Here is a 47,270-nt window from a genome sequence, read left to right as displayed (position 1 = left end):
TCATTTTAGCAATACTATGAATTCTAACGGACTTACCAATGGGGATGGTATGCTCTTAAAGCACCTATAACAACAATTTTAATTAACATATAACTATCTTGAAAAACTTATGTAAATAAAAAAGCCGGAATTTCAATCCCAGCTTCTGTGTTTTATTCTAATTTTTTCTTACTTCTGAAATTGCCCAAGTAAAGATTTATATTTTGGTGTACAGATTTAGAGTTTTAGTTCATTCATAACCTGGCTTACCCATTCTGATATTCTTCCATCGGTAAGGTCTGGTTCATTATCCTCATCTAACGGTAGCCCAACAAACATACCATCTTTAAAGGCACGGGATTCGCTGAAATCGTAATCATCACCCGGCCATTGTCCAACAAAACGTGGTCCTTTGGGAGCTAATAATTCATATAATTTACCCATACCGTCACAAAAAGTATCAGGGTAAGTCTGCTGATCGCCTAAACCAAACAATGCTATGGTTTTTTGACTTAAATCCAGCGTTAAGAAATCTTCTACAAAAGTTTCGAAATCATCCTGCAACTGGCCTACACCCCATGTGGAAGTGCCTAGAATGTATACGTCGAAACCTTCTAAATCCTTAGCTTTAATGCTTTCGGCTGAAATTAGAGCAGCTTCAGGAATAGCTTTATGTATTTTTTCGGCAACAAATCGCGTGTTTCCTACCGAGGATCCGTAAATAATGGCTGTTTTTTTCATGATTTATATTTATCGATTTCGGAATACTCCTTCTCTAAATCTACAATAATGTACGGATAATTTTATGAGAAAAAGATAAAATCCATAATTTGAGAGAGATAATAATCTGTCGCCTTCGGGTGCATAAGAATTATCGTAAGTTTCGCCCCAAAAGATTGAAGCAGGCAATGTTGTACTTAAATCAAACCTCACAAATGATTCTTCCATAATTATTTTATCTCCATCTTTCTTTTCTGGTAAATAAAACAAATTTGATATTCGATTCTCTTTTAGATTTTCTATAAATGTACTTATTCGTTTTGGCTCAATATTTTTTTCTTTCAATTTGTGGATAAATTCTTTTAAAGAGAAAACAGCTGCAAATTGTATATTGGGAACTTCAAGCCTTTTGTTATCTGGGGAAATATCACATGTATTTGATACAATAATTCCTTTTAAATATACAGTTTCAAATTTTCCATTATTAAATCTTGAAAAAGGAATATCTATAATACAATCACCCTGATAATAATATTTAGTATCAGGAATTCTGTAATAAATTAAGTTGGGATTATTCGAAAAAGGAAAATATTCCTTAACCGTTTTAAAAAGATTTTCTGTTAATTCTGGAGTTAAATATTTTGGCAAAAATGTCCTAATTAATTCAAGTGTGTCATATTTTGCCTCACGCATATGCTAAAACCTTTTTTTTGTGGGTTTTGCATTAATCTTGGATATAAATAACTCATCTAGAATTTGAGAAAAATTTTCGTCCAGGTTAATTTGCTCTTTTGCAAAATTTTGCACAGAATTCATAAATCCGTATTCTATTGAAGAGTATTTTTTTGATAAACTACCGTCCTCATTGTAGTTGGAATTTATATAATCGTCAACTCTTGTGTTTATGGCTTCCGGTGAATTGTATTCAATTATCATAGCTTGCAAAATATCTGGGGAATAGTCAACATCAATGAATGCATTTGTGGAGGAAGTAATAGAATCAGAAGCTATCCCCCCAATTAATTGTCCAGCTGATGTGGTCTCTTCAATTAACATTTTAAATTTCTCCTTTTAAATAAGCTTCAATACTTTTGGTATTAATTATTTCAAATACGGTTTTGTTTAGTTTATCATATAAACTTTTTTCAAAAGTTCTGTGTCGTTCAAAAAATGGTTTCGTATTGACGTCAAGAATAATACTTATTCCATGATTAAATTGTCCTGTTGGTCTTAAAGTTTTGGTTTCATTGTGTAAAATCAATTTTTGTTCCTTGAATTTTGAGCATTTTACATTTAGATAAAAATCCAATTTATAATTTTTTGAATAATAAATAGAAAAATCTTTGCAATCTTCTTTTATGGAAAAGGCTCCTGTGTTTTCTCTTAAGAAGTCGTTAATATGGCTCGGTTCCAGATAAATCCCTAGCTCTATTATGTAACCAATAAAATTTATGTTTTCAGAGTCTGCCAGTTTTGACAAGTTGGCGACTTTAGCCCGGATATATTTTTCAATTTGGTGATGGTCAAGTTTAAATTTTTCGTCATATTTCGTTGCTAACGTTATTCTTGATTGAGAAACTTCAATTTTGCTATGCCCATTTTGGGATTGACTTTTAAAACGGGGAATATTTGGATCTAACTCATCAGGAATGGCAACCGTTATGAACGGAACTTTGAATTCGTCTTTTAAAGCATCTTCGAATTCAAAAAGCCGTTTGCGTATTTCCATATTTCTCGCAAACGAGAAAACAATCTGTGAATTGTCAATATATAGATTGTCTTTCATACTAACTGCTTTGAAATAAAACAAAAATAGGTAATTTGCCGGCACAAAGAAAGGGAGGACTGTATTTTATTTTGTCTGTTTCAAAAAGGTGGAATATTGTAGCTTCCTAACCTTCAATAGTGTTTTATTTCCGGAAAAAATCAATCTTTTACTCTTATCATCATCAATCCGTCACGCATGGGTAATATAACTTGTTCTACCCGGGGATCTTCTTTTACCATTTTATTGAATGCAAGAATGCCTTTGGTATAACTGTCGTTTTGTGCTTCGGGATCAATCACTTTGCCATTCCAGAGTATATTGTCAGCCAGAATATAGCCGCCCGGATTCATTTTTTCAATAACCATTTTATAATATTCGGGGTATTCCCGCTTATCGCCATCGATAAAAACCAGGTCGAAGGAAGCATTCAGCGTTTTAATAATATTAAGTGCATCGCCGATGTGAAGATGTATTCTGTTTTGGAGGCCGGCCTTGCAGATGTATTGTCGGATAAATGTTTCCAGTTCATCATCCCGTTCAATGGTGTGGAGGTGCGCAGCAGACCCCATTCCTCTGGCCATACAGATGGCCGAATACCCGGTAAATGTTCCGATTTCCAGTACCGTTTTGGGCTGTATCATGCGGCAAAGCATGGTGAGTAGTTGTCCCTGAACCTGTCCCGATACCATTCTTGGTCGCAATACCTTTAAATGGGTTTGCCGGCGAAGTTCATAAAGCAGTTCATCTTCGGGCGAAGTATGGGTTTCAATATAGAGTTCCAAATCTTTATTGGGATTTCCGGTTATGTGGGTATGACTACTCATAAATCAAATATGAAAGTTGGTTTTCATCAAATACTTCGTTGGCGATTTCCAGCAAGTCGCTGGCGGTTAGTTTGTCTATTTTTTTATACAACTCTGAAAGCGAATCCACTTTATTATAAAGGAGGTAGCTTTTACCAATGCTAAGCATTAAGTTTTCTTTATTTTCGTGAGCTATGGTGATTTGCCCTTTTAATTGCCGTCGTGCCTTGTGTAATTGCAATTGTCCCAGTTTTTTGTCTCGTAACCTGGCCAGCTCACGGCGTGCAATACGCAAACTTCGGTCGATATTTTGACGGTCGGTACCAAAATATATACTGAAAACCCCTGTTCGGTAGTATGGCGAATAGATAGATTCGATGTTGTAGGCTATACCATTTTTTTCCCGAAGAGCCATGTTGAGCCGGCTGTTCAAACCGGGACCACCCAGAAGATTGTTAAGCAAAGAAAGACCTAAGCGTTTGGGATTTTCCAAATCGTAAGCTATGTTCCCCAATGTGATATGACTTTGAAAGGTGTCCAGCTCCTTCCGAATACTCGCCGGTTTATAGGCCGGTGTAGGAGGCCTTGATGTCTGCCGATAATTGGCCGCCTCTTGTCCAAAGTATTTATTTACGGTTTTTAGGAATTTTCCTGAATCCAGGTCGCCAACCATACACAACACCATTTGGTCGGTATGGTAATTATTGCGAATAAACCGAAGGATATCTTCACGCGTAAAGCTTCTTACCGATTCTGCCGTACCTAATATATTTCGCCCCATGGGACCATCGTTGAAGACAAGCTCTTCAAAATCGTCGATAATCAGCTCGGCCGGATTATCCTTGTACGAATTAATTTCGTCTATTATTACTTCTTTCTCTTTTTTCAACTCTTTTTCCGGAAATACGGAGTGAAAGGTGATATCATGGAGTAATTCTATTGTTCTTTCGAAATCCTGAATTAGAAAAGAAGCATAAATAGCCGTTTCTTCTTTTGAGGTATAGGCATTTAGTTCCCCCCCCACATCTTCCAGACGGCTCAAAATATGCCAGGTTTTACGCTTTTGAGTACCCTTAAAGATGACATGTTCGATGAAATGGGCCATCCCGTGTTCATGGAGCTGTTCGTCACGCGATCCGGTATTGATAATTAATCCGCAATGCCCCACTGGCGAAGCCGTCCGATGTAACACTATCCGGATACCATTTGAGAGCGTATGTGTAAATAGATTCATATTTTTTTAGAAAAATTTGAACGCAAAAATAACTAAACATCAGCGAATATTGCGCAAAAAATTATAAAGTGTGCTGGAAAATTTGCCGCGCTTTTTTTGTTAAAAAAAATCTTTCAGTATATTTGCAACCGCTTTTGCAAGGGTGCCATAGCTCAGTTGGTAGAGCAACGGACTGAAAATCCGTGTGTCCCTGGTTCGATTCCAGGTGGTACCACCAGAGGCAACTTTTTATAAGTAAGCCTTTGTACTTTGAAAAAACGGTGAAGAGGTTTTCTTGACGTTTTTTATGTTTTTAGGTTATTGAAGTAATGGATTTTTTGTTATTTTTATCCGCGTAAAAAATTAAAAATAACATTTTAGGTGCCATAGCTCAGTTGGTAGAGCAACGGACTGAAAATCCGTGTGTCCCTGGTTCGATTCCAGGTGGTACCACTTCTTAAAGGCTGTCTTGAACAAGGGCAGCCTTTTTTGTTGATAGCTTTCACTTTTCTTTCGTGGCCGGTTGTGGCTAAGGCTGTTTAATCTGTTTAATTTTAGTTCACTTTTTAGTTGTCCTCTTCTAATCAATAATCTTCACGGTAAAATTGGTTAACGCCTTTTATAAAAATAACAGTTCTTATTTGAAAAAGTATTTTTCTGCTTTTGATTAAAATATTCCCAATTATGGGAAACGATTAAATAGGTGTGGAGAACATCTATATATTATTGGGGAACATGTATATTGTCATGGGGAACATGTTTTTATAGATGGGGAATTATTTAAAACAGGCATGGGTCCAATTAATTTAAATTAAAATTAGCCACCAAAGGATAATGGAAAATTAGGAAAAAACAGATAGGCTGGCATTGGATGAGAGAAACGGATAATGCCTTAATGGAGTTGAAAACTTAAACCATAGGAATTTATGAGTGATTATAGATTTGCCATGCCAGATAAAGACGGGTGATACCAAACCAAAGTGCATAACCGCCCATGATAAGCGTGGCTAATACTGCTCCTTTGAAAGGGTTAAACAAAAGAAGTAAACCAATGGCCAAAGAAAGAATAGCGTGAATGAGTGAAAGTTGCGGAGCAGGAAGTATTTCTTTCATCTGTAAATATCCTGCCAGTTGTATGGCACCCAAAAAGGTGATGAAAAGGCCTGCTAAAACAACCATAAAGCTTGCTGTGGCACCGGGATAAACCATTATGAGTAATCCTATAAGGCTAAAAAAGATGCCTTGAATAAGGATAAAGTTGCGATTAACACTATTCCCCTTTGTGGCCGAAATAATCATGATTATTCCCACAATAAGAGCCAGTATACCAAAATAAGTGGCTATGGTCATCAGGGCCCCGGCGGGGTCAATAAAGATAAGAAGTGATATTAGTAGGGCGATGATCCCTTTAAGGGTTTCGCTAAAGGTGTTTGATCGAAGAACTTGTTTCATGGCAGATTAGCTTTTGGACAACATATCAAAAATAGTGAATAATTTTAAGAAATTATACATCCTGATTAACATCTGCCGGTATTCATTCTTTTTAAATTATTGGATGCGGAGACCATCGGCATCCAGCATCCATTCTTTTATTTGTTTCATGGTTTCGTTTGATGAGTTGGAAAAAAGTTCTTCGTCAAACATCCACGGTTCTATCTCTGCCGCTTCTTCAAAATAGGTGAACAGTGATTCGTTGAGCATCCACTCTTCTATTTGTCTTGATTCCTCAACAGGAGCCGCAAATTTCGACATAAAATAAGCGGTTTTGGTCATTTCGGTACCAGGTTCAAATGTTTTTTCGTTAAGCATCCAGTCAGAAACCTTCCGGGTGTTTTCTTCAATATGGCGAAGCGAAGCAAACAAAACAGCTTTGTTTTTTATGGATAGAATATCGCCGCTGGTTTGAGGATTGGCTGCATTTAAATTTATGGTTAAGCCTAAAACGATCATTGAAACGATAGTGGTTGTTTTCATTTTTTTGTCCTCCTTAATTGATTAATTATTGTGTTGATGTAAAGGTTTAATCAAGAGGTATGCCAAATTTTGTAAAGTATTGGAATTTAGGTCTTAAGGAAAGGAATGGGTTTTTTGCTACAGGGCATTATGTTCGGATGTGTGACAAAAGTATGTTCGGAATCGAACAGAGGACAGGCTTCCGCATTTTTTAGCTTCCTTAACACCCCCCAGCTTTTTTTTTGAAGTCAAATTAGGTACTTTTGCCTGTTCTTGTAAACTGAAATCCATATTGTTTGTTTCTATATCACGATGAAGACAATTATTAAATAAAAATAATCATGGATAAAAAGACCATACTGATAATCCTCGATGGGTGGGGATATGGAAAGAAAGACAAATCCGATGCTATTTATACGGCCGGAGCACCCTATTTTGAGAGCCTGCTGAAGAAATATCCCAATTCTCAGCTTCAGGCTTCTGGCGAAAATGTCGGACTTCCTGACGGGCAAATGGGAAACTCTGAAGTGGGACACTTAAATATTGGCGCCGGACGGATCGTTTATCAGGATCTGGTAAAAATTAATCTGGCCATTAAAAACAATACCATTGCTGAAAACCCTGAGTTAGTCAATGCCTATAAATACGCTAAAGAAAACAATAAACAAGTGCATTTCCTGGGATTGGTATCAAAGGGAGGTGTTCATAGTAGCCAGGAACATGCCTATAAACTGGTAGAAGTGGCCAAAGAGTTTGGCCTCAATAAATTGTTTGTTCATGCCTTCATGGATGGCCGGGATACTGACCCTCGTAGCGGAAAAGGGTACCTGAGTGAGTTGATGGAACATGTTAATCCTTTGGGATGTGAGGTTGCTTCCGTCATCGGCCGTTACTATGCCATGGATAGGGACAAACGCTGGGAGCGTATCAAGGAAGCTTACGACCTCATGGTGCGCGGTAAAGGAAAAGAAACACGTGATTTGATTTCTGCCATCCAGGAATCTTATGATGAAGATGTAACGGATGAGTTTATTAAACCCATTGTTCATGTAGATGAAAATGGAAAACCGGTGGCTACAATCCAGGAAGGGGATGTGGTTGTATTCTTTAATTTCCGTAACGACAGAGCCAGGGAAATTACTCAGGTGCTTACACAGCAAGATATGCCTGAATATGATATGAAAACTATCCCGCTTTACTATTGCACCCTCACACCTTACGATGCCACTTTTAAAAATATGCACATTTTGTTCGATAAGGATAATGTGAAAAATACCATGGGTGAGTTGGTGTCCAAAAGGGGTCTTAAACAACTACGTATCGCCGAAACCGAAAAATATGCTCACGTGACATTCTTCTTTTCCGGTGGTCGGGAAGAGGTCTTTGAAGGGGAGGACCGAATTCTCATTAATTCGCCCAAAGTACCCACTTATGACCTTCAGCCCGAAATGAGTGCCTACGAAGTTAAAGATGCTGTGGTGGCCGAGTTAAACAAGAAGAAGTACGATTTTATCTGTCTTAACTTTGCCAATGGTGATATGGTTGGCCATACCGGCGTTTACGATGCTATCAAAAAAGCTGTCAGGGCCGTTGATAACTGTCTGAAAGAAGTGGTCGAAACAGCTAAAAAGAATGGTTACGAAGCTATTATCATTGCCGACCACGGAAATGCCGACAATGCCATTAATCCCGATGGTTCGCCCAATACCGCTCACTCTCTTAATCCTGTTCCTTTTATTTGGGTTTCTGATGACCGTAAAGGAACTGTTAGAGATGGTATTCTTGCCGATGTTTCCCCATCTCTTATTAAACTAATGGGCCTTGAACAACCCGAGGAAATGACCGGACAAAGTCTTATCACTATTCAATAGTTTTTTTTAGAGTAAGAAAACATATAGTCAGGACAGTATCGGTGTTGATACTGTCCTTTTTTTGGGCTGTTGGGTAAATAAATTCCTGCGATATTGCTAAATTGTTTGTGTTTTATTTCCCATTTACCGGCATTAATGCTTATTGTTTCGGAAACTTTTTTAAAATCTATTTCTTAAAACAATTTACCATGAGAATAGAATATGATATTAAACTTGGCTTTAAAGATGTGATGTTTCGTCCGAAACGCTCTACACTCAAAAGTCGGTCGCAGGTAGAACTGCTTAGAACTTTTAAATTCTTGCATGCTAAAACCCAGTGGACGGGCATCCCTGTTATGGCCGCTAATATGGACACTGTAGGAACTTTTGAAATGGCATTGGCTTTAGCTAAACATAAAATGTTTACTGCATTGCACAAGCATTATCCAATAGAAGAATGGGAGCACTTTATGGAAAAAGCCCCCAATGGCATCGAAAATTATATCGCCGTTAGTACCGGTACGGGAGAAAACGACCTTAATAAAATCCATCAAATTTTTTCTCGATTTCCCCGGTTAAAATTTCTGTGTATCGATGTCGCCAACGGATATTCCGAGCACTTCGTGGAGTTTGTGGAAAAGGCTCGACACGACTTTGAAGATAAAATAATTATGGCGGGAAACGTGGTTACCGGTGAAATGGTTGAAGAATTGTTACTTTCCGGTGCCGATATTGTTAAAGTAGGTATTGGCCCCGGTTCAGTCTGTACTACTCGGGTAAAAACAGGCGTAGGGTATCCCCAGCTTTCGGCTATTATTGAATGTGCTGATGCAGCTCATGGTATTGGCGGACAGATTATTAGTGACGGAGGTTGTACCACGCCCGGCGATGTTGCCAAGGCTTTTGGGGCAGGGGCCGACTTTGTGATGCTTGGAGGTATGCTGGCCGGCCACGATGAGTGCAGTGGCGAACTTATTGAACAGGACGGAAAAAAATTTAAACTTTTTTACGGGATGAGCTCGGCAACAGCCATGGAAAAACATGCCGGAGGGGTTGCCGACTATCGCGCCAGTGAAGGTAAAACTGTACGTGTAGAGTATCGTGGACCCGTCGACAATACTGTTAAAGACATTTTGGGGGGCATCCGTAGCACCTGTACCTACGTAGGCGCAGCCAAACTGAAAGAGCTAAGCAAACGAACTACTTTTATCAGGGTTTCAGAGCAGGAAAATAAAATCTATAACGGTAAAGAGTAATGTTTTTTCTGATTCTAATTTGGTTGAAACAAGCATGACCAGGGAAATTTGTCACCAGATAACATTTGGGCAGAAGTTCTCAGACAGAAAGCAGAAGAGGTTTATAGTCATTCGTCAACAGTCATTAGTGATAAGTGTTGAATAACTAACAACTAACGACTAACCACTAAAAACTAATTTTAAGTTTCATTGAGTCAATAATTTAGAATATTTTTATAAAAACAGAGGTGTAGAAACATCTTAATTTTCTTTAACTTTGCCCGCCTAAATTTGTCTGAATCAACAGACCTGTAACATTTATTCAATGGTTCAAATAGACGACAAGATTATTAGCCTGGATATCTTTGAGAAACATTTTGTTTGTGATTTGCCACATTGTTTGGGCTCTTGCTGTGTTGAAGGAGAATCCGGAGCACCTCTCGAAGACGATGAAACAGAGATCCTGGATAAAATTTTTCCGCTGATTCGACACCTTCTTTCACCCGAAGCAATAGATATTATTGAGAAAAACGGAACCTGGGAAGTGGATGCCGACGGCGATAAAGTGACCCCTATCATTCGTGGCCGGGAATGTGTATACACCTACTTTGACCAGGACGGGGTATGCCGTTGTGCCATTGAAAAGGCTCATCGGGAGGGACTCATCGATTTTAAAAAGCCCATCTCGTGTCATCTTTATCCCATTAGGGTGGATAAGTATGAAAACTATGAGGCTTTAAATTATCACGTTTGGCCTGTGTGTAACCCCGCGCGTGAATTGGGGGAAAAGTTGGGCGTTCCTGTTTTTCGTTTCCTGAAAGAGCCTATCATCCGCAAATATGGTAAGCGATTTTACGATGAAATGGAAGATGTTTATAAACATTTAGAAAAACAAAAAGCCAATCAAGGGAACAAACATGAGTAATCAGGCCCATCTTCTTTTGTATTAAATAATATTGCCCTTAAAGGGTTGATTCTTTTTCTATCTATAAATTTTTTTGACGTTTAAATATGGGACGCGCATTTGAATATCGTAAGGCCAGAAAACTCAAAAGATGGGGTAATATGGCCAAAACTTTTACCAAAATAGGTCGTGAAATCGCTATCGCTGTTAAAAGCGGTGGCCCGGATCCGGCAGGGAATCCAAGGCTTAGAATGCTCATACAAAATGCCAAGGCCGCCAATATGCCCAAAGAAAATGTAGAACGGGCCATTAAAAAAGCATCGGGGAAAGACCAGGCCGACTATAAAGAGGTGGTGTACGAAGGTTATGCCCCGCACGGCATTGCAGTGTTAGTCGAAACGGCTACCGACAACCCCACTCGTACTGTGGCCAATGTACGCAGTTATTTTAATAAGGCGGGTGGCTCTCTTGGTACTTCCGGAAGTGTCGATTATATGTTTGAGCATAAATGCAACTTCAAAGTGAAAATGAAAGAAGGTGTTGATCTGGAAGAGCTTGAGCTTGAGTTAATAGACCTGGGAGGTCAGGAAGTTTTTGCCGAGGATGATGGCATGATGATTTACGGAGAGTTTGAAGCTTTCGGACCTATCCAAAAGTATCTGGAAGAAAATGGTTTTGAAATAGAAAAGGCTGAATTTGAACGAATACCTCAGGATACACGAACGCTAACCCGGGAACAGGCCGCTGATATTGAAAAATTACTGGCCCGCTTTGAAGAAGATGACGATGTTACTAATGTTTTTCATAACATGGCTTAAGATTGATCCAAGCTTTTTTTCGTATACAGTTGTTGGACAAATGAAACGAGCATGACAATGAGAGATTTTCACAAAAGAGAATGTATAAAACTCTTTGTCATGCGAGTTCCATCAGGCCAATGAGTTAAATAAATTATATACGAATGAAACGAGCATGGCGACTTTTGCCACAAAAGAGCATGTATAAAATGATATAGGCAGAAGTGCACAGGCAGAAGGCAGAAGTGAGATTTATCGATTTTATGATTGCGGGTTGGGAAATTTCCCCTTTAGGGGATTAAGGGGTGAGGGATGGCCATAATGGACTTTAAACTAATTATATAAGTAAATTTTATACGAATGAAACGAGCATGAACACATGTTTATACATTTTTATGCTGTGATAAGCATTCCTGGTCTTGCTCGTTTTATTTCTATTTATTGCCCCTTTCTTTTCAGTATATTGCTTTTTGTTCCTTCTCTTTTGCTTTCTCTTTGCGGGAATTAAGACATCTTTGTTTTAGGTATTAATGGATAAAAACCCTTATTGGGGTCTGGTTTTTACTGCTTTCAGGATAGGCTTCTTCCAATCAAATTTAAAAAAAGAAGAAAAACATATCATAAATCACTTATTGCCCAATCCTTGATATCTCTCATGCCTAATCCCGTAAATTTTTTTGTATTTTAGGTCTCGGTAATACCCGAAATATGTTTAATTCTTCCCTAAAAGAACCTTATTTTGAAGGTGATGGGTTAAAAATATTTTAAAATAATGGAAATCAAACAGTACATTGAAGAAAACCGCGACAGGTTTCTGGAAGAACTTTTCGAATTGATTCGTATTCCTTCCATCAGTAGTGAGACCGCTCATAAAGAAGATATGTATCGGGCGGCAGAAAAGTGGAAGGAATTATTACTGAATGCCGGTGTTGATAGGGCAGAAGTGATGGAAACTACAGGACATCCCGTGGTCTTTGCCGAAAAAATATTGGATAAACAGTTCCCTACAGTTTTAGTTTACGGACATATGGATGTTATGCCGGCCGACCCCCTGGATTTGTGGGAAACCGATCCCTTTGAGCCGGTTGTACGTGATGGGAAAATTTGGGCCAGAGGTGCCGATGATGACAAAGGACAATCGTTTATGCATTTAAAGGCCTTTGAATATTTGTTGAAAAACAATCAACTTCGTTGCAATGTAAAATTCTTGATCGAAGGTGAAGAAGAAATTGGTTCCGAACATCTTCCCGAATTTTGTGAGAAACATAAAGAATTGCTTAAAGGGGATGTGATTTTGGTTTCCGATACTTCTATGTTGGCTCCCAATGTGCCATCTATTACAACAGGACTAAGAGGTTTGGCCTATTGGCAGGTAGAGGTGACCGGTCCTAATCGTGACCTTCATTCCGGAATATATGGCGGGGCAGTGGCTAATCCTGTTAATGTGTTGGCCCAAATGATTGGCTCATTGATTGATGATAACGGACATATTACTATTCCGGGATTTTATGATGATGTATTAGAGGTGAGCCATGAAGAAAGAGCCTTGATGGCTGAAGCACCTTTTGATGAAGAGGAATATAAAAAAGCTATTGGAGTTAAAGAGCTGCAGGGTGAAAAAGGATTTACTACCCCTGAAAGAACTGGTATCCGGCCTTCTTTCGATGTTTGTGGTATATGGGGCGGGTACACCGGTGAAGGTGCTAAAACCATATTGCCTTCAAAAGCTTATGCTAAACTTTCTTCACGTCTGGTACCTAATCAGGACTATAATAAAATTGCCCAACAGTTTATTGACTTTTTCCAATCTATTGCTCCAAAAGCTGTTGAGGTTAAAGTGAATACCCTACACGGTGGACAGGCTTATGTGTGCCCTATCGATATGCCGGCTTATCGGGCTGCTGAAAAAGCTTTTTTGCAAACTTATGGAAAGCGGCCTGTTCCCGTTCGTAGTGGAGGTTCAATCCCAATTATTTCTGCTTTTGAGCAAATTTTAGGTATGAAATCTATCTTGATGGGGTTTGGGCTTAATTCAGATGCTATCCACAGTCCTAATGAAAATTATCCTTTGGAACAATTCTTTAAGGGAATAGAAACCATCTCCTATTTCTATGAATATTTCGCTCAGGAGAATAAATAGTGCCTTGCTTTAGAGGTGTATCTCTTTTTGTAATGCCGTCTTGCAGGTTCTTTTTTTTAATAAGTTCCGGTGAGACGGCTTTTTCATGCAATAATACATCGAAAATTACCAAAATGAAGCTGCTTGAGTGTCTTTTGTTGTATCAAAAAAAGGTTTTAAATAAAATAACCCCTAAAAATTGAGGGTGTTTGTAGGAAAAATAACAAAAAAATAAAAAAATACCCTCAAATTAGTGGAATGTGTGTTGAAAAAATTTTATATTTGCCAAGGCTAACTCATAAACGAATAAATATGGCAAAATTAAGATTTTCTGCATTGGAAGAACTCCTGAATAGAGAGACTAAACCATCAAAAGAGCCCAGAATTCCCACCTCCGAATATTTCGGGGAATTGGTGTTTGACAGGCCCAAAATGAAAAAATACTTATCCAAAGAGGCTTTCGACCATGTTATTGAAGCAATTGAAAAAGGAACACGGATTGACCGTCGCATGGCCGATCAGATAGCTCTTGGGATGAAAGCCTGGGCTATGGAAAAAGGGGCTACTCATTATACGCACTGGTTTCATCCTCTTACTGATGGAACTGCCGAAAAACATGATGCCTTCCTTACTTTTGGTGAATTTGGATCTATGGTGGAAAGTTTTTCAGGTTCTCTGTTGGTTCAACAAGAACCCGATGCATCCAGTTTCCCTTCAGGAGGTATAAGAAATACTTTTGAAGCCCGTGGTTATACCGCATGGGATGTTTCTTCCCCGGCCTTTATCGTTGGTAGCACATTATGTATCCCTACTATCTTTGTATCTTATACAGGGCATGCCCTTGATTATAAATTCCCATTACTTAAAGCTCTTAATGCAGTAGATAAGGCTGCTACTGCTGTTTGTCAATATTTTGACAAAAACGTAACCCGCGTTATTAGTAACCTGGGTTGGGAACAGGAATATTTCCTGGTTGACGAAGCTTTGTTTAATGCCAGACCCGACCTGGTGCTTACCGGAAGAACCCTTATGGGACACTCTTCTGCTAAAGATCAGCAGCTCGATGACCACTATTTCGGTTCTATCCCGGAGCGGGTGATTGCTTTTATGGAAGACTTTGAAAAAGAAGCCTATCGCTTGGGAGTGCCTGTGAAAACTCGTCATAACGAGGTGGCACCTAACCAGTTTGAAGTCGCCCCCATCTTCGAAGAAGCCAACCTGGCAAACGACCATAACCAAATGGTAATGGATTTGATGAAAAGAGTGGCACGGAGACACAAATTCAGAGTGTTGTTCCATGAAAAACCATTTAAGGGTATTAATGGTTCCGGAAAACACAGTAACTGGTCGCTTAGTACAAATACTGGTGTTAACCTGCTGAGCCCGGGTAAAAACCCTAAAACCAATTTGCAATTCCTTACTTTCCTGGTTAATGTCCTTAAAGCTGTTTATGATAATCAGGATATCTTGCTGGCCAGTATCATGACCGCTAGTAACTCGCACAGGCTTGGCGCCAATGAGGCACCCCCTTCAATCCTGTCTGTTTTCCTGGGAAGTCAGATATCTGCTATGTTGGATGATTTGGAAACCAGAGTTCCTGACAAAAAAATGACGCCCGACGAAAAAACCGCCCTTAAACTGGACATCGGTAAAATACCGGAAATATTACTGGATAACACCGACCGTAACAGAACTTCACCCTTTGCTTTTACCGGTAACCGGTTCGAATATCGGGCTGTTGGTTCTTCGGCCAACTGTGCTTCAGCATTGATTGTTTTGAACACTGCTGTGGCCAATCAACTGAAAGTTTTCAAAAAGGAAGTTGATGCATTGATAGAAAAAGGCGTTAAAAAGGATGAAGCTATTTTCCAAATTATCAAAGAATATATTAAGGCGTCTAAAAAAATTCGTTTCGATGGTGACGGTTATAGTCAGGAGTGGGTGGAAGAGGCTCGTCGTCGCGGCCTGGTGAACGTTTCAAATGTTCCGGATGCACTAAAGGCCTATACTACCGATAAAGCCAAAAAACTTTTCACCGAAAATGGTGTCTTTACCGAAGTTGAGCTGGAGGCCCGTACCGAAGTGGAACTGGAAAAATTTGTGAAAAAGATTCAGATCGAAGCCCGCGTCTTGGGTGATTTGGCACTCAACCATATTGTTCCCACAGGCGTTCGGTATATGAATACGTTAATTGATAATGTTCAGGGACTTAAAGATGTGTTTGGGGAAAAAGATGATTTCCATGAATTAGCCGCCGATAGAATCGACCTGATCAAAAAGATATCTTACCATATCCAAAACATTAAAAACAAAACACACGATATGGTTGAAGCCAGAAAAGTGGCAAATAAAATTGAAGATATGAAAGAAAAGGCCGAAGCCTATGACCAAAAAGTGCGGCCGTATCTTGACGATATCCGTTATCATATCGATAAGCTGGAATTAACGGTTGATAATAGTATTTGGCCATTGCCAAAATACAGAGAGCTTTTATTTGCCCGTTAATGAACGGGAGAGGTTTTGACTTGATGGTGGCTGTTGGTTTTCCGACAGCCACTTTTGTGTTTTATATAATAGCCGCCTATACTTCAGGTAGAAGTCGGGTCGAAATCGGGGAATTTTAATAACAGTTTCTTGTCCTACCTATTATTAAGTGTATTTTTTTTTCTGAAAACAATTTATTTGGTTTAAACCATCCAATCTTTTAAAAAATATTTGCTGTTTTTTTTCGTTACTGTTTTGTTAATGGTAATTTTGACTTTCCAGGTCTTATAAAAAATTTATTCAGCACTTGGTAAATATGAAGAATGTACAGAAAAAGCTTTCATGAAAACTGTGCTATTTTGCTGCCTAAAAAAATATTTTAGATTGGATGTCCCAAACAATTCAACTTGGAAAAAACTAATTTCCATTAGTCCATTCTTAATGGGTGGTTTTCTTCTCTTATTGCTTTTGGGTGGCTGCAGTGCCGAAGCCCGACTGGCCTCAGGGGTTAAAATATATAATATAGGTGAATATAGTAGGGCCGCAGAACGGTTCAAAAAAATGGACTTCGACAACCGCTATTATCGGGCTCAAGCTTCTTTTTATCTGGCCATGTCCTATTATCGGGTGGGACAAGCACAACGAGCTGCCGCCTATTTTCAACGTGCTATTCGTTACGGATTATCTAATCCTGAGGCGTATTTCTATCTTGGTCAAAGCCTACGCATGCGGCAAGATTATGAGGAGGCCATTGAGGCTTATGAAGAGTTTTTGAAACATGACGTGGGAAACAGAGCAGCTCTTAATGGCATTGCTTCTTGTAATATGGCCATGAACAATCCTAAACAAACACGATACGTTGTAGAGTTAAATCGTTCTTTGAGGATCAGAGGAAGCAATTATTGCCCTGCTTTTGCCGGTAATGATTTTTCTGTCATTTTTTTTAGTTCCATGAAAAGGGGCGTAAAAAAACGAAGCACTAACAAAATAACGGGTTTGGGAAGTTCCATTATTTATAGCGCTATTCAGGATGGAAGAGGGGGATGGGAAGAACCTGTCCCTTTTTTGGGGGATGAAAACCCATTAATCGACGATGGAACTCCTTCTTTTACTGCCGATGGCAAAGAGATGTTTTTTACCCGTTGTACCTATTCCGATGAAGGCCCGTCAGGAGCTTCAATTATGGTGATGAAAAAGTCGGGTGGTCGGTGGGGAGCACCCGAGAAAATACCGTTAGGTGCCGATAGCCTGGTTTTTGCTCATCCGGCCATATCCCCCGACGGACAAACCTTGTACTTCGTATCGGATCGTCCCGGAGGTTTTGGTGGTAAAGACCTTTGGAAAGTAACGCGACAGGGTGACGTCTGGGGTGAGCCTGAAAATCTTGGCCCCGAAATCAATACCCCTGCCGATGAAATGTTTCCTTATGTGCGATCTAACGGTAAGTTGTACTTTTCATCCGATGGATTACCGGGATATGGTGGACTGGATATTTTTGAAGCGGAATGGGATGATAATGCCGGAAAGTGGTTGGTTACTAACTTGGGACTACCCATTAATTCTGCTGCCCATGACTTCGGTATCGTTTTTCGCGGAAACAGTAATATGGGATTTTTATCTTCATCGCGGGGCAGTTATAATGGTCTTGACCAAATTTTTGAATTTGAGCTTCCGGCAATAGAGGCCATACTTAAAGGCAAAGTGCTTGATGAAGATGAAAAGCCGGTTAAAAATGCATCGGTTTTTGTGGTGGGGAATAATGGTGTAAATCGTTCCACCGTAACTTCCGATAAGGGATCTTTTACTTTTAGCCTGAAGGCCGAAGCCGACTATATTGTCATGATTGTAGCCGAGGGTTTCTATAATGGGAAAATTGCTTTGTCGACTTATGGAATGGACGAAACCGATGAATTCGAACGTACTGTAATCTTAAAAAAAACAGAGTCTCACGACCGTTAATATTTCTCACACCGGAAACTTTATGTATTTTTGCACTCAGAATCAATAATTATCTTTAAAAAATCTGTTTGTGCAAAAGGATTTGAGATATCATCAGCGGGGTGTTTCGGCATCAAAAGAAGATGTGCACCAGGCAATAAAAAATGTTGATAAAGGGCTGTTTCCTAAAGCTTTTTGTAAAATCGTGCCCGATTATCTGGGTGGTGATCCGGAATGGTGTAATATTATGCATGCTGACGGTGCCGGGACCAAATCGGCCTTAGCATATCTCTATTGGCGAGAAACCGGCGACCTTTCTGTATGGAAAGGTATTGCGCAGGATGCATTGGTCATGAATTTGGATGATTTACTTTGTGTAGGGGTTACAGATAATATCTTGCTTTCTTCTACAATTGGCCGGAATAAACATAAAATCCCCGGTGAAGTAATCTCTGCCATAATTAACGGAACCGAAGAATTGTTGGAACAACTTCGTCGGTTGGGTATTGCCATTTACAGCACAGGAGGCGAAACCGCTGATGTGGGTGACCTGGTTCGCACCATAATTGTTGATTCAACCGTTACTGCCAGAATTAAACGAAGCGATGTTATTTCCAATCATTTAATTCAACCCGGCGATGTTATTGTTGGGCTTTCATCTACCGGAAAGGCTAATTATGAGGATTTCTTTAATGCCGGGATGGGTAGCAATGGGTTAACCTCGGCCCGTCATGATGTGTTTGCACATTATTTGGCAGCCAAATATCCGGAAAGTTTTGATCCGGAAGTCCCGGAAGATTTGGTCTATCAAGGCAAATATCGATTAACTGACGCTATCGAAGAACTTGGTTTGGATGCCGGGAAAATGGTTCTGTCACCAACCCGCACTTATGCGCCGGTTATTAAAGAGGTATTAAAGGAATTACGCTCAGAAGTGCACGGTATGGTGCATTGTTCGGGAGGTGCTCAAACCAAAGTAATGAATTTTGTTGAAAATCTTCATGTGATTAAGGATAATCTTTTCCCTGTACCTGAACTGTTTCGCATTATACAGGAAACCTCTCAAACCCCTTGGCAGGAAATGTATAAGGTTTTCAATATGGGGCATCGTTTCGAAATTTTTGTACAACCTCCCCATGCCTCACGCATTATGGATATAGCTAAAAGCTTTGGTATTGAAGCTAAAGTAATCGGACACTGCGAAGCCTCTCCTGAGGGAAATAAACTTACCATTAAAGGAGAAAAAGGAACATATTATTACTAGCTGCGTTTAAGTTTTCTCTTTAGAATTATACCTCACCGGAGGTTTGGTTTAGCCCAAACTTTTTCAATTCTCGATTGTCGATATCATATTAGAGGACAGATGAATTTTAAATGGTAGTCCTCAATAAAAATATAATTCTCCGTAACATCAAATTCGAAATATTATGGCACAAGATAATTCATTGCTTGAAAAGCTGGAATCTCTCAAATTACGGTTCGAAGAAGTGGGTCAGCTTATTACGGACCCCTCTGTTTTGGCTGATCAAAAAAGATATGTTAAGCTGAATAAAGAATATCGCGAACTGGAAGAAATCGTGCAGGTAGGAAAAGAATATAAGAATTTAATCGACAATATTGAATCTGCCCGTGCAATGCTTCGTGAAGAAGAGGATGAAGAGATGAAAGCTCTCGCACGACAAGAAATTGAAGAGCTGGAAAAGAAAAAGCCCGAAATGGAAGAAAAAATAAAGATGCTATTGCTACCGGGCGATCCTGAAGATTCTAAAAATGCTGTGCTCGAAATTAGAGCCGGAACTGGTGGAGATGAGGCAAGCATCTTTGCAGGTGATTTGTTTCGAATGTATACCAAATTCTGCGAAAAGAAAGGATGGAAATATGAGGTTACTCATTTCTCGGAAGGAACCGTTGGAGGTTATAAAGAAGTGGTGATGAAGGTTTCAGGTAATGGCGTTTATGGAGTGCTAAAGTACGAATCGGGTGTACATCGCGTTCAACGTGTGCCTCAAACCGAAACACAGGGAAGAGTACATACCTCTGCTGCATCAGTTGCCGTTTTGCCTGAAGCAGAAGAATTTGATATTGAGTTGAGACCGGAAGATATTAGAAAAGATACTTACTGTTCTTCCGGACCAGGAGGTCAGTCGGTGAATACCACCTATTCCGCCATTCGTCTGACTCATATCCCAACTGGTATCGTGGTTACCTGTCAGGATCAGAAATCACAGCTTAAGAACCTCGACAAGGCAATGGCTGAACTGAGAACTCGAATTTATAACCTTGAATATCAAAAATATTTGGATGAAATTGCATCCAAAAGAAAAACCATGGTATCAACGGGTGACAGGTCCGCTAAAATTCGGACTTATAACTATCCCCAGGGGAGGGTCACCGACCATCGTATTAACTATACCATTTACAACCTGCCGGCTGTTATGGATGGTGATATTGGGGGTATTATTGATAAGTTGCAGGTAGAGGAAAATGCAGAGCGGCTTAAAGCTAGTGAATTGTGATTTAATAAAATTATAGGTGGTATTCACCGGTGATTTGTCCCCCCCGGTGGTATTTGCATTAGTATATAATTTATCTAATTCATTGGTCGAATGAAACTCGCATGACCTAAGTCTATACATCTGCTTGTTGTGACAAACCTATTTTGAAATGCTCGTTTCATTTGTTTAATCGTTAATGATTTAAAATTATTATATAATGACCAGACAGGAAATTTTTGAACAGATTAGGAAAAAGAAAAGTTTTCTATGTGTGGGCCTCGATAGTGATATTAATAAGATTCCCCGCTTTTTATATGATACCAGCGACCCTGTTTTTGCTTTTAATAAGGAGATTGTAGATGCTACACACGATTTAGCTGTTGCTTATAAACCCAATCTTGCCTTTTATGAAAGCATGGGGGTAAGCGGTTGGAATACCCTCGAAAAAACGGTTAACTATATTCGTTATAATTATCCGGATATCTTTATCATTGCTGATGCCAAACGGGGAGATATAGGAAATACTTCTCATCACTACGCTCGTGCTTTTTTTGATGCTCTGGATTTTGATGCTGTGACCGTGGCACCATATATGGGTTCCGATTCTGTTAAACCTTTTCTTTCTTATGTTGGACGGTGGGTCATCTTGCTGGCGCTTACCTCAAATCAAGGTGCCAACGATTTTCAATTTTTGAAGGAAGATAATACCCGCTTATTTGAAAAAGTAATTACTACCTCGCAAAGTTGGGGCGATATAGAGAATATGATGTACGTAGTTGGGGCTACGAGAGCCGAAATGTTAAAAGATATTAGAGCTCTTGCGCCTGACCACTTTTTGCTGGTCCCGGGTGTGGGTGCTCAGGGAGGTAGCCTGGCCGAAGTGGCACGATATGGTATGAACGACCAATGTGGGTTATTGGTCAACTCTTCGAGGGGGATTATTTTTGCCGGTGAAGGAAAAGACTTTGCCGAAAAAACCAGAAATGCAGCTTTGCAAATTCAAAGTGAAATGGCACAACTGTTGGCCGAGAAAGCTATTATCTAATTCCGGTTTCGTTAGGCTTAAATCTTCATTTGTAGGTTAAAATAAAAAATCTTTGTAATTTGCATTTTTGAAAGATAGGGGTGTAGAAGAAGCATCTGGGTGTTGTTGGTGCTTTTTGAGTTGAGTGCTTTGAACAAACATTCCTCAAAACTTTTACCTTTTACCTATGAATGAAGATTTATTGCATTTTGTTTGGCAGCATAAACTTTATAAACAAGGACTTTTTCTTTCAGACCAGGGACAGAAAATAGAAATTGTTCATCCGGGACTTCCCAATAGTGACTCCGGACCCGATTTTTTTAATGCAAAAATCAAGTTGGATGATGTTTTATGGGCCGGAAATGTGGAAATTCATCTGAAAGCATCCGATTGGATTCGGCATCAACATCATTTGGATCATCGATATGATAATGTTGTTTTACATGTGGTATTGGATGACGATGAAAGCGTTTCTACTGCTTCCGGAAGAAATGTCCCTACCTGGAAAATGGAAATACCCGATACTGTTTTACGACAGTACCATGAATTGACCCGTAAACGGGGATGGATTGCTTGTGAATCAATGATTGAAAATATTCCGGAATTTGAAATAGTTGCCTGGGTAGAGCGAATGCTGATTGAAAAATTGGAGCAAAAAGTATATACTATTAATTCTTTGCTCGAGGAAACCAATAATAATTGGCAAGAAGTTTTTTACAGGTTGCTGGCCAGAAATTTTGGGTTTGGAGTTAACGGTGACCCTTTTGAACGACTGGCCCGGCAAACCTCATGGACTATTGTGGCAAGAAATGCCGATAGCCCCGAAAAATTAGAGGCTCTTTTTCTGGGACAAGCAGGCTTTCTCGACAAAATGATCTTCGAAGATGATTATATACAACGGCTTAAACGTGAATATTTGCTATTTAAAAATAAATATCAATTGCGGTCATTACCTGAGCATGTGTGGAAATTCTTGCGTTTGCGACCGGGAAATTTCCCTACAATAAGACTGGTGCAGTTTGCCGCTCTTTTATACAGGCATCCGACAATGTTTGACAAAATTGTTAGTTGTTCCAATATTGCCGAAGTAAAAGAATTATTTAGAGTCGAACCTTCCATATATTGGAATAATCACTATAAACCTGATGTTGTTGGGAAAAAAATTCCTAAACGATTGGGAAATCAAGCCGTTGAACTCATAATTATTAATACCTTGGTTCCTTTGCTATTTGCTTTTGGTAAACTGAGGGGAAAACCTCACCTGCAGGATAGAGCCCTTAATTGGCTTGAAAAATTAGAACCTGAAAAAAATAATATTGTTTCCGGATGGAGAAAGTTCTTGACCAACATCGAGATTAATTCGGCCGCCATAACTCAAGGACTGGTGTTTTTAAAAAAGAATTACTGTGATCTTAATAACTGCTTGAGATGCAGAGTCGGACACAAAGTAATGACACGGAATCTGACCAAATAATTATTTTTGGTTCATTTTTTGATAGATTTTTGATTGTTAAAAATATATAAATTTTATTCTTTCAAAATTGAAAACTATGAAAAACAATTCTTTACTTTTCGTTTCTTTGGTATTATCTCTCTTTTTGGGCATGGCAGGCTGTAAATCTAAGGAAAAGGTTACCGCTAAAAGTGAAATAGGTGATATTATTGAAGAACTACCTTGTGAAGACAAGGGGCGTTCAGATAAAAATTACTTTCGGGCCAGTGCTATGTCAACTAGTTCGGATTTAAGTCTGGCAAAAGAAAAAGCACTCTTGTTGGCCAAACAAAGATTGGTGACCTTGATTAATTCCAATACCAAATCGGTTACAGATCGGTATGTGAATGAGCGAGAAGTTAGTGATGCTGCCGAATTTGAACAAAAATTTGAAAATATGACCCGGGAAGTGGCCGATGAAACTATAAATAATATTGTGGTTATCTGTGAAAAGGCCAGTGTAACTAAAGATGGTAAATATCATGGATTTGTTGCTATTGAGGTAAGTCGGGATGATGTCTTGAATGGCCTTGACCGGCGCATCTCTAACGATGATAAATTACAACTGGATTACGATAAGAAAAAATTCCAGGAAATATTTGAGGAAGAAATGGAGCAGATGGCTAAAGAAAGAGGGTATTAGTATCCTGACAATTGGTTTACTTTTGATATGGGCTTTTCAGGTTTTGAATATCTTTGGATAAAATAATTTGCATAGGCTCAAAATATTATCTAAATTTGCGACCTGATTTGTAAAACTAAAATTTTTTGAAGGTCGTATGCATTTGACAAAAGAAGAAAAGCAAGAAATCTTTGCGAAGTTCGGGAAGTCGAATACTGATACTGGTTCTCCTGAAAGCCAGATAGCATTATTTACTTACCGTATCGCACATCTGACCGAGCACTTAAAAATTCATAAAAAGGATTTTAGTACGGAGTATGCCTTGAAAAAAATGGTGGGTAAGCGGCGTCGTTTGCTCGACTATCTGAAAGCTAAGGATATTGAAAAATATCGTAGCTTAATTAAGGAACTTAACATCCGGAAATAGGTCAGTGAAAGATAAATTTTGAAAGGCAATTCTTTTTAAAGGATTGCCTTTCTTTTTATCATAATTTGTCTATTGCCGGATCTGGTTTCGCACCTTTACAAAACATTTATTTTTATTTCAGCAAAGGGTAACATGCTCGTTTTTTTCCTTTATGATTAATGGTCTTAATAAAAAAAAGCCATGTCAGGCGTGCGAAATAGCAGATATTGTCTATATTTGGGGTTGATTAAGAGATTGTAAGAAAAAATAGAGAAGTAATTTATGATTAAACCGATTGAAAAAAGTATCGACCTTGGAGATGGACGGTCGATAACAATAGAGACTGGAAAATTGGCCAAACAGGCCGACGGATCGGTAGTTGTTAAAATGGGGAATACCTATTTGCTGGCTACTGTTGTTTCAGCAAAAGATGCTAAACCCGATGTCGATTTTATGCCACTCTCTGTCGATTACAGAGAAAAATTTGCTGCCGCCGGACGTTTCCCCGGTGGTTTTCAAAAGAGAGAAGCTCGTCCTTCCGATTATGAAATACTTGTTTCCAGATTGGTAGACCGCGCTTTGCGACCTCTCTTCCCTGAAGATTATCATGCCGATACCTTTGTTTCGGTTAACCTTATTTCCGCCGACAGTGAAAGTACGCCCGATGCTTTGGCCGGTTTGGCTGCATCTGCCGCCATCGCTGTCTCTGATATCCCTTTTGGTGGGCCGATCTCAGAAGTGAGAGTTGCTCGAATTAACGGTGAGCTTAGAATTAACCCGCCGGCCAGTGAGCTTAAAAACGCCGATATGGATATCATTGTTGCCGCCACTATGGAAAATATTATGATGGTGGAGGGTGAAATGAATGAAGTTACTGAGGCCGAATTGCTAGAAGCCATGAAATTTGCTCATGAAGCTATTAAAGTGCAATGTGAAGCGCAAATTGAACTGGCTAAACTGGTCGGCGCTAATCAGAAAAGAGAATATTCCCATGAAGTTAACGATGAGGAGCTTCGACAAAAAGTGTGGGACCAAACCTATGAAAAGGCTAAAGAAGTTGCACGGTCTGCTAATCCTAACAAGCAACAACGCAACGAAGCTTTTGATAAAATTGTTGAGGAGTTTATCGAAAACAATTACGACCCTGAAGAGGATGACATCCCTGAAGCCCTTATTAAAAGATATTACCACGATGTTCAAAAAGAGGCTGTTAGGCGTGTTATGCTCGATGAAAATATTCGTCTCGACGGTCGGGCTATGGATGAAATTCGTCCTATTTGGTGCGAGGTTGACTGCCTGCCCGGACCTCATGGTTCGGCAATCTTTACCAGAGGTGAAACTCAATCGTTGACGACTGTTACCCTTGGTTCCAAATTAGATGAAAAAATTGTTGATGACGTCCTTGTTAAAGGCGTCGACAGATTCTTGTTGCACTATAATTTCCCGCCTTTTGCTACCAATGACCCCAAACCTTATCGCGGTGTGGGACGGCGCGAAATAGGGCATGGAAACCTGGCTCACAGAGCCCTGAAACGTATGATGCCCGACGATTTGCCGTATGTGGTCCGTGTGGTTTCCGACATCCTGGAATCCAATGGGTCTTCATCAATGGCTACCGTTTGTGCCGGCACCTTGGCCTTAATGGATGCAGGCGTTCAGTTTAAAAAGCCCGTTTCCGGTATTGCTATGGGATTGATTACCGATAAAGAAAGTGATAAATATGTGATTTTGTCCGATATATTGGGCGATGAAGATCACCTCGGAGATATGGACTTTAAAGTGACCGGTACCCGCGATGGTATTACCGCCACTCAAATGGATATTAAAGTTGACGGGTTGTCCTACGAAGTGTTGGAAAAAGCTTTGGAACAAGCTCGAAGAGGACGGCTGCATATACTGGATAAATTAACGGAAACCATTAGCGAACCTCGGCCTGATTATAAACCCCATGCACCGCGTATTGTTTCTATTAAAATTCCTAAGGAAATGATTGGTGCGGTTATTGGCCCAGGAGGAAAAATTATTCAGGAAATCCAAGCCGAAACCGATACCGCTATCGTTATCGAGGAGGATGACCAATATGGTATTGTTGATGTCTCTTCCAGCAATAAAGAAGGGGTAGAAAAAGCCTTGGAACGTATTCAGGCCATTGTGGCCGTACCTGAGGTAGGAAAGGTATACAATGGTAAAGTTAAATCCATCGTTCCTTTTGGTGCTTTTATCGAAATTTTGCCAGGTAAAGAAGGATTATTGCACATTTCGGAAATTGAATGGCAAAGATTAGATAAGGTTGAAGATGTGCTGAAAGAAGGGCAAATGGTTGATGTTAAGCTGATTGGAGTAGATGAGCGATCCGGAAAATTAAAATTGTCCCGTAAGGTTTTATTACCAAAGCCTGTTAGAAAATAGGAACTGTTTAAACTTTGGATGAGTTCAATTGTTTTTTTGGATACAGTTTCCTTTTTTCGGAAAGGACATTTTATCTGATTTCAGTTCGAACAATCGTAAAGTGTTTTCATATCGAAATGATATAAAAAGGTTTGTCTTTTTTAATCCCCAGTGGTGTTTTATGCCGGTGGGGATTTTGTTTATAGGTGCATTTTAACTACCTTAACTCTGTAAATGAAACGAGCATGAAAAGAAAAGTTTGTTTCCACAAGATTATGTATAATCTTAACGGCATGTGAGTTGTATTAGGTCAATGAATTAGATAAATTTTATACTGATAAGTATTTTTGAGCTGTTTTGTGGCTGTACCTTTTAACTGGTTTTTAATTTTTACAATTATTGACGCCGACACATTTTTTACCCTGATTAACAGAATCCAAGCACCAGAAAATAAGTGCTGAATATTTATGTTTGTTTAATTCACAATATCCTGTTATTTATTTAATGTAGTGAAACCATGGGGCATTACAGAACCATCCAGCAGTGGTATGAAATTTTAAGCAAGAGATTAAAGGGAGCACCCAGAGAAAGTATCCGCTTTTATAGTTTAGAAGCTTTTCCCAGGTTAATGCATCATTTAGAAACACATAAAGCTAACTGTTCCGTCTGTGCCCAACATTTTGCGAAGCTGGATAAAATGAGTTTGAATTTAGGCCAATGGTTGAAAACCGAAGCGCCTGAAATCGCTGCTTTTCAAGAGGAACTGGAAAAAAGCGTACGCCATTTACGTACCGAACATAAAGTTTTTCCTAAAGGACTTTGGTTATCCCGGTTCGTGTTAATCGGTATTTTGGTAGGTATCCTGGGAGCTCTTATTACCATTGTTGTGGTGGCCGGAGTGGTGATTGGAGGTATTTTGTTTACGGGGGCTTTCATCGGTATGCTTGCCGGTTGGTTTGCCGGGAAAAACAAAGAGCGGAAAATTAAAAAGCAAAATCGATTATATTGAATTGTTAAGTTTAAATATTTTTTATTTTCATGAGCTGTTAAGTATTTTCGTGGGCTAATGGATTATTCAATTTTAATATTGAATAAAATATTTAATTATAATATAAAGTTATCGTCATGAAACTGTTTAATTTTTTTATAGTTATATTGTTGATGGCAGTGAGTTTTTCTTGTAATAAGGGGCCAAAGCGTCCGGATTATCCCCAAACAAAAAAGGTTGATACCGTTGATGTTTATTTTGGAACAAAAGTACCCGACCCTTATCGTTGGTTGGAAGATGATCAGTCTGATAAAACCAAAGATTGGGTGAAAAGGCAGGTGGCTGTCACCAATAATTACTTGCAAAAAATTCCATTTCGGGATAAAATTGAAAAACGGTTGAAAGAGGTTTGGAACTATCAGAAACAAGGCACTCCTATCCGAAAAGGTAAGTATTGGTTTTTCTCGAAAAATGACGGCCTGCAAAATCAATCGGTTCTTTATGTTAAAGAAGGGCCCGACGGGCAGGAACGGGTTTTGCTCGACCCCAATAAACTCTCCGATGACGGTACTGTTGCTTTGGCCGATTTTGCTATCTCTGAGAATGGTAAATTTATGGCTTATGCCATATCTCGCGGAGGATCCGACTGGAGGGAAATTTTTGTTAAAGAAGTGGCTACCGGAAAGGATTTGGATGATCATTTAAAATGGGTTAAATTCTCTGACATCTCCTGGCTGGGTGAAGAAGGTTTCTTCTATAGCCGTTACGATGCACCCGAAAAAGGCCAGGAGTTAACCAATTTGAACCGATTCCAGCAAGTGTTTTATCATAAAGTGGGGGAGAAACAAGAGCAGGACCTTCTGGTTTTTAAAGACTCCGTTAATCCTTTAAGCAACTATACCGCCGAAGTGGATGATGACGGACAACATCTTATTTTATATGGAACACGGTCGACCAATAACAATTCTCTTATGATTAAAAAAATCAATGATGATAAGTGGTTGGTGGCCGATACAACTTATGAAAACAATACTTCTTACATTGGTACTGTTGAAGGAAAATATTGGGTGCTTACCGACTACGATGCACCGCGTTACCGCATCATGGCAGTGGATCCCTCCAATCCTCATATCGATAATTGGAAAGAAGTAGTGCCTGAAGACGGAAATGTGCTTAAAGGTGCATACCTTTCCAACTCTTTTGCCATCTTACACTATATGGTTGATGCCGAATCTCGTTTGTTTGTTTTTGACTTTAATGGTGAGAAGAAATATGAAATGGAACTACCAGGTCCGGGATCTGTAGCCGCTGTTCGTACCATTCGTGATGATGACAGGGCATTCTATTACTTCCACTCATATAATATTCCGGGGCAAATTATAAGCACCGACCTTGACAAGCAAACCAGTAAAGTTTGGTTTGAACCCGAAGTGGATTTTGACGGTGACCAATACGTAACTGAGCTTGTTTTTGTTGATGCTGATGATGGCGCTCAAATTCCATTGCATATTGTGCATAAAAAAGGAATTAAAATGGATGGTAGCAATCCATTGATGCTTTATGGTTACGGTGGGTTTAACATTGTTTATCAGCCCGCTTTCGATGTGAGATTGATACCATGGTTGGAAAATGGTGGGGTTTATGTTAATGCTCACATCAGAGGGGGCGGAGAATATGGTGAAGAATGGCATCAGGCCGGTACCAAAATGAATAAACAGCGTGTCTTTGATGACTTTATTCTTGCCGCCGAAAAACTTATTGAAATGGGCTATACCAGTAAAGGGAAAATAGCTGTTCGTGGCGGCTCTAATGGTGGTTTGCTTGTGGGCGCTGTCGTTAACCAGCGTCCCGATTTATTTGGGGTTGCATTGCCGGCCGTTGGCGTGATGGATATGTTGCGGTATCATAAATTTACCATCGGTTGGGCGTGGGCTAGCGATTATGGCCGTAGCGATGAAAGCGAAGAGATGTTTAAATATCTTTATGGCTATTCGCCGTTGCATAACATAAAAACAGGTGTTGATTATCCGGCTGTCTTGGTATTTACCGCCGATCATGACGATAGAGTAGTGCCTGCTCATTCCTTTAAATATATTGCTACTCTTCAGGAAAAGTACAAAGGAGATAATCCTGTCCTGATTCGAATCGAAACCAAAGCAGGCCATGGGGCTGGTAAACCCGTCTCTAAAGCCATCGAGGAGTTGGTCGATATGTATGCCTTTACGTTTTACAACTTAGGTGTTGAACCGTATTAATTTATTTGAAACCGACCTGAACAACATATGAAAATATGTGGGTTCACAAAAAAGTATATGGGCTGAAGGGCACAGGCAGAAGGGGGGATTAGGCCATTTGGTCAATAGGCCGATAGGCGATGTGATTGAGGGTTAATTGATAAGGAACTAATAACTCGTATGTTTGCCACATAAAAGAAGGGCTGATCACTAATGATTAATTTTAATAACCAAAAGTTCAATAAAATATGCAAATATTATACAAGTAAAAAAATGTCCGACAGGTTTTGATGTGGAGGTCTTTTAATTGATATCTTGAAGTTTATGGATTAATTTTTTATTGGAAAAAATTTATTTTGATAGTTGTATATTTGAATGATTTTTTCTGTTTCCGAAGAAATAATTTTAACAAAAGAGTAGTTAAACTGTATTTTTTGCTTGATAAAGTTCAGCGATTGACTATATTTGCATTAAAACCCATTGAACGGGTTTCATTTATTAAAAACATTTTTAAATTTGTAATAATTAGATTGAATCTGCTATAGATAGGATTTATTCAAGAACAAATAATTCGGTTAACATTATGAAAAGAACAAGGATTAATCTTTTTGCTACTGTAACACTTGCCGCTCTCTTGGCAAGTTGTTCTGGCCTGGATAAGATGAAAGACAACGCACCGGATGTGAAGTACACGGTTACTCCGGAAGTGCTTGAAGCACATGGCGGGAAAGTACCCGTTACCATTAAGGTGCAAATTCCGGGTGGGTATTTTGATAAGAAAACTGAAATTGAAGCCACTCCGGTTTTGGTTTATGAAGGTGGTGAAACGGCTTATGAGCCCTATCGTCTTCAAGGTGAAAAAGTTGACGGTAATGCCAAAGTGATCTCTTATGCCAATGGTGGTCAATTTACTTACGAAGGTTCTGTCGACTATAACGATGACATGCGTGTTGCTGATTTGGTGGTTCGCATTACTGCCAAAAAAGGTGAAACAACCTTAGAATTTGAACCTGTTAAGATTGCTGAAGGGGTGATCGCTACTTCTCAGTTGATGGGTAAAAAAGGTACCATCGCTGCTTTGGGTGAAGATAATTTCCAACGTATTACCCCTGAAGTGGGTGAAGCTGACATTCATTACCTTATTCAAAGATCCAATGTTCGTCGTTCCGAACTGACTAAAGAGGATATTAAAACTTTGGAAGAATTTGTTGAAGCAGCCAACGAAGCTGAAAATAAATCTTTCAAAAGTGCCAATATCTCTGCATACGCTTCTCCCGACGGACCTATTGATTTGAATACCCGTTTGGCTGAACAACGTCAAAACTCTGCAAAAAGATATCTTGACAGACTCTTTAGAAAAGTAGGTGTTGGCGCTGCTACCGCTGAAGATTTCTATGAATTAAGAAGTACTCCTGAAGACTGGGAAGGATTCAAAGAACTTGTTCAAAACAGCGATATCCAAGATAAGGATTTAATTCTTCGTGTGCTTTCTACTTACACTGATCCTGAAGTTCGTGAGACTGAGATCAAAAATATGGCTGCCACTTACAAAGTGTTGGCTGAGAAAATCTTGCCGGAACTGCGTCGTTCAGTTATGAAAGTAAACGTAGAAGTTATTGGTAAATCTGACGAAGAAATCTCTGAGTTGGCTGTTTCTAATCCTTCCGAATTAAATCTGGAAGAAATTTTGTATGCCGCTACTCTTACCGATTATTTGGATGAACAACTTAAAATTTACCAAACTGCACTTAATCAACATTCTAACTCCTGGAGAGCGCAAAATAATATCGGTGTCGTATTGTTCAAGAAAGGCGATATCGACGGTGCTAAAACTGCTTTCGAAAAAGCTAACAGCATGAAAGCCAATGAGCCGGTAGTGCTCAATAACCTTGGTGTTATTGCTTTATATAACGATGATGTTGAGGCTGCCAAAGAATATTTCGATTCTGCTGCAGGTGCCGGCCCCGCTTTGGATAACAACTTAGGTGTTTTGGCCCTTTACAATGGCAATTATGATGAAGCTGTTCGCTATTTCGGTAATTCTACTACCTGTAATGCTGCGTTGGCTAAATTACTCAATGGTAATTACGACTCTGCTTTGGCTACTTTGAATGCCATTGATGCCGAAATTGCGCTTAAACATTATCTGAAAGCTATTATCGGTGCACGCCAAAACGATACCGATCTGTTGTTTGCTGAACTTCGTAAGGCTGTAGAACTTGACAGTGAATTGAAAGAATTTGCTGCCACCGATATGGAGTTTGCTCGCTATTTCGAAGATGCTTCTTTTAAAGAAATCGTACAATAAAGTATTGAGCAATATTAAAATAAAAAGGACTACTCAGAAACGGGTAGTCCTTTTTATTTTGAAGAATAAAATAAGTTCAATTTAGGAGTAAGATCAAAAGCTAAATTATTTTCGCGGAAATAATTTTCCGGCTAATTCCCACAGCACAATACCTGCCGATACAGATACATTAAAGGAATGTTTGGTGCCATACTGGGGTATTTCCAAACACATATCGCATTGATCTATTACTTTCTGGTCTACCCCTTTCACTTCATTCCCGAATATTACTGCATATTTGTCACCTTTTACCGGTTTAAATTCAGGTAAACTGATGCTTCCTTCTACCTGTTCTACACCAATAAGCAAATATCCTTCTTGTTTCAACAATTCCAGGGCTTTGGTTGTTTTATCAAAGTAGCGCCACGATACGGCATCTTCCGCACCCAACGCGGTTTTATGGATCTCTTTGTGGGGCGGGGTTGAGGTGATGCCACACAAAAAGATGGATTGCAGACGAAATGCATCTGAGGTTCGGAAGATGCTACCCACATTGTGGAGACTTCTGACATTGTCCAGAACAACCACAATAGGTGTTTTGGGTGCTTCTTTGAATTGGTCGATGGTTATGCGACCCAATTCATGTAGTTTTAATTTACGCATGGTAAGCTTTTTATTTGGTTGCGCAAAATTAGTGAATCGTCTATGACCGTACAAGGTGGTGTTATCTATACAAGGGGGGGGTATCGGATTAAATGCGCTTATTTTCCCTTTTAATCAGCAAAAAATTCTATTAATTAATACTTAGTCTTATTTTTAAATTAACAAAACCGAGTTTATGAATATTCATGAGTATCAGGCCAAAGAGATCCTAAAACAAAATGGGGTTGCCATTCAGGAGGGAATTGTGGCCTATTCCCCTGACGAAGCTGTCGAAGCTGCCAAAAAACTGCAGAAAGAAACCGGCACCGGCTGGTGGGTCCTTAAAGCTCAGGTGCACGCAGGCGGCAGAGGTAAAGGGGGAGGGGTGAAACTGGCAAAAAATCTGGATGAAGTAAAAGAAATTGCCTCCAACATGATTGGTATGCAGTTGGTAACTCACCAAACCGGTCCCGCAGGGAAAAAAGTTCGTAAAATTCTTGTTGCTCAGGACGTTTATTATCCCGGACCTTCGCAGAAGGAGGAATTTTACATGAGCATCCTCCTCAACCGTAAAACCGGACATCATACCATCATGTATTCACCTGAAGGAGGAATGGATATTGAACAGGTGGCTGAACAAAAACCCGATCGAATTTTTCGTGAAGAGATCGACCCGGGTAACGGAATACTGCCTTTCCAGGCCAGAAAAATTGCCTTTAATTTGGGCCTTTCTGGAAATGCCTTTAAGGAAATGACGCGTTTTATTTTTGCGCTTTATAAGGCTTATTCTTCTGTTGATGCTTCTTTGGTGGAAATTAATCCGGTGTTAAAAACTACCGATGATAAAATCCTGGCTGTAGATGCCAAATTTAATCTGGATGATAATGCCCTTTTCAGGCATCCCGAATTGTTAGAAATGAGAGATTTGGACGAGGAAGATCCCACCGAGGTGGAAGCTGCCCGACATAACCTCAATTTTGTGAAGCTCGATGGTAATGTGGGATGCATGGTTAATGGCGCAGGGCTGGCTATGGCCACTATGGATATTATTAAACTGTCGGGAGGTGAACCCGCCAATTTCCTGGATGTTGGGGGTGGCGCCAGCGCCGAAACCGTGGAAGCAGGTCTGAAATTGATTTTGAACGACCCCGCCGTGAAAGCAGTATTAATTAATATTTTCGGTGGAATTGTTCGTTGCGACAGAGTAGCCAATGGTGTTGTTGAAGCCTATAAAAAACTTGGGAACATCAATGTGCCTGTTATTGTCCGGTTACAGGGTACCAACGCCGAAGAAGGCAAGAAAGTGATTGATGCGTCCGGACTAAAAGTGCGTTCTGCCATAACTTTGCAGGAGGCTGCCCTGCTGGTGAAAGAAGTGGTTTAAAAAATGTGAGTGGCTATTACCTTCTCTTTTTTTGCAACTGAGGGTGTCTGTAATTTTTTCTGCGAGAAAGCCTGTGTTTTTTATTGTCAACCCTTTTTATATAAGATTACACAGTAAATTTTTGTTTATTCTCAGAGAATGGGACACCCTCTTTAAAATTTTTAGGCCGCACAAATCCGTTTCCTTTTAAACCTGGTAATCAGGATTAATTGCTCAGACAATTTTGTTATTCTTGCCTTGAGTCAAGTTTTTCCCGACTTTACAAATCTCTTTTACATCACTTTTTTTCTCCGGACAGGCATTGTCATGCACCTGGCACCGCCACCGCCTCGGGGCAATTCGGAGCCCTCTATGGTTATTACAAATTTCTTGTATTGATCAACTGATATTGTTCCGTTAATTACATTTTCAGCCTCAATAACAGAATAACCTTCTTCCTGAAGGGCTTCCAGGGTATGTACGTTGCGTGCATAGCCGATGAGTTTGCCCGGTGCTATCGCAAAAAAATTGGCGCCACTGTGCCACTGTTCACGTTCTTGCTGCCATAGATCATGACCACCACAGGGAACCGCTTTTAATGGCATGCCTAATGCCTCGAGGCACTTTAATAATCCCGGCTGACGGGAAATATTTTCGACCTTCCCGTTATCGATGGTCATCAATATGGTGCCGTAATTGTTTTCATGTTTGATGACGGGTTCGTAAACCATGCATGTTTCCTTATCCAGTAAGGTGAAAACCATATCCAGGTGGATGAAGGATTCCGGTTTATCCGGAAGCTGCTGAACGACAATGTGCACCCTTCTCTTTTGCTTTTTTAAGTGATTTACCAAAAAATCAATGCCTTGAGTCGATGTGCGTACACCATTGCCTACAATTAGAATATCTTCGCGAGCTATCAGTATATCTCCGCCCTCAATAAATGTTTCAGCGCCGAGGTCGGGTTTGTTCATGGGGGTTATAATGGAGGTTTTAAAGCGTGGAGAATGGCGAAATATGGCCTCCATAATTATGGTTTCCCGCTCCCGCACGCGATTGGCCATCTTCGATATTAAAATATCATTGTAGATGGTCACCGAAGCATCACGTGTAAAGAAAAAATTGTGAAGGGGTTTTAAGGCATAACGCTCATCAGAGAGAAAGGTGGTTAATGTGTCTCGTTTTAGCGCAACGCCTTCAATGAGGTGCGATGCTAATTCAGCCGGACCTTGCGACAATAAATCGTTCTTTATCTCAGTCACCCGTTCGAATGTGCAAATCCGGTCAACCAGGGTGGTTTTTACTTCCTGGTTCTCTAATATTTCAGTTAATAGATCTTTTACCTGGAAGGTGGTGGTCAGTTTTTCCAGTACGCTTTTAAATTGTTGATATTCCTCCTGTACTACCGGAAGGTTCAAAATATCACTGTAAAGCGCTCTTTCCGCATTGCCAGGGGTCATGTTTTCCACTTCCTGGCCGGGGGTGTGTAATATAACTGCTTCTATCTCTCCTATTTCTGATGAAATGTATGGTTCTATCGGTTGACTCATAAACGATTATTTTTGTTTCTAAATATTGGCCGAAGATAGCTCCAGCAACTGAGTTATTTTTCTTCTTTTATACCGGCCCTGCTTTTTTCGTCGTCCGCTTTTATGCTTGCGTCTTATATTGATGTTTTGAAAAAACTGATCAGTTATCTTTCCGCCATTTTAAAATGCAATTTAGCAATTGTTACCGATAAAAAAGGTGATTTTGTTCAGTCGTATAAATTTTATTGAACTATTGATTTTAAAATCAGTCAATAGTGGTTAGTCGTTAGTCCTTAGTTATTTAACACAAACCACTTGATGACTAATGACTAAAAACTTTATCTGTATTCTGCCTCTGTCGTTTTATACATTCTCTTTTGTTTCAACCCCATATTGCCATGCTTGTTTCGTCTGTGAAATAATGGTAGTGCCATAAAAACAAAAAAGCCGGCAAAATCAGGTTGCCGGCCTTTAATGAACAACAGTTCGGCGTTGTTATTTTAATTTTAACAAATATGCCCCGATCTGTTGTGAATATATGTGGAATAATTAATTGTCTAACGTCCTGAAGAAATGTCACCGATCAGATGCTCTCTGTTTCAACGACCTTCCCCAGGATATCGGAGTAAGGTATCAACAAATATTTCTTGCCTTCAAATTCCAGTTCGGTACCCGAAAACTCTTTGTAGAGTACTGTGTCACCTACTGCTATTTCCGGGTTTTCGATGTTGCTGATGCCGGCCACCTTGCCGGTTTTTTCTTTACTTTTGGCACTGTCGGGAATGATAATGCCCGCTGCCGTTTTTTGTTCTGCCGTTTCTTCGGTCAATTCCAGCAGAACATTTTGATTAATTGGCTGTAATTCTCTCATATTCTATTTAAAATTTAGTGGTTTAACAAATGTTATTTTAAAACCAATTATTTTTCGTTTAAAATTTATCTAAGTTATTGGCCGAATGGAACTAAAAGCAGTCATTAGTGGTTAGTCATAAGTCACTGGTTCATTTACACTAATCACTATTGACTATATCCACAAAACACTAATGACTACTTCTGCCTTCTGCCTGTGCACTTCTGCCTCTAAGTTTACACATGTCTGCCTGTATTAAAGTTCGCTGCGTCCGTTTAACTGATGCCTAAAAGTGCATTGATTCGGTTTCGGTCGAAGCCTACCACCACCTGTCCGTCGATCAAACTCTGCGGAACACCTTGCTGCCCACTTCGGCGAACCATCTCTTCGGCCGCCCGTGCATCCTTGGTGACATCTATTTCTTTGAACCCAATCTGATGACTTTTCAGATATTCTTTCAACGTACGGCACCACGAACAGGTGGGAGTGGTATATACAATAACTTGCTTTTGTTTTTTGCCATTTCCGGAACCTGCTGATGCTGTGGCAGGCTTAAAGAAACTTTCCAAAGAACCGGGTTGATGACATCCTTTTAGCTGACGGCCCGGTTTCCCCGATTGGAATTCTATCACCACCGGAGCTGTGGTAATGTGATATTCGGGATGAACATCGCCTACCTCTGCTACGTTTACACTGAACAGTGGCTTGTCGGTATCGATTTCCAGTGCTTCCAGATTGGATAGAGCACAGTCGCTTTGTTCCGAACCTTTTTTGTATATCAGAAGATAGAGATCCGGGTTTTGTTGTAGACGATCTCTGAAATCCTGCAGGGAGGTTATCACCTGATGTTTCATTTCTATTGCTTTTATTGTATTTGAACTATTATCTTAAATCTAAACATCTAACATCTAATGTCTAATATCTACAAATCTTACATCTAAAAGTCTAATTATCTATAATTGTGCATTCGTCCATAAAACAGAAATGATGCCAGATTGTGGCGATTGACAATTTGACAGGGTGGCTGAAATTCATTAAGGCAAAAATTTTTGATATATTGCATTTCAGTAAAAAAATGGCATCAAACTAACTTTCAGAAAATAATTTTCGAGGCGTTAATATGGCCCTGAGAAAATATGAAGGTCAGATAGCCGGGAGTTTAAAAGAGAGTAATGTCAGGTGCCGGAAGTTTAGGCTTAAAAAACAATTGTTTATTGGATTAATAATGCCATAATATTATGACAAAGAAATTTATTGGAGCGCACGTAAGCGCAGCGGGAGGTGTTGAAAATGCACCATTGAATGCAGCCGAAATAGGTGCTACGGCTTTTGCTTTGTTTACTAAGAACCAACGGCAATGGAAAGCCAAACCATTGACTCAGGAGAGTATTGAAAAATTTAAGGCCAATTGTGAAGCCAAAGGGTTTTCTCCTTCCCATATCTTACCTCACGATAGTTATTTGATCAATCTGGGGCACCCCGAAACAGCAGGAATTGAAAAGTCGCGTGCCGCATTCCTCGATGAGATGCAGCGATGTGAACAGCTTGGTCTGAAGCTGCTTAATTTTCATCCCGGTAGCCATCTGAATAAAATTTCCGAAGAAGAGTGCCTTAAACGGATTGCCGAATCGATCAATATTGCATTGGCACAAACCAAAGATGTCATTGCTGTTATTGAAAATACTGCCGGACAAGGCTCTAACGTTGGATATCGGTTCGAACATCTGGCACAGATTATTGAATGGGTCGATGACAAATCGAGAGTGGGGGTTTGCATTGACACCTGTCATGGCTGGGCGGCAGGGTATGATTTTTTGTCAGATCAGGGTTATGAGGATACCTGGGAGCAATTTGATAAAATTGTAGGATTTGAGATGCTGAAGGGTATCCACCTGAACGATGCCAAAAAGGAGCGCGGCAGCAAAGTGGATAGACATGCCAGCCTGGGAGAGGGATATTTAAAGGAGACAACCTTTTCCAGAATGATGAAAGATAGCCGTTTCGACAACATACCCATTATATTGGAGACGCCGCAGCCCGAGCTTTGGCCTAAAGAAATTGAATGGTTGAAACAGCAATCGGTTCTTTAGTTTCGGGGTTGCATTAAACGTGCATGGCAGCTTTGGCTAAAGTTAGAACATGTATAAACTGACGGTCATGCGAGTTCCTTCAGACCAATGAATTTGATAAATTATAACTGATGAATTTTGGTGTATTCTCAGATTCATTGAGGTCATATAATTAACAACAGATTGTTATGAAACTCTGTCGATACATCATAACCTGCGTTTTTTTACTTCCGGGCTTTGTCTTTGAACTTAAGGGGCAGGAAGTAGAAAAAGCGAATATGGCCGGTAAGGAGGTTTATATGCTTAAGTCGAAAGTTTCCGGGTCCGATACCGTCCCCCATGTGATGCTTTCCGAGGTAAAAATCGTCCCGCGATGGCGCTTTAGAAACAAACGGGAACGAAGAGTTTACAGCCGTTTGGTGCGCAATATTAAAGTTACTTTGCCTTATGCCAAAATTGCTGCTGCTAAATTGGAGGAAATCAATGCCCATCTGGCTCAATTAGAGAGTGAAAAGGAGCGTAAAGAATACCTTCGGGTAGCAGAAAAGAAACTTTTTCAGGAGTTCGAGCAGCCATTACGTAAGCTCTCTTTTTCACAGGGACGTTTGCTAATTAAACTTATCGACCGGGAAACCGGCGATACCAGTTATAACCTGATTAAAGAGTACAAAGGCAGCTTCTCGGCTTTTTTCTGGCAGTCGGTAGCACGTTTGTTTGGTTCCAATCTGAAAGCTGAATATGATGCCGAACGGGAAGACCGCATGATTGAGCATATCATCATTATGATCGAAAACGGAATGCTATAATAAAAGAGGGACCTTTGGCGGATATATCGCCTTATGGTCCCTCTATAAGTAAAAACCGTCCTCAATCTTTTATCATGCTAAAAACTGCCTTTACTACGTTTTCGGCCCCCTGAGCAATCTGATCGATAGTGGCGTCCAGCATGTAGCAGGGTGTGGTGGCTATTTTTAACTGTTCATCGGTCACCACTTCCGCATGAGTCGTTTCCACATGCGTTCCGCCCATGGTTGTAACAGCTTTGGCGGTTTCCGGATCTGACCCGATAGTTATTTTCCCTTGTCCCAGAACTTTGGCCAGGATGACCGGGGCAATGCACAACGCACCTATGGGCTTTCCGGCCGCATTGGTTTCGCGAATGGCCCGTTCTACTTCCGGATGTACGTTGCAGTCGGGACCGTCGAAAGCAAAGGTGCACAGGTTTTTGGCAGCCCCAAACCCGCCGGGGAGCATTAATGCGTCAAAGTCCCGGGCTTGATAGTCACTTAACGATTGTATCTTGCCGCGTGCTATGCGGGCTGCTTCTACCAGTACGTTACGTTTTTCGGGCATCTCTTCGCCCGTCAGGTGGTTTATCACATGATGCTGTTCCATGTCGGGTGCAAAAATGGAATATTCACCCCCGGCTCTGGCAATGGCCAACATGGTAAGGGTTGCTTCGTGAATCTCGGATCCGTCATAGACTCCGCAGCCTGACAGAATAACTGCTACTTTTTTCTTTGACATAAGTATGATATTTTAATTTTTTGTGATTAATCTGAATTTAAGGAAACTTGCTTCAACCAGTCGGTTTGTCATAACATGAACAGATATGAATTTTAAGTCGCGCGACTTAAATCTGACTATAAAAATTTGCATGACTGCCGAATACAAAGATTTTTAATTTTTTAATATTGTGCAATACTCTAATTATTTATTACTCTGTTTTCTTTCTCAATTGCCATTAATAGAGCGAAAATGAATTTTTAATATCTTTTCGGTAGTTCTTTTGTCTTCATTGCAAGAACCATTCCCACACCTCCTTTATGTCTAAAATTTATTTAACCCATTGGCCAATGAAAACTAATGTCAGGTTTTAGTGATTAGTCTGGTTGGCACATCAATCCCCTCAATCTCATCGCCTAACAGCCTATCGGCCTATTGGCCTAATGACCTATTTACCTAATAATTTTCCGTCACATTTCCCGGGAAGATTGATATAATTCTTGAGTATGGTTATTTTCCCGAAAAAAATGTTTTTCCCCCGGTGATGGTAAAAATTTCCCGGTGAAAGTCAAAATTTCGCGGTGAAAATGAAAATTTATCGGTGAATACGAAAATTTGACGGGGATCGTCAGAAATTCGCGGTGAAAACGAAAATTTTTCGGTGAAAGTGAAAATTTAATGGTGAAAATGAAAATTTGAAGGGGAATGTCAAAAATTCGCGGTGAAAATGAAAATTTTCCGGTGAATACGAAAATTCGACGGGGATTATCAGAAATTCGTGGTGAAAACGAAAAATTCACGGTGAAAATGAAAATTTCACGGTGAAAATGAAAATTTGAAGGGGATTGTCAAAAATTTCCGGTGAAAATGAAAAATAAGGTTGGGAAATAAAAGATTGGTAGTGATGGTGAAAATATTCAGGAGAAGTTGATGCTTTTGAGTGATTCCGGATTTTTGCTCAACCCTTCGGCAAATGAAGAAGCATCTGTAAGCCCTCGTTTCATTTTGATTTATTCAGCAGAAACGAGCATGACCAAAAAGGTTTGTCACAAATAGAACATGTATAAACTTTAAGCCATGCGAGTTCCATTCGGCCAATGAGTTAAATAAATTATATACGAATGAATAAAAGTATTCCATATTCACTACAAAGGGGTTGGGACGAATAGTATGGATAAAATGTTATTTTTGTTAATACGTTTATATTATAGGCTTAAGAAGATGCAACAACGTATCAGAACTTTTATTGGTATTCCCTTACCCGGGCTTGAAGGGTTGGTAGAGTGGCAGGATGAATTGAAACAAAAATTAAACGGTGAAAAAGTTAAATGGAATGAAAAACATCTGTGGCATTTGACGCTGAAATTCATTGGCGATCTTGAGCCGCAGAAAGTTCAATCGCTTTGCTTCGCTTTGGGAAATGAGTTTTCGGGATCTTCTCAGGGACAACTCATTGTGAAAGGGGCCGGTATTTTTGGTCAGATTCGTAATCCTAAAGTGGTTTGGGCCGGTATTGAAGACAGTTCCTGGCTTCAGAATATTTGGCATCAAACACAAGCCGGCGTTATAGCTTCGCTTGATATGGAAAGGGATGGAAAACCTTTTCGGCCTCACCTTACCATCGGACGGGTGAAGTATCTTAAAAACACCAAAGCGTTGTTCGATGAGGTAAAGGCAGTGAAAGAAAACAGGTGGGGAATAGTGCAGGTCCGGTATGTGGTGCTCTACAAAAGCCGGCTGACCACCAATGGACCCATATATAGCGAAATAGAACGTTTCCCGCTCGGATATGGGGTATAAGAGACGTGTCCTTTTCAGTGAGGGTGCCTGAAAAGTCTTAATTTCACTCTGCGCAACTCTGTGAATAACTCTGTGTAACTCTGTGAAACAAAACTATCACAAAACACCTCCAGTTTTGCTGATACCTCTTACTTCTGACAACTGTTTTTTTTCTGTCAAATCAGACCGGTTGTGCCACCAATCTGTCATTGGCCATCTTAAGGTTTCCTCCGATTAGCCATTCATCTTCATTTTCGGGAATCACGGGCATGCGCTGTTTGGTGTTGTGAATGCGGCTCATGAGCTCATTGGCGCGGGTGGTGATGATGGTATAGCTGTTAACCACCTTCCCCGATGCAGGATTTTTCCATTGACTCCAGAGACCGGCAAAGGCAAAGAGCTCCCGGTCGGATAGGGTAAGCAGGTATTTTTGTTTCTTCTTTCCTTTGCTGTCGAGCCATTGCCACTCAAAGAAGCCGTCGGCAATGATCAGACACCGTTGATGTACCACCGATTTAAAGGAGGGCTTTTGTGTCAGCGTCTCCACCCGGGCATTGAGGGTATAGCGGCGGATCTCTTCATCCCCGGCCCACGACGGTATTAATCCCCATTGGAAGAGTTGAATCAGCTTCGGTTGATCGTTGGTGATGACCGGCGTCAGCGGAAAATTGAAGCCATTGAACTCCTGCGGCGAGTACCGGGAAGGATCGCTAAAGACCGCACGGAAGCGGCTCTCTATCTCGTGGGCACTCTTGTTCAGTTGCGTCCTGAAGCACATGGTTCGTTGATTCGTTTTCGGTGTAAAGGTATTGGTTTTTTAGTATATAGGCGATTTTCTATATCAGTCTATTTTTGAAGTTTTTAGGGTAAGTCAGGGGGGGATTTAAGTAAAGTGTGTAGTGAATAGTGATTAATCTGTGGTTAATATTGCACTGAAGAGGTTTAATTCTATGACAATAAGAGGGAAAATGGGGTTTTACGGGATTACGAATTTCTGAAAAAAGAGGGTTGTTGGTTGTGAGTCCACAACAGCAAGGAGGGCTATTAGTTGAAATTTCATAATTCATATTTGGAATTTAATATTGAAGCATCTAGTTTTATTGATTTTTTTTTAAAATTTTTCAATATTTTGGCTTCTGTTTCAGGTGTCCAGTATATTTTCAATTTTTCCCTAGCCCTTGTTATAGCAGTATAAAAAATATTATGAGATATCATTTCTTCAACTTCATTGGTGATTACAATTTTAACTGATCTGTATTCTAATCCTTGGGCTTTATGAATAGATATTGCATAAGCAACTTGAAATGGCACAATTGAATTAGATGAAATGTCATCATCTTCGTCAGTGCTTTTATTTTTATTTACGCAAAAACGAATAATTGAATTACCATTCTTTGCATTGTCAAGTAATTCAAAATCATAATTTTCCGCTTCGAATTCATTTATCACTTTGTCTACTTCAATATCAAATTGTATTTTATTACTATATACCTTTATGTTTGTTATTCGACCTTTAAGATTATTGTATATTAAAGGCGTAAATCTATCTGTTTCATTAAAAAGAATTGGATCATTAATTTTATATATATGGGTTCCCCATTCAATAGGTGTATTTTTATTGGTGGCTTGCAAGAAACGATTAATATTATTTATTCCATAGAGTCCGTCGTAGTTTAAACAAAGAATTATTTCGTCGTTTTCGGTTTGGTCAAAAATTGATTCATCTATAGTAATTGAATAATTATTTCTTGCTAGGCATTCAAGAATGTTGTTATTTAAGTTTCTAACATTTTCCCACAAAGCCAATAAGTTTTTATTATTGCTTCTGTAAGGCGTTTTTAATTCAAAAATGGCAGTGCTAGACACAAAAGCTTTCGCTAAAATAAACCAATTGCCAAAAAGGATTGATTCTATCTGAAATACATCGCCGACTAAAACCAAAAGTTTAAAAGACGCTTTTTCAAGAACTTTAAGCATGTTAGAATTGCTTGTAGTACTACATTCATCTATTATCAATAAATCATAATTAGTTTCATTGTTTGAATTGGATAGAAATTTTGTTATGGTTTTAAATGTACAATTTGCAGTGCTTACTTTTCTTTTTAGGTTATCGACAGCAGGGTTTGTGTTAGCTAAATATAGTTTTTTGTTTTCATTAAAGAAGTTTGAAATATGGTTTATCATTGTTGATTTTCCCGTTCCTGCGGCACCATAAATTAATGCTACTCTGGATTTTTCAAACATCTGAATTAGAGCTTTTTTCTTTTCATTACAATCAATTTTGTATGATGATGTTTGCAGCCATGACATAACAGAATTTGAATAATTTTTTATTCCCTCGGATGACATTTTTTTTAGTTTTTCAATTATCTGATAAGTATCATCCTCATAACCTCTAATAAATATGTTATTTTTGAATATATCTATTTTTCGGTGGTTATGTTTATGGTAAATGTTGTCATTATACTCATCAATAAGTTTTTCAATATTTTCAAAATTAGTTATGTTACTTTTTGGGGTATATAATTGTCCTTTTTGTTCTGTATTGATTTTTATTAACCTAGCAAGTAATTCATGTTCTCGATTAGTTGTATCAATGCATCTATATAAATCTAATAATTTGGGGTTATGGTTTTTTAGTGATGAATTAAATGGTATTTGGTCAAAGGGAATACATCCATAGTCCAGATAAAGGTTGGATAGTTTGGGACAAGGATTTTTGTTAAACTGTTTTTTTAATATTTTATTGTTTAATTTATAAAGTAAGTACCTTATTACAATATGGCCGTCATGCTTCCCTTTTGTTAAGGAACGACATTTTTCTAATATATTTAAAAAGGGTGTAGCATTTGCATTATTTGTGATTTTTTCTTTAATATGGTTAAATTGGTTGTCAGTAAAATCTATAAGATCTACTAAATTAAAGCCTGTTTCGGTTAGATATTTCATCAATTGATAAATTTCTTTAGTACCACCAATTTTGGGATGTTTTCCAAAAAAATCAGCAAAATGATCTATTTCGCAAGGTCTAATTGATACTTCCCAATTATCAATTATTTGAATTGGCATATTTTTATCTAATATATTAATGCTATCATAGCTTGTTCGTAGTTTAACTGCATAATTTGAAGAAATATCAAGTTTGGTAAATGCTATTATTCTGTCAAACTTACTTACATAATCATTTGCTCTAGTAAGCGTAACTTCATAGTATACTTTGTAATTTACAACAAAGGGTTTAATTTTTTGTATGTAATATCTGTCATTATAAGAACTTATTTTTCTTCCTGTATTAGATTGGTTTAGCTTTTCAGCAATTTTTTCATAATATTCGAATAAGGTGGAGTCTATCTTTAATGGAAATTTATCGATATTTTCAAGAACATCTAAATTGTAGACTTCTTTTAAATATGATTTCACTTTAATTAAGTACTCATGATACTTAAGCATTAATCGTTCTGAATTTTCTTCATCAAGCGTATAATGCGAAGTTGAAATCTGTAATAGTTTATGGAAATTACTAAGGAATTTTAATTTTCCTATGGATTTTACATATTTGATTGCCTTTTTAATATTTTCATAAGAGTTATCTAAATTTTTACCCTTATCATATATTTTTAGAGATATATGTTCTACAAAGTTTCTAAGTTGGGATAATATGATTTGCGATAATATACCTCTATCGCAAGCATCAAACTTATCAATGTTTTTACAAATAACTTTGTTAATTGTTAAAATTTGATTGTCAATCTTATTCATAAAATATTATTTAAAATTTTCTTTGACATGATCGCAACCTGACTATATTAAAGGCATTAATTCCACATAAATCATATCCTTCTTTTTTATCCTTCAAAAGGTCTTAAAGCCCACGTTTTCCTTTAGTAGCGCTACTAGAATTAAAATTTCGGAAGAATTCCAAAAGTGACCATTAAAAATACAAAATAATATATTCTGTTTAATGAAAAAATGAGTGAAAATCAGGCTATTTTGAGTAGGGATGAAAAATGGTTGAGGGAAAAAATCTAACCTTTTGCGCTGATTGTCTGAAGGGGAACTAATAAATGCAGTACAATATTGCCGAAATGGGGGGGATGAACCGTTTTAGCCTATGATAAACTCTAAATATATTCCAGTTCGTTCCGGGAAAGCAGCTACGAACTTATTATTCGCATCTTGCCAAGCTTGCTTTAATTGTTGAAGTATTCTCGATCCATGTTGAATTCTGTTTCTTGGCGGGTTGTTATAATTATCACTACCCGACCTGGGAGAAGTATAATTAATATGGTTATCCGGCCCTGATAATTTAATATGTCTGAAAGAATTCTCTTTCATTATTTGTTCGATTATTTATGGGCATCAGCACGTTGTCCTAACATTTCGACAATTACTTTTGACGTAGTTTTTTGCTTATTATCCAAAATAGATTTTTTGATGGCATCGGTACATGCGGCAACTATTTCGGCATGACTTAAAGATTTAGATTTTTCCAAAATCTGATTCCATGCCATTTTTGAAGGTTTGAAATTTCCCAACGTGTTTAAGATTAGAGTTTTTACTTCTTCCTCGTTTGGGTATTCGTAAAATAAAACATCATCAAATCTGCGAAACAAGGCCTTATCCAATAATTTTGGGTTGTTGGTGCCTGCCACAATTAAACTATCCGATGAGTCGAGTTCAATAAATTGCAAGAAAGCGTTTAAAACTCTGCGCATTTCACCCACATCATTATCTAATGATCGTTCTCCCCCAATGGCATCAAATTCGTCAAACAAATAGACGCCAAGTTCTTTATCTATAAGGTCAAATATCTGTCGCAATTTCGCACTTGTCTCCCCCATAAATTTGGTGACCAGTTTATCGACCTGAATAATATATAAGGGAAGATGCAGTTCATAAGCTAATACTTTTGCCGTCATTGTTTTTCCCGTTCCTGGTGGGCCTGTTAGCAGGATTTTTCTTCGATGACTTAAACCAAATGCCTTAAGTTTAGCCTGCTGTTTATATTCTTGAATAATAAGGTTAATACGTTTTTTTAATTGCGGATTTACTACAAGTGTGTTTTTTGAAACTTCGGGTTTTTCAGGTAGAACTAACCATTTTAAATCTTGCGGGAATTTAAAAATTTTAGGGCCGTTTTTTTTTAGACCCAGGTCAATGAGTTCCCTAATAGAATGCGCTAAAGCGGTATTACCCTTTTTAGCTTCATGTGCAGCCAACTGTAAGGCAATTGTTGAAAACCTTTCAGGCTCTTCGCTGAAGTGGGATTTTATGAGAGATTTTATTTGTTCCGCTGTTGCCATTTTTTGCCCCTTTAATTAATATGTAAAGATACTAATTTTGTGTTTCTTGGAAGGCTTAAAGATTTATTATTGAACTTTGTTGTTGTCGAATAAAAAATACATAATATCTAAAAGAATGAAATTTAAATTATGTATGTGACGTAAAATATGATGTTTATTATAATTGCGAAAAATTGATAATTAATAATGAAATTTTTTTAATCATCCCCATTTAGGGAATGCATAATGACTGATAAGTTTTTAATTTAAATTAGGCTTTCTATTAATTTTTTTAGTTCATTAATCCTTTTTTTGTCAATTTTACCTGATTCATAATTTACCAACAAATTTAAAGGTTTTAAATCTCGTCGGTTGGGTTTTTCCACACCTAAAAATGTCTCTAAATCTTCTTCAAACATTTTTATCTGACAGGTGAATTTATTTTTGTTTGAGTTCATTCTACTTTAACAGATTTATTGCTTTGAATAACAGAGGTCTATATCGCGCTGTCGCTTTTCATGTCGCTGCCGCAGTTTTTCCAGCATCCGTTC

General features: G+C 39.0%; 37 protein-coding genes and 2 tRNA genes. 23 read left to right on the top strand and 16 right to left on the bottom strand.

The annotated features are described in order from the left end of the window. Nucleotides 1–216: 216 nt before the first annotated feature. From BM130_RS14090 to BM130_RS14065, 6 genes are all read right to left on the bottom strand, one after another. The gene (locus BM130_RS14090) at nucleotides 217–720 is read right to left on the bottom strand and encodes a flavodoxin (protein WP_010527745.1); all 504 of its coding nucleotides are present in this window, start codon (nucleotides 718–720) and stop codon (nucleotides 217–219) included. Between the two features lie 9 nt (nucleotides 721–729). Then, nucleotides 730–1,392, bottom strand: coding sequence for a hypothetical protein (locus BM130_RS14085; protein ID WP_010527746.1), 663 nt, complete (start codon nucleotides 1,390–1,392; stop codon nucleotides 730–732). A 3-nt stretch (nucleotides 1,393–1,395) separates the two neighbouring features. Continuing rightward, nucleotides 1,396–1,755 carry a hypothetical protein gene (locus BM130_RS14080; protein ID WP_010527747.1) on the bottom strand — a complete coding sequence of 120 codons (360 nt, stop codon included), beginning with the start codon at nucleotides 1,753–1,755 and terminating at the stop codon, nucleotides 1,396–1,398. A 1-nt stretch (nucleotide 1,756) separates the two neighbouring features. Then, nucleotides 1,757–2,509, bottom strand: coding sequence for a hypothetical protein (locus BM130_RS14075; RefSeq protein WP_138956892.1), 753 nt, complete (start codon nucleotides 2,507–2,509; stop codon nucleotides 1,757–1,759). Nucleotides 2,510–2,625: 116 nt separating this feature from the next. Next, complete coding sequence (locus BM130_RS14070) at nucleotides 2,626–3,291, bottom strand: O-methyltransferase (protein WP_010527749.1); 666 nt, start codon at nucleotides 3,289–3,291, stop codon at nucleotides 2,626–2,628. Further along, nucleotides 3,284–4,504 (bottom strand): M16 family metallopeptidase, encoded by a 1,221-nt coding sequence (locus tag BM130_RS14065; RefSeq protein ID WP_010527750.1) that lies wholly within the window; start codon nucleotides 4,502–4,504, stop codon nucleotides 3,284–3,286. Before BM130_RS14065 ends, BM130_RS14070 begins: the two co-directional genes overlap by 8 nt. Nucleotides 4,505–4,645: 141 nt before the next feature. On the opposite strand from BM130_RS14065, the gene BM130_RS14060 reads away from it, so the two are divergent. Next, nucleotides 4,646–4,721: transfer RNA gene (locus tag BM130_RS14060), tRNA-Phe, on the top strand. Nucleotides 4,722–4,863: 142 nt separating this feature from the next. After that, nucleotides 4,864–4,936, top strand: a tRNA-Phe gene (locus tag BM130_RS14055). Nucleotides 4,937–5,407: 471 nt separating this feature from the next. Here the strand turns inward: BM130_RS14055 and BM130_RS14050 are convergent. Then, nucleotides 5,408–5,935 carry an HdeD family acid-resistance protein gene (locus tag BM130_RS14050; protein ID WP_010527751.1) on the bottom strand — a complete coding sequence of 176 codons (528 nt, stop codon included), beginning with the start codon at nucleotides 5,933–5,935 and terminating at the stop codon, nucleotides 5,408–5,410. A gap of 96 nt (nucleotides 5,936–6,031) precedes the next feature. After that, on the bottom strand, nucleotides 6,032–6,457 hold the full coding sequence (locus BM130_RS14045; RefSeq protein ID WP_138956893.1) for a hypothetical protein: 426 nt from the start codon (nucleotides 6,455–6,457) through the stop codon (nucleotides 6,032–6,034). Between the two features lie 320 nt (nucleotides 6,458–6,777). Between BM130_RS14045 and gpmI the strand changes: the two genes are divergently transcribed. The 17 genes from gpmI (at nucleotide 6,778) to BM130_RS13955 (ending at nucleotide 31,720) form a co-directional block, all read left to right on the top strand. Beyond that, on the top strand, nucleotides 6,778–8,307 hold the full coding sequence (gpmI, locus tag BM130_RS14040; RefSeq protein WP_010527753.1) for a 2,3-bisphosphoglycerate-independent phosphoglycerate mutase: 1,530 nt from the start codon (nucleotides 6,778–6,780) through the stop codon (nucleotides 8,305–8,307). A 188-nt stretch (nucleotides 8,308–8,495) separates the two neighbouring features. Next, complete coding sequence (locus BM130_RS14035; RefSeq protein ID WP_010527754.1) at nucleotides 8,496–9,542, top strand: GMP reductase; 1,047 nt, start codon at nucleotides 8,496–8,498, stop codon at nucleotides 9,540–9,542. A gap of 304 nt (nucleotides 9,543–9,846) precedes the next feature. Beyond that, nucleotides 9,847–10,446 carry a DUF3109 family protein gene (locus BM130_RS14030; RefSeq protein ID WP_010527755.1) on the top strand — a complete coding sequence of 200 codons (600 nt, stop codon included), beginning with the start codon at nucleotides 9,847–9,849 and terminating at the stop codon, nucleotides 10,444–10,446. An 86-nt stretch (nucleotides 10,447–10,532) separates the two neighbouring features. Continuing rightward, nucleotides 10,533–11,243: a YebC/PmpR family DNA-binding transcriptional regulator gene (locus tag BM130_RS14025; RefSeq protein WP_010527756.1), complete on the top strand. Its 711-nt coding sequence runs from the start codon at nucleotides 10,533–10,535 to the stop codon at nucleotides 11,241–11,243. Nucleotides 11,244–11,994: 751 nt separating this feature from the next. Further along, a complete protein-coding gene (locus tag BM130_RS14020) occupies nucleotides 11,995–13,362 on the top strand; it encodes a dipeptidase (RefSeq protein WP_010527757.1) in 1,368 nt (455 codons plus the stop codon). A 291-nt stretch (nucleotides 13,363–13,653) separates the two neighbouring features. After that, a complete protein-coding gene (locus BM130_RS14015) occupies nucleotides 13,654–15,846 on the top strand; it encodes a glutamine synthetase III family protein (protein ID WP_010527758.1) in 2,193 nt (730 codons plus the stop codon). A gap of 420 nt (nucleotides 15,847–16,266) precedes the next feature. Next, on the top strand, nucleotides 16,267–17,784 hold the full coding sequence (locus BM130_RS14010; protein ID WP_010527759.1) for a tetratricopeptide repeat protein: 1,518 nt from the start codon (nucleotides 16,267–16,269) through the stop codon (nucleotides 17,782–17,784). A 70-nt stretch (nucleotides 17,785–17,854) separates the two neighbouring features. Continuing rightward, nucleotides 17,855–19,027: an AIR synthase related protein gene (locus tag BM130_RS14005; protein WP_010527760.1), complete on the top strand. Its 1,173-nt coding sequence runs from the start codon at nucleotides 17,855–17,857 to the stop codon at nucleotides 19,025–19,027. 163 nt (nucleotides 19,028–19,190) lie between these two features. After that, nucleotides 19,191–20,279 (top strand): peptide chain release factor 1, encoded by a 1,089-nt coding sequence (gene prfA / locus BM130_RS14000; RefSeq protein ID WP_044138698.1) that lies wholly within the window; start codon nucleotides 19,191–19,193, stop codon nucleotides 20,277–20,279. 196 nt (nucleotides 20,280–20,475) lie between these two features. After that, nucleotides 20,476–21,303 (top strand): orotidine-5'-phosphate decarboxylase, encoded by an 828-nt coding sequence (gene pyrF / locus BM130_RS13995; protein WP_010527762.1) that lies wholly within the window; start codon nucleotides 20,476–20,478, stop codon nucleotides 21,301–21,303. 166 nt (nucleotides 21,304–21,469) lie between these two features. Then, nucleotides 21,470–22,756: a DUF2851 family protein gene (locus BM130_RS13990; protein ID WP_010527763.1), complete on the top strand. Its 1,287-nt coding sequence runs from the start codon at nucleotides 21,470–21,472 to the stop codon at nucleotides 22,754–22,756. Nucleotides 22,757–22,832: 76 nt separating this feature from the next. Then, a complete protein-coding gene (locus BM130_RS13985; protein WP_010527764.1) occupies nucleotides 22,833–23,417 on the top strand; it encodes a hypothetical protein in 585 nt (194 codons plus the stop codon). Nucleotides 23,418–23,553: 136 nt separating this feature from the next. Beyond that, nucleotides 23,554–23,823, top strand: a complete 270-nt coding sequence (gene rpsO, locus BM130_RS13980) for a 30S ribosomal protein S15 (RefSeq protein ID WP_010527765.1) — start codon at nucleotides 23,554–23,556, stop codon at nucleotides 23,821–23,823. Between the two features lie 261 nt (nucleotides 23,824–24,084). Beyond that, on the top strand, nucleotides 24,085–26,211 hold the full coding sequence (locus BM130_RS13975; RefSeq protein WP_010527766.1) for a polyribonucleotide nucleotidyltransferase: 2,127 nt from the start codon (nucleotides 24,085–24,087) through the stop codon (nucleotides 26,209–26,211). 496 nt (nucleotides 26,212–26,707) lie between these two features. Then, a complete protein-coding gene (locus tag BM130_RS13970; RefSeq protein WP_010527767.1) occupies nucleotides 26,708–27,199 on the top strand; it encodes a hypothetical protein in 492 nt (163 codons plus the stop codon). Nucleotides 27,200–27,315: 116 nt separating this feature from the next. Further along, nucleotides 27,316–29,433 (top strand): prolyl oligopeptidase family serine peptidase, encoded by a 2,118-nt coding sequence (locus BM130_RS13965; RefSeq protein ID WP_010527768.1) that lies wholly within the window; start codon nucleotides 27,316–27,318, stop codon nucleotides 29,431–29,433. 562 nt (nucleotides 29,434–29,995) lie between these two features. Next, nucleotides 29,996–31,720 carry a TPR end-of-group domain-containing protein gene (locus BM130_RS13955; RefSeq protein WP_010527769.1) on the top strand — a complete coding sequence of 575 codons (1,725 nt, stop codon included), beginning with the start codon at nucleotides 29,996–29,998 and terminating at the stop codon, nucleotides 31,718–31,720. Between the two features lie 105 nt (nucleotides 31,721–31,825). On the opposite strand, the gene BM130_RS13950 is transcribed toward BM130_RS13955, so the two are convergent. Next, nucleotides 31,826–32,362 (bottom strand): RNA methyltransferase, encoded by a 537-nt coding sequence (locus tag BM130_RS13950; protein ID WP_010527770.1) that lies wholly within the window; start codon nucleotides 32,360–32,362, stop codon nucleotides 31,826–31,828. Between the two features lie 175 nt (nucleotides 32,363–32,537). On the opposite strand from BM130_RS13950, the gene sucC reads away from it, so the two are divergent. Further along, a complete protein-coding gene (sucC, locus tag BM130_RS13945) occupies nucleotides 32,538–33,725 on the top strand; it encodes an ADP-forming succinate--CoA ligase subunit beta (RefSeq protein ID WP_010527771.1) in 1,188 nt (395 codons plus the stop codon). Nucleotides 33,726–33,997: 272 nt separating this feature from the next. Here sucC and BM130_RS13940 read toward each other — a convergent pair whose 3' ends face one another. From BM130_RS13940 to BM130_RS13930, 3 genes are all read right to left on the bottom strand, one after another. Beyond that, a complete protein-coding gene (locus tag BM130_RS13940; RefSeq protein ID WP_010527772.1) occupies nucleotides 33,998–35,254 on the bottom strand; it encodes an arginine deiminase in 1,257 nt (418 codons plus the stop codon). Between the two features lie 562 nt (nucleotides 35,255–35,816). Then, complete coding sequence (locus tag BM130_RS13935; RefSeq protein ID WP_010527773.1) at nucleotides 35,817–36,104, bottom strand: GroES family chaperonin; 288 nt, start codon at nucleotides 36,102–36,104, stop codon at nucleotides 35,817–35,819. A 254-nt stretch (nucleotides 36,105–36,358) separates the two neighbouring features. After that, nucleotides 36,359–36,937, bottom strand: coding sequence for a glutaredoxin family protein (locus BM130_RS13930; RefSeq protein WP_010527774.1), 579 nt, complete (start codon nucleotides 36,935–36,937; stop codon nucleotides 36,359–36,361). 384 nt (nucleotides 36,938–37,321) lie between these two features. Here BM130_RS13930 and nfo point away from each other — a divergent pair, with 384 nt between their 5' ends. Further along, nucleotides 37,322–38,173: a deoxyribonuclease IV gene (gene nfo / locus BM130_RS13925; RefSeq protein ID WP_010527775.1), complete on the top strand. Its 852-nt coding sequence runs from the start codon at nucleotides 37,322–37,324 to the stop codon at nucleotides 38,171–38,173. Nucleotides 38,174–38,340: 167 nt separating this feature from the next. After that, nucleotides 38,341–38,958, top strand: a complete 618-nt coding sequence (locus BM130_RS13920; RefSeq protein WP_010527776.1) for a DUF4294 domain-containing protein — start codon at nucleotides 38,341–38,343, stop codon at nucleotides 38,956–38,958. Between the two features lie 61 nt (nucleotides 38,959–39,019). On the opposite strand, the gene elbB is transcribed toward BM130_RS13920, so the two are convergent. Beyond that, nucleotides 39,020–39,679 carry an isoprenoid biosynthesis glyoxalase ElbB gene (gene elbB, locus BM130_RS13915; protein WP_010527777.1) on the bottom strand — a complete coding sequence of 220 codons (660 nt, stop codon included), beginning with the start codon at nucleotides 39,677–39,679 and terminating at the stop codon, nucleotides 39,020–39,022. A gap of 1,158 nt (nucleotides 39,680–40,837) precedes the next feature. Between elbB and thpR the strand changes: the two genes are divergently transcribed. Continuing rightward, a complete protein-coding gene (thpR, locus tag BM130_RS13905) occupies nucleotides 40,838–41,458 on the top strand; it encodes an RNA 2',3'-cyclic phosphodiesterase (RefSeq protein ID WP_373419090.1) in 621 nt (206 codons plus the stop codon). A gap of 160 nt (nucleotides 41,459–41,618) precedes the next feature. Here the strand turns inward: thpR and BM130_RS13900 are convergent, their stop codons facing one another. From BM130_RS13900 to BM130_RS13885, 3 genes are all read right to left on the bottom strand, one after another. Further along, nucleotides 41,619–42,215: an SOS response-associated peptidase gene (locus BM130_RS13900; protein WP_010527780.1), complete on the bottom strand. Its 597-nt coding sequence runs from the start codon at nucleotides 42,213–42,215 to the stop codon at nucleotides 41,619–41,621. Between the two features lie 278 nt (nucleotides 42,216–42,493). Next, nucleotides 42,494–45,196, bottom strand: a complete 2,703-nt coding sequence (locus BM130_RS13895; protein WP_010527781.1) for an ATP-dependent DNA helicase — start codon at nucleotides 45,194–45,196, stop codon at nucleotides 42,494–42,496. Between the two features lie 587 nt (nucleotides 45,197–45,783). After that, the gene (locus tag BM130_RS13885) at nucleotides 45,784–46,740 is read right to left on the bottom strand and encodes an AAA family ATPase (RefSeq protein ID WP_010527783.1); all 957 of its coding nucleotides are present in this window, start codon (nucleotides 46,738–46,740) and stop codon (nucleotides 45,784–45,786) included. Nucleotides 46,741–47,270 lie beyond the last annotated feature (530 nt).

The organism is Thermophagus xiamenensis (genome assembly GCF_900112795.1).
Taxonomy (GTDB): Bacteria; Bacteroidota; Bacteroidia; order Bacteroidales; family Marinilabiliaceae; genus Thermophagus; species Thermophagus xiamenensis.
This window is presented reverse-complemented; position numbering and strand designations above follow the sequence as displayed.

What these genes read in the sequence shown, in the direction of transcription:
- BM130_RS14090 (WP_010527745.1), bottom strand. Translation starts at nt 720, where the DNA reads ATGAAAAAAACAGCCATTATTTACGGATCCTCGGTAGGAAACACGCGA.
- BM130_RS14085 (WP_010527746.1), bottom strand. Translation starts at nt 1,392, where the DNA reads ATGCGTGAGGCAAAATATGACACACTTGAATTAATTAGGACATTTTTG.
- BM130_RS14080 (WP_010527747.1), bottom strand. Translation starts at nt 1,755, where the DNA reads ATGTTAATTGAAGAGACCACATCAGCTGGACAATTAATTGGGGGGATA.
- BM130_RS14070 (WP_010527749.1), bottom strand. Translation starts at nt 3,291, where the DNA reads ATGAGTAGTCATACCCACATAACCGGAAATCCCAATAAAGATTTGGAA.
- BM130_RS14065 (WP_010527750.1), bottom strand. Translation starts at nt 4,504, where the DNA reads ATGAATCTATTTACACATACGCTCTCAAATGGTATCCGGATAGTGTTA.
- BM130_RS14050 (WP_010527751.1), bottom strand. Translation starts at nt 5,935, where the DNA reads ATGAAACAAGTTCTTCGATCAAACACCTTTAGCGAAACCCTTAAAGGG.
- BM130_RS14045 (WP_138956893.1), bottom strand. Translation starts at nt 6,457, where the DNA reads ATGAAAACAACCACTATCGTTTCAATGATCGTTTTAGGCTTAACCATA.
- gpmI (WP_010527753.1), top strand. Translation starts at nt 6,778, where the DNA reads ATGGATAAAAAGACCATACTGATAATCCTCGATGGGTGGGGATATGGA.
- BM130_RS14035 (WP_010527754.1), top strand. Translation starts at nt 8,496, where the DNA reads ATGAGAATAGAATATGATATTAAACTTGGCTTTAAAGATGTGATGTTT.
- BM130_RS14030 (WP_010527755.1), top strand. Translation starts at nt 9,847, where the DNA reads ATGGTTCAAATAGACGACAAGATTATTAGCCTGGATATCTTTGAGAAA.
- BM130_RS14025 (WP_010527756.1), top strand. Translation starts at nt 10,533, where the DNA reads ATGGGACGCGCATTTGAATATCGTAAGGCCAGAAAACTCAAAAGATGG.
- BM130_RS14020 (WP_010527757.1), top strand. Translation starts at nt 11,995, where the DNA reads ATGGAAATCAAACAGTACATTGAAGAAAACCGCGACAGGTTTCTGGAA.
- BM130_RS14015 (WP_010527758.1), top strand. Translation starts at nt 13,654, where the DNA reads ATGGCAAAATTAAGATTTTCTGCATTGGAAGAACTCCTGAATAGAGAG.
- BM130_RS14010 (WP_010527759.1), top strand. Translation starts at nt 16,267, where the DNA reads ATGGGTGGTTTTCTTCTCTTATTGCTTTTGGGTGGCTGCAGTGCCGAA.
- prfA (WP_044138698.1), top strand. Translation starts at nt 19,191, where the DNA reads ATGGCACAAGATAATTCATTGCTTGAAAAGCTGGAATCTCTCAAATTA.
- pyrF (WP_010527762.1), top strand. Translation starts at nt 20,476, where the DNA reads ATGACCAGACAGGAAATTTTTGAACAGATTAGGAAAAAGAAAAGTTTT.
- BM130_RS13990 (WP_010527763.1), top strand. Translation starts at nt 21,470, where the DNA reads ATGAATGAAGATTTATTGCATTTTGTTTGGCAGCATAAACTTTATAAA.
- BM130_RS13985 (WP_010527764.1), top strand. Translation starts at nt 22,833, where the DNA reads ATGAAAAACAATTCTTTACTTTTCGTTTCTTTGGTATTATCTCTCTTT.
- rpsO (WP_010527765.1), top strand. Translation starts at nt 23,554, where the DNA reads ATGCATTTGACAAAAGAAGAAAAGCAAGAAATCTTTGCGAAGTTCGGG.
- BM130_RS13975 (WP_010527766.1), top strand. Translation starts at nt 24,085, where the DNA reads ATGATTAAACCGATTGAAAAAAGTATCGACCTTGGAGATGGACGGTCG.
- BM130_RS13970 (WP_010527767.1), top strand. Translation starts at nt 26,708, where the DNA reads ATGGGGCATTACAGAACCATCCAGCAGTGGTATGAAATTTTAAGCAAG.
- BM130_RS13965 (WP_010527768.1), top strand. Translation starts at nt 27,316, where the DNA reads ATGAAACTGTTTAATTTTTTTATAGTTATATTGTTGATGGCAGTGAGT.
- BM130_RS13955 (WP_010527769.1), top strand. Translation starts at nt 29,996, where the DNA reads ATGAAAAGAACAAGGATTAATCTTTTTGCTACTGTAACACTTGCCGCT.
- BM130_RS13950 (WP_010527770.1), bottom strand. Translation starts at nt 32,362, where the DNA reads ATGCGTAAATTAAAACTACATGAATTGGGTCGCATAACCATCGACCAA.
- sucC (WP_010527771.1), top strand. Translation starts at nt 32,538, where the DNA reads ATGAATATTCATGAGTATCAGGCCAAAGAGATCCTAAAACAAAATGGG.
- BM130_RS13940 (WP_010527772.1), bottom strand. Translation starts at nt 35,254, where the DNA reads ATGAGTCAACCGATAGAACCATACATTTCATCAGAAATAGGAGAGATA.
- BM130_RS13935 (WP_010527773.1), bottom strand. Translation starts at nt 36,104, where the DNA reads ATGAGAGAATTACAGCCAATTAATCAAAATGTTCTGCTGGAATTGACC.
- BM130_RS13930 (WP_010527774.1), bottom strand. Translation starts at nt 36,937, where the DNA reads ATGAAACATCAGGTGATAACCTCCCTGCAGGATTTCAGAGATCGTCTA.
- nfo (WP_010527775.1), top strand. Translation starts at nt 37,322, where the DNA reads ATGACAAAGAAATTTATTGGAGCGCACGTAAGCGCAGCGGGAGGTGTT.
- BM130_RS13920 (WP_010527776.1), top strand. Translation starts at nt 38,341, where the DNA reads ATGAAACTCTGTCGATACATCATAACCTGCGTTTTTTTACTTCCGGGC.
- elbB (WP_010527777.1), bottom strand. Translation starts at nt 39,679, where the DNA reads ATGTCAAAGAAAAAAGTAGCAGTTATTCTGTCAGGCTGCGGAGTCTAT.
- thpR (WP_373419090.1), top strand. Translation starts at nt 40,838, where the DNA reads ATGTTATTTTTGTTAATACGTTTATATTATAGGCTTAAGAAGATGCAA.
- BM130_RS13900 (WP_010527780.1), bottom strand. Translation starts at nt 42,215, where the DNA reads ATGTGCTTCAGGACGCAACTGAACAAGAGTGCCCACGAGATAGAGAGC.
- BM130_RS13895 (WP_010527781.1), bottom strand. Translation starts at nt 45,196, where the DNA reads ATGAATAAGATTGACAATCAAATTTTAACAATTAACAAAGTTATTTGT.
- BM130_RS13885 (WP_010527783.1), bottom strand. Translation starts at nt 46,740, where the DNA reads ATGGCAACAGCGGAACAAATAAAATCTCTCATAAAATCCCACTTCAGC.